This is a genomic window from Bacteroides sp. OM08-11 (genome assembly GCF_003438665.1).
In the GTDB taxonomy this organism is placed as follows: Bacteria; Bacteroidota; Bacteroidia; order Bacteroidales; family Bacteroidaceae; genus Bacteroides; species Bacteroides cutis.
In genome coordinates, this window is the sequence record NZ_QSTJ01000009.1 from 1 (window position 1) to 57671 (window position 57671).

44 protein-coding genes, 1 tRNA gene, 5 pseudogenes and 3 riboswitches (1 of these 53 running past the window's edge) are annotated in these 57671 nt (G+C 41.1%); of the genes and pseudogenes, 24 read left to right on the forward strand and 26 right to left on the reverse strand.

Features of this window, described 5'->3' with window-relative positions; all coding sequences use genetic code 11:
- Positions 1-295: 295 nt before the first annotated feature.
- Positions 296-371 (reverse strand) — tRNA-Gly (locus DXC10_RS14330).
- Between the two features lie 635 nt (positions 372-1006).
- Between DXC10_RS14330 and cobU the strand changes: the two genes are divergently transcribed.
- The 4 genes from cobU to cobC are packed head-to-tail and all read left to right on the forward strand — an operon-like array spanning position 1007 to position 3887.
- The gene (gene cobU / locus DXC10_RS14335) at positions 1007-1519 is read left to right on the forward strand and encodes a bifunctional adenosylcobinamide kinase/adenosylcobinamide-phosphate guanylyltransferase (protein WP_117738185.1); all 513 of its coding nucleotides are present in this window, start codon (positions 1007-1009) and stop codon (positions 1517-1519) included.
- A 44-nt stretch (positions 1520-1563) separates the two neighbouring features.
- Positions 1564-2601: a nicotinate-nucleotide--dimethylbenzimidazole phosphoribosyltransferase gene (gene cobT / locus DXC10_RS14340; protein ID WP_117738187.1), complete on the forward strand. Its 1038-nt coding sequence runs from the start codon at positions 1564-1566 to the stop codon at positions 2599-2601.
- 2 nt (positions 2602-2603) lie between these two features.
- Positions 2604-3350: an adenosylcobinamide-GDP ribazoletransferase gene (gene cobS, locus DXC10_RS14345; protein WP_101542740.1), complete on the forward strand. Its 747-nt coding sequence runs from the start codon at positions 2604-2606 to the stop codon at positions 3348-3350.
- A gap of 6 nt (positions 3351-3356) precedes the next feature.
- Positions 3357-3887, forward strand: a complete 531-nt coding sequence (gene cobC, locus DXC10_RS14350; RefSeq protein ID WP_117738189.1) for an alpha-ribazole phosphatase — start codon at positions 3357-3359, stop codon at positions 3885-3887.
- A 38-nt stretch (positions 3888-3925) separates the two neighbouring features.
- On the opposite strand, the gene cbiB is transcribed toward cobC, so the two are convergent.
- Genes cbiB through DXC10_RS14365 form a run of 3 tightly spaced genes read right to left on the reverse strand, consistent with a single transcriptional unit; the run spans position 3926 to position 7469 of the window.
- Positions 3926-4906 (reverse strand): adenosylcobinamide-phosphate synthase CbiB, encoded by a 981-nt coding sequence (gene cbiB, locus DXC10_RS14355; RefSeq protein WP_117738191.1) that lies wholly within the window; start codon positions 4904-4906, stop codon positions 3926-3928.
- Positions 4907-4918: 12 nt separating this feature from the next.
- Complete coding sequence (locus DXC10_RS14360) at positions 4919-5950, reverse strand: threonine-phosphate decarboxylase (protein ID WP_101542735.1); 1032 nt, start codon at positions 5948-5950, stop codon at positions 4919-4921.
- On the reverse strand, positions 5943-7469 hold the full coding sequence (locus tag DXC10_RS14365) for a cobyric acid synthase (RefSeq protein WP_117738193.1): 1527 nt from the start codon (positions 7467-7469) through the stop codon (positions 5943-5945). Before DXC10_RS14365 ends, DXC10_RS14360 begins: the two co-directional genes overlap by 8 nt.
- 114 nt (positions 7470-7583) lie before the next feature.
- Between DXC10_RS14365 and DXC10_RS14370 the strand changes: the two genes are divergently transcribed.
- The 4 genes from DXC10_RS14370 (at position 7584) to pncB (ending at position 13896) form a co-directional block, all read left to right on the forward strand.
- Positions 7584-9023: a TolC family protein gene (locus DXC10_RS14370; protein WP_117738194.1), complete on the forward strand. Its 1440-nt coding sequence runs from the start codon at positions 7584-7586 to the stop codon at positions 9021-9023.
- An 11-nt stretch (positions 9024-9034) separates the two neighbouring features.
- Complete coding sequence (locus DXC10_RS14375) at positions 9035-10018, forward strand: HlyD family secretion protein (protein WP_101542732.1); 984 nt, start codon at positions 9035-9037, stop codon at positions 10016-10018.
- 27 nt (positions 10019-10045) lie between these two features.
- On the forward strand, positions 10046-12493 hold the full coding sequence (locus tag DXC10_RS14380) for an ABC transporter permease (protein WP_117738196.1): 2448 nt from the start codon (positions 10046-10048) through the stop codon (positions 12491-12493).
- A gap of 239 nt (positions 12494-12732) precedes the next feature.
- Positions 12733-13896, forward strand: coding sequence for a nicotinate phosphoribosyltransferase (gene pncB / locus DXC10_RS14385; RefSeq protein WP_101542730.1), 1164 nt, complete (start codon positions 12733-12735; stop codon positions 13894-13896).
- A 3-nt stretch (positions 13897-13899) separates the two neighbouring features.
- Here the strand turns inward: pncB and DXC10_RS14390 are convergent, their stop codons facing one another.
- The 4 genes from DXC10_RS14390 to DXC10_RS14405 are packed head-to-tail and all read right to left on the reverse strand — an operon-like array spanning position 13900 to position 18843.
- On the reverse strand, positions 13900-14469 hold the full coding sequence (locus tag DXC10_RS14390) for a cob(I)yrinic acid a,c-diamide adenosyltransferase (protein WP_101542729.1): 570 nt from the start codon (positions 14467-14469) through the stop codon (positions 13900-13902).
- Positions 14470-14511: 42 nt separating this feature from the next.
- Entirely contained in the window at positions 14512-15963 is a 1452-nt protein-coding gene (locus DXC10_RS14395) for a hypothetical protein (RefSeq protein WP_101542728.1), read from the reverse strand.
- On the reverse strand, positions 15950-17497 hold the full coding sequence (locus DXC10_RS14400) for an AAA family ATPase (protein WP_101542727.1): 1548 nt from the start codon (positions 17495-17497) through the stop codon (positions 15950-15952). The genes DXC10_RS14395 and DXC10_RS14400 overlap by 14 nt, the downstream gene beginning before the upstream one ends.
- Positions 17494-18843, reverse strand: coding sequence for a cobyrinate a,c-diamide synthase (locus tag DXC10_RS14405; protein ID WP_101542726.1), 1350 nt, complete (start codon positions 18841-18843; stop codon positions 17494-17496). The genes DXC10_RS14400 and DXC10_RS14405 overlap by 4 nt, the downstream gene beginning before the upstream one ends.
- A gap of 174 nt (positions 18844-19017) precedes the next feature.
- On the opposite strand from DXC10_RS14405, the gene DXC10_RS14410 reads away from it, so the two are divergent.
- Both DXC10_RS14410 and DXC10_RS14415 read left to right on the forward strand, forming a co-directional pair.
- A complete protein-coding gene (locus tag DXC10_RS14410) occupies positions 19018-20448 on the forward strand; it encodes an RNase adapter RapZ (protein ID WP_117738198.1) in 1431 nt (476 codons plus the stop codon).
- Between the two features lie 5 nt (positions 20449-20453).
- A complete protein-coding gene (locus DXC10_RS14415) occupies positions 20454-21206 on the forward strand; it encodes a nucleotidyltransferase family protein (protein WP_101542724.1) in 753 nt (250 codons plus the stop codon).
- Here DXC10_RS14415 and DXC10_RS14420 read toward each other — a convergent pair.
- The 7 genes from DXC10_RS14420 to nrdD all read right to left on the reverse strand — a co-directional run bounded on the left by DXC10_RS14420 (position 21179) and on the right by nrdD (position 29660).
- On the reverse strand, positions 21179-22867 hold the full coding sequence (locus tag DXC10_RS14420) for a putative transporter (protein WP_117738200.1): 1689 nt from the start codon (positions 22865-22867) through the stop codon (positions 21179-21181). The two genes, DXC10_RS14415 and DXC10_RS14420, sit on opposite strands and share 28 nt — an antisense overlap.
- Before the next feature lie 102 nt (positions 22868-22969).
- Positions 22970-24502 carry an acyl-CoA carboxylase subunit beta gene (locus DXC10_RS14425; protein WP_101542722.1) on the reverse strand — a complete coding sequence of 511 codons (1533 nt, stop codon included), beginning with the start codon at positions 24500-24502 and terminating at the stop codon, positions 22970-22972.
- A gap of 2 nt (positions 24503-24504) precedes the next feature.
- Complete coding sequence (locus tag DXC10_RS14430) at positions 24505-25020, reverse strand: biotin/lipoyl-containing protein (protein ID WP_101542988.1); 516 nt, start codon at positions 25018-25020, stop codon at positions 24505-24507.
- A 15-nt stretch (positions 25021-25035) separates the two neighbouring features.
- Positions 25036-26547 (reverse strand): acetyl-CoA carboxylase biotin carboxylase subunit, encoded by a 1512-nt coding sequence (gene accC / locus DXC10_RS14435; RefSeq protein WP_101542721.1) that lies wholly within the window; start codon positions 26545-26547, stop codon positions 25036-25038.
- Entirely contained in the window at positions 26513-26761 is a 249-nt protein-coding gene (locus DXC10_RS14440) for a cysteine-rich CWC family protein (RefSeq protein ID WP_370448222.1), read from the reverse strand. The genes accC and DXC10_RS14440 overlap by 35 nt, the downstream gene beginning before the upstream one ends.
- A gap of 65 nt (positions 26762-26826) precedes the next feature.
- A riboswitch (cobalamin riboswitch) is annotated at positions 26827-27034 on the reverse strand.
- 84 nt (positions 27035-27118) lie between these two features.
- Positions 27119-27583, reverse strand: a complete 465-nt coding sequence (nrdG, locus tag DXC10_RS14445; RefSeq protein ID WP_101542719.1) for an anaerobic ribonucleoside-triphosphate reductase activating protein — start codon at positions 27581-27583, stop codon at positions 27119-27121.
- Positions 27567-29660 carry an anaerobic ribonucleoside-triphosphate reductase gene (gene nrdD, locus DXC10_RS14450; protein ID WP_117738202.1) on the reverse strand — a complete coding sequence of 698 codons (2094 nt, stop codon included), beginning with the start codon at positions 29658-29660 and terminating at the stop codon, positions 27567-27569. Before nrdD ends, nrdG begins: the two co-directional genes overlap by 17 nt.
- Before the next feature lie 122 nt (positions 29661-29782).
- A riboswitch (cobalamin riboswitch) is annotated at positions 29783-30000 on the reverse strand.
- 113 nt (positions 30001-30113) lie between these two features.
- Positions 30114-30320: riboswitch (cobalamin riboswitch) on the forward strand.
- A 139-nt stretch (positions 30321-30459) separates the two neighbouring features.
- Here nrdD and DXC10_RS14455 point away from each other — a divergent pair.
- The 8 genes and pseudogenes from DXC10_RS14455 to DXC10_RS14485 all read left to right on the forward strand — a co-directional run bounded on the left by DXC10_RS14455 (position 30460) and on the right by DXC10_RS14485 (position 41707).
- Complete coding sequence (locus tag DXC10_RS14455) at positions 30460-32823, forward strand: TonB-dependent receptor domain-containing protein (RefSeq protein ID WP_101542717.1); 2364 nt, start codon at positions 30460-30462, stop codon at positions 32821-32823.
- 24 nt (positions 32824-32847) lie between these two features.
- Entirely contained in the window at positions 32848-34125 is a 1278-nt protein-coding gene (locus DXC10_RS14460; RefSeq protein WP_101542716.1) for a hypothetical protein, read from the forward strand.
- A gap of 331 nt (positions 34126-34456) precedes the next feature.
- Positions 34457-35198 (forward strand): annotated as a pseudogene (cobJ, locus tag DXC10_RS16755) (precorrin-3B C(17)-methyltransferase); the annotation flags it as partial.
- Positions 35199-35278: 80 nt separating this feature from the next.
- Positions 35279-35923 (forward strand): annotated as a pseudogene (locus tag DXC10_RS16760) (precorrin-8X methylmutase); the annotation flags it as partial.
- A 25-nt stretch (positions 35924-35948) separates the two neighbouring features.
- Positions 35949-37205, forward strand: coding sequence for a precorrin-6y C5,15-methyltransferase (decarboxylating) subunit CbiE (gene cbiE / locus DXC10_RS14470; RefSeq protein WP_117738206.1), 1257 nt, complete (start codon positions 35949-35951; stop codon positions 37203-37205).
- Positions 37206-37222: 17 nt separating this feature from the next.
- Positions 37223-39100, forward strand: coding sequence for a precorrin-4 C(11)-methyltransferase (cobM, locus tag DXC10_RS14475; protein WP_101542713.1), 1878 nt, complete (start codon positions 37223-37225; stop codon positions 39098-39100).
- A 46-nt stretch (positions 39101-39146) separates the two neighbouring features.
- Positions 39147-41045: a cobalt-precorrin-5B (C(1))-methyltransferase CbiD gene (gene cbiD / locus DXC10_RS14480; protein WP_101542712.1), complete on the forward strand. Its 1899-nt coding sequence runs from the start codon at positions 39147-39149 to the stop codon at positions 41043-41045.
- Positions 41042-41707, forward strand: a complete 666-nt coding sequence (locus DXC10_RS14485; protein WP_101542711.1) for an outer membrane beta-barrel protein — start codon at positions 41042-41044, stop codon at positions 41705-41707. Before cbiD ends, DXC10_RS14485 begins: the two co-directional genes overlap by 4 nt.
- Before the next feature lie 92 nt (positions 41708-41799).
- On the opposite strand, the gene DXC10_RS14490 is transcribed toward DXC10_RS14485, so the two are convergent.
- From DXC10_RS14490 to DXC10_RS14525, 8 genes and pseudogenes are all read right to left on the reverse strand, one after another.
- Positions 41800-42174: a YtxH domain-containing protein gene (locus DXC10_RS14490; protein WP_145998972.1), complete on the reverse strand. Its 375-nt coding sequence runs from the start codon at positions 42172-42174 to the stop codon at positions 41800-41802.
- Positions 42150-42689, reverse strand: a pseudogene (locus DXC10_RS14495) (MATE family efflux transporter); the annotation flags it as partial. The pseudogene DXC10_RS14495 and the gene DXC10_RS14490, both read right to left, overlap by 25 nt.
- 59 nt (positions 42690-42748) lie before the next feature.
- The gene (locus DXC10_RS14500) at positions 42749-43762 is read right to left on the reverse strand and encodes an ABC transporter ATP-binding protein (RefSeq protein ID WP_101542987.1); all 1014 of its coding nucleotides are present in this window, start codon (positions 43760-43762) and stop codon (positions 42749-42751) included.
- A gap of 21 nt (positions 43763-43783) precedes the next feature.
- A complete protein-coding gene (locus tag DXC10_RS14505) occupies positions 43784-44848 on the reverse strand; it encodes an iron ABC transporter permease (protein ID WP_101542709.1) in 1065 nt (354 codons plus the stop codon).
- Positions 44848-46011 carry an ABC transporter substrate-binding protein gene (locus DXC10_RS14510; RefSeq protein ID WP_101542708.1) on the reverse strand — a complete coding sequence of 388 codons (1164 nt, stop codon included), beginning with the start codon at positions 46009-46011 and terminating at the stop codon, positions 44848-44850. Before DXC10_RS14510 ends, DXC10_RS14505 begins: the two co-directional genes overlap by 1 nt.
- 111 nt (positions 46012-46122) lie before the next feature.
- The gene (locus tag DXC10_RS14515; protein WP_101542707.1) at positions 46123-47478 is read right to left on the reverse strand and encodes an FAD-dependent oxidoreductase; all 1356 of its coding nucleotides are present in this window, start codon (positions 47476-47478) and stop codon (positions 46123-46125) included.
- Between the two features lie 4 nt (positions 47479-47482).
- On the reverse strand, positions 47483-48073 hold the full coding sequence (locus tag DXC10_RS14520; protein WP_101542706.1) for a DUF417 family protein: 591 nt from the start codon (positions 48071-48073) through the stop codon (positions 47483-47485).
- Between the two features lie 67 nt (positions 48074-48140).
- On the reverse strand, positions 48141-48998 hold the full coding sequence (locus DXC10_RS14525; protein ID WP_101542705.1) for a helix-turn-helix domain-containing protein: 858 nt from the start codon (positions 48996-48998) through the stop codon (positions 48141-48143).
- A gap of 143 nt (positions 48999-49141) precedes the next feature.
- Here DXC10_RS14525 and DXC10_RS14530 point away from each other — a divergent pair, with 143 nt between their 5' ends.
- The 6 genes and pseudogenes from DXC10_RS14530 to DXC10_RS14555 all read left to right on the forward strand — a co-directional run bounded on the left by DXC10_RS14530 (position 49142) and on the right by DXC10_RS14555 (position 54745).
- Positions 49142-49846 carry a precorrin-2 C(20)-methyltransferase gene (locus DXC10_RS14530; protein ID WP_101542704.1) on the forward strand — a complete coding sequence of 235 codons (705 nt, stop codon included), beginning with the start codon at positions 49142-49144 and terminating at the stop codon, positions 49844-49846.
- A 229-nt stretch (positions 49847-50075) separates the two neighbouring features.
- Entirely contained in the window at positions 50076-50471 is a 396-nt protein-coding gene (locus DXC10_RS14535; RefSeq protein ID WP_101542986.1) for a DUF1573 domain-containing protein, read from the forward strand.
- A gap of 124 nt (positions 50472-50595) precedes the next feature.
- A pseudogene (locus tag DXC10_RS14540) lies at positions 50596-52489 on the forward strand (OPT family oligopeptide transporter); the annotation flags it as partial.
- Between the two features lie 178 nt (positions 52490-52667).
- The gene (locus DXC10_RS14545) at positions 52668-53552 is read left to right on the forward strand and encodes an alpha/beta hydrolase (protein WP_101542702.1); all 885 of its coding nucleotides are present in this window, start codon (positions 52668-52670) and stop codon (positions 53550-53552) included.
- Positions 53522-53949: pseudogene (locus DXC10_RS14550) on the forward strand (glycoside hydrolase family 2); the annotation flags it as partial. The gene DXC10_RS14545 and the pseudogene DXC10_RS14550, both read left to right, overlap by 31 nt.
- A 1-nt stretch (position 53950) precedes the next feature.
- Positions 53951-54745 (forward strand): N-acetylmuramoyl-L-alanine amidase-like domain-containing protein, encoded by a 795-nt coding sequence (locus tag DXC10_RS14555; RefSeq protein ID WP_370448241.1) that lies wholly within the window; start codon positions 53951-53953, stop codon positions 54743-54745.
- A gap of 12 nt (positions 54746-54757) precedes the next feature.
- Here DXC10_RS14555 and DXC10_RS14560 read toward each other — a convergent pair whose 3' ends face one another.
- The 3 genes in view from DXC10_RS14560 to DXC10_RS14570 are tightly spaced (at most 50 nt apart) and all read right to left on the reverse strand, a layout consistent with a single transcriptional unit that may run on beyond the window.
- Positions 54758-56215 carry an AbgT family transporter gene (locus tag DXC10_RS14560; RefSeq protein ID WP_101542700.1) on the reverse strand — a complete coding sequence of 486 codons (1458 nt, stop codon included), beginning with the start codon at positions 56213-56215 and terminating at the stop codon, positions 54758-54760.
- 19 nt (positions 56216-56234) lie between these two features.
- Positions 56235-56963 (reverse strand): DUF5932 domain-containing protein, encoded by a 729-nt coding sequence (locus DXC10_RS14565; protein ID WP_101542699.1) that lies wholly within the window; start codon positions 56961-56963, stop codon positions 56235-56237.
- A gap of 50 nt (positions 56964-57013) precedes the next feature.
- Positions 57014-57671, reverse strand: the 3' end of a protein-coding gene (locus tag DXC10_RS14570; RefSeq protein ID WP_233519983.1) for a DUF5113 domain-containing protein. The gene runs 3659 nt beyond the window's last position; the window shows 658 of its 4317 coding nt (coding positions 3660-4317); its start codon lies beyond the right edge, outside the window; it ends in the stop codon at positions 57014-57016.

A 57671-nucleotide genomic window follows, 5' to 3' on the forward strand; every position in this document is an offset into this window, starting at 1 on the left:
TTTTACATACAAGGCTAAAAAAGTGTTTTTTATACGAACGTTTAAAAAACACCTTATCCATCTATTATATAAGTAGTTGATTATATCTTGCGACATTCGGTAAATATTATTGTGCATTCGCATGAGTAGTGGACAGTCTACCCCACACATACCGATTTATATGCATTTCAGCTTCCATGATTCTTTATAAGAGTACATAATTTGTATCTAAATTCCTTAGATGAGAATTGGTAATGGAAATCTTGAGAAAGGGAGATAAAAAAAGCAGTTATAACAATTATAACTGCTTTTTTTATGGAGCGGAAAACGGGACTCGAACCCGCGACCCTCAGCTTGGGAAGCTGATGCTCTACCAACTGAGCTACTTCCGCAAATTCTGTTTCCAATGACACTTGAAAACGGCGATAAAGATAATGAAATATTTCAAAAATAAACAAGAGATATTCGATTTATTTCCTATCTTTTTAACTACATTTCTTACCACTAACAATAAAAAGGAATGTAATCTCTTCAGTGAAATTAGTAAAATATTCTGCTAAAGTTTGTAATCCCCTACTCTTTTTAACATACTTGTCATGTGAATCGTTACACCATCTATAATGGTTTTATGTCTGTCCGGGAGATTATCAATGGCGGAACAGGAGGTCATACGATAGTTCTGAAAAGAAATAATTGATATTATGAAAATTATAAGTAGTAGTGAATAAGTTTGTCCTGACTTAGAACTTTATACAATGGCTGTCTGTGACAGATAACCTTGTTGTTTGTTTTGTTTGTGGTATCCTATTCTTATACCTGGCGAGGTAAAGAATAGGATCTTTTGATTTTAACTATCGGAAGAATTTACAGAGAAACACTATCGGATAAAAAAGATTTCTTTATCTTTGTCATGCTTAAATTAAAGTAGATAAGTGCAAATCACAAAGGATAAATTTATAAAAAACTGGTTTTCAGTACGCGATATATAATCATGTACATTTGCTTCTCGTAAACTTCAGAAAAATCAATGGGACGAATTATACTTGTTACCGGTGGCGCCCGTTCGGGTAAGAGCAGTTATGCAGAGAAACTGGCACTCAGCCTCTCTCCTAACCCTGTCTATCTTGCTACGGCACGTATATGGGATGAGGAGTTCAGGAAAAGGGTGTTACGGCATCAGGAAAGACGGGGACCGGAATGGACGAATATAGAAGAGGAAAAAGAATTGAGTCATCATTCGTTGTCAGGAAGGACGATATTGATAGATTGTGTAACCCTTTGGTGTACCAATTTTTTCTTCGACTTAAATGCCGACACAGACTTGGCGCTGGTTGCAGTTAAAGAAGAGTTTAATCGTTTCACTGCGCAAGATTCCACATTTATCTTTGTTACCAATGAAATAGGTATGGGAGGCACATCGGATAATGAAATACAACGGAAATTTACGGATATGCAAGGTTGGATGAATCAATACATAGCTGCACGAGCTGATGAGGTTGTTTTGATGGTATCCGGTATTCCAGTGAAAATCAAGAGTTGAGAAGCTAAGAGAAACAAAGAAGTAATTTTAATCATAATAATGTAATGAAAGCATTTCATATTATCCGCCCTGACGAAACCATCCGCCCGGCATTGATAGACAAAATCGACAACCTCACCAAACCAAAAGGCTCTTTGGGAACTTTGGAAGAACTGGCTCTACAAATCGGATTGATACAACAAACACTGACACCAAGCTTGCAGTATCCGCAAAACATTATTTTTGCCGCTGATCATGGTATTGTGGAAGAAGGAGTCAGCCTCTCGCCTAAAGAAATCACCTGGCAGCAGATCAGCAATTTTCTTCATGGAGGTGCCGGAGTAAACTTCCTTTGCAGGCAGCATGGATTTACTTTGAAGATTGTTGATGCAGGAGTTGACTACGACCTACCTTATGAGAAAGGAATTATCAATATGAAAGTGCGTAAGGGTACGCGGAGTTATCTGCACGAAGCTGCTATGACAGAAAATGAAATGGAACTCTGTCTGGAACGCGGATCGGAAGTAGTACGCCGTTGTTATGGCGAAGGCAGTAATGTACTCAGCTTTGGCGAAATGGGTATCGGTAATACCTCCTCCTCTTCCTTATGGATGACCTGTTTCACCGATATACCACTGAAACAATGTGTAGGTGCCGGTAGTGGATTAAATAATGAAGGGATACGTCATAAATATGAAGTGTTGCAACAATCATTAGATAATTATAAAGGGGATGGATCTCCTTATGACATTATCCGTTATTTTGGTGGTTTGGAGATGGTAATGGCAGTGGGTGCCATGCTACAGGCTGCTGAATTAAAGATGGTTATTTTAGTGGATGGATTTATCATGACAAATTGTATTCTCGCTGCCAGCAAATTGTATCCCGAAGTTTTGAATTATGCGATCTTTGGGCATTGTGGAGATGAGACCGGACATAAATTGGTACTTGATGAAATAGGAGTTAAACCGTTATTAAACTTAGGATTAAGGCTTGGAGAAGGAACCGGAGCCATTTGCGCTTATCCGATAGTGGAGTCGGCCGTGCGGATGATTAATGAAATGGATAATTTTGCTCATGCTTCCATTACGAAATATTTCTGAATATGAACAATGTCTTAGCAGCATTTATCTTTCTTACCCGATTACCTTTTTGGAAGATCAAGGAGGTACCGGCGGAATGTTTCAAACACGTAGTGCCCTACTGGTCGTTGGTAGGTTGGTTGACTGGAGGAATCATGGCAGGTGTATTATGGTTGACGGGACAGGTTATGCCTCTATCTTTTGCGTGGATTTTCGCCATCATCGCCCGTTTACTTATTACGGGTTGCCTACATGAAGATGGATTGGCTGATTTTCTGGACGGTTTTGGAGGCGGTACTACCCGTGAACGTACGCTTGCCATTATGAAAGATTCCCATATAGGGAGTTATGGGGTTATCGGGCTGATTTTCTATTTTCTATTGCTGTTCCAATTGCATACTCTCCCTTTAATCGAGCTGTGTATTCTTGTTTTTTGTGGTGATTGCTGGTCGAAATTCTGTGCATCTCAGTTAGTCAATTATCTGCCATACGCCCGAAAGGAAGAAGACAGTAAAGCTAAAGTGGTGTACAACCGCATGAGTTGGGGAGAATTGTCAATAGCTTTTATCTGTGGAGCAATCCCTTTCATAGCGTTCCTGCCGATAAGGTTGTGGCCTGCTACTCTATTTCCGTTATTGACTTTTGTCCTGTTGTGCTTATTGATGAAACGCCGTCTGCAAGGTTATACCGGTGATTGTTGCGGAGCTACGTTTTTGCTATGCGAACTATCATTCTATTTGGGATGTTTTGGATTAAGTATAAGATATTAGTAATTTATGGAAGTCATATTTATTCGTCATACTTCTGTTGATGTCGCTCCCGGCGTATGTTACGGGCAAACGGATGTACCTTTAAAACCGACATTTGAGGAAGAAGCCGCTGTGACGGCAGAAAATTTAAAAGTATATATACCTTTCGATTATGTATATACCAGTCCGCTGACACGATGTGTACGCCTTGCCACTTATTGCGGTTATCCGGATGCGGAACGTGACAAACGGCTCATGGAAATAAACTTCGGTTCGTGGGAGATGAAATCCTTTGAACTAAATGACGACCCACGCCTGCAAGAATGGTATGCCGATTATCTGAATGTAGCAGCTACCGGTGGCGAATCGTTCGCTATGCAATACGAACGCGTCAGTCGGTTTCTGGACGAGTTAAAAAAGAAACCATACCATCGTGTGGCTATCTTTGCGCATGGTGGAGTGTTGATATGTGCGCAAATTTACGCCGGCATTATTAAGCCCGAGGAAGCATTCAGTGCACTGACACCCTATGGTGGCATTATTAAGATTGATTTATAAAGGGATGGATGACATCTTTCAGACAGACAAAGATTTAGTTAAAATAACAGGGAGGGTAGAAAGAAAGATACCAAGGTGGTGATAATTATTACAGATACCACCATTAACCACTCGGTACAACGATTGATATGTACCGCGATTTTCATATCTTCTGTTGTCAACGGACGTTCATTACTACCTATATAGGGTTTCCATACCTTCTCTCCAAAATAATTGTGAGGGCCTCCGAAACGACAATTCAAAATTCCGGCAAGTGCCGCTTCGGGATAACCGGAGTTTGGGCTGGCATGCTGGTTACCATACTTACCGACAAAGACAAGCAGAGACAGTCGTTTGGATGCTATTATCATGAGAAAAGCAGTCAATCGGGCAGGGATATAGTTGGCAACATCATCCAATCGGGCGGCAAAACAGCCGAAACGGTGATAACGTTCATTTTTATAACCAATCATAGAATCGAGGGTGTTTATCATTTTATAGGCAAGCATACCCGGAACTCCCAGCAGCATATACCAGAACAAAGGAGCTATAACACCGTCATTTAGGTTCTCGGCTAATGTCTCGAGAGCGGCAGTACGCACCTCCTGTGCCGATAGCTCCGATGTATCACGTCCTACAATACGGGATACCTGTTTTCTACCCGCCTCCAGCGAACGGTCTACAGCTCTGAATACATTGCGGACTTCACGTATCAACGTAGTACCTGCCAGACAATAAAATATGAGAAGGATCTGCGCGGCCAACAATAGTCCCGGAGAATAAAGAGAAGCCCAATGTAACAGATAGGCTGTCAGGATAAAGACACCTACCACCAACATCAATGTCACAACAGCACCTTTCAGAAATCGTGCCTCGCCCTTGTTGAAACGATGTTCACAAAAAGAAATAGCCTTACCAAAAGCGACTACGGGATGGGGCAACCAAGAAGGATCACCCAACCAGTGATCGAGTATCCAAGCTGTAACCAACGGTAGATTTATGCTGAATGCAACACCCAAAATGATTAGAAAATTCTCCATAAATAGATTTATTTATTGTTCAAACCACTGACCGATAGCTTTTACCAAACGATCATTTTCTTCGGGTGTTTGGGTAGCTATACGGAAGAAGTGTTCATCCAAACCGTCGAAATTGGAAGCATCACGAATAAGGATACCTTGCTTTTCCGCCAGATAATCTTTCAGCGCGGCAGCTTTACCAAAACGGAGACGTATCAACATAAAATGAGTTTCTGTAGCCCACACTTCCAGTCCTCCGAGAGCTTCGAGAGCCGAACGTAAACGGGTTGTTTCCTGCAAATAGGCGGGGACATCCAACGGATTGGGGACATCGTGCTCCAGTAAATATAATCCAGCCTCAATGGCAAGTTGGTTGACAGACCAGGGCATACGATTGGTACGTAGGCGTGCCAGTAAGCCAGAGGAACCTGTGACGTATCCGAGCCGCAGACCGGGAACCGCATAACGTTTTGTCATGGAATGAAGTAACAGAACATTGGGAAACGCCGCTGCTTCTGCCGGAGCGAAAAGTGGACACAGAGTGAAATACTCGTAAGACTGGTCTATGACGAAACAAACTTGTGGATTATGTTTAATGAGTTCTATTAGAGACTCTTTATCAATCACAGTTCCAGTGGGATTGTTCGGATTACAGAGCCAAAGCATGCGCGTATCTTCCGGTAAAAGGTAGCGGTCTTTTGCCAAAGGAATCCGATAAATGGATGTCACTTTATGTCCATGCATACAACAAGCATCGGCATATTCACTGAAAGTTGGCTGTAAGATGGCGGTATTGGTTCCACGAAAGGTTTGGGCTATAAGGTAGATAGCTTCAGTTGCGCCATTCGTTACGCATACGGCATCGACGGGTAAATTATAACGGAAAGCAAGACGGGCTTCCAACGTATAAGGTTCCGGTTCAGGATAGTTACCGATTCCTCCTATTTGTTCGCACAAATGGGCTTTCAGAGGTGAAAGGTCTACTTTACTGTAAACATTGGAACTGAAATTCGCTGTTATGGGATAATTGTATTTATAGGAGTCGTCTCCGTGTCCTTCAATCATGGTTTTCTGTCAATATTTGGTAGATAAGCGGCATGTTCACGTGGATACGTACATGGTTGGCAAGCTTATCGTATTGTTCTTCTTTGAATTGATGATAATCAAATGATTTCGCTGCATCGGACAATTTATCGGAAAAAGGTTCGAGAAGGAAATCAATAAATGTAGGGTTATCGAGAATACCGTGAATATAGGTACCCATACAGGTGCGGTCTATAAAATAACCGTCGGTACAACCGTCTTCCAATATGTTCAATGGAGAAACGGAAACACCATTTATAGGAGAAGTAGTTCCCATATGGATTTCATAGCCGTTCATTAATGAAGAATTACCATGTGGTATCACTGTATTACAGTCTGATTTTGTATTAAGCCTGAACTTAACTTGTCTTGTAACCTTTTTCTCCGTCATACGCGTACTTACAGGTAACAGTCCGAGTCCGGGCAAACGGTCTATATCGCCTTCTACGTGGTCAGGGTCGAGTACTTCCTGCCCCATAAGTTGATAACCTCCGCAGATACCCATAACCGTGACACCTTCGCGATGAGCACGAATAATGGTCTGCGCCACCCCGTTGCGACGAAGTTCATAAAGATCGGCAAGCGTACTCTTACTGCCGGGCAGAATGATGATATCTGCTTTTATCAGTTCATCTGTATTGTTTGTATAAAAAAGATGTACACGCGGATCACGCTCCAGGACATTGAAATCGGTGAAATTACTGAGATGACGCAAAAGTACAACGGCTACATTTACCTTGCCACGTTTGGCCTGCATAGATTTAGTGGCAAGGGCTACAGAATCTTCTTCTTCAATAAATATATCTTTATAATAGGGAATAACACCTATCACAGGAATACCGCAAAGCTCCTCCAATATTTTTATACCCGACTCGAAAAGGCGGATATCTCCACGGAACTTATTGATAAGAATTCCCTTGATACGTTCGCGTTCGTGTGGACGAAGTAACATAACAGAACCATAGACACTGGCAAAAACTCCACCCCGGTCAATATCTCCTACCAAAATAACATCTGCTCCGGCATGAAGAGCCATCGGCAGGTTTACCAAATCGGAATCACGGAGATTGATTTCGGAAATACTACCGGCACCTTCCATCACAACCGGATTGTAAGTTCTGGAAAGGCGGTCATAAGCCGCACAAACTTCTCGGCGAAGCTCCTCGCGTCCTTCCTTGCGGAAATATTCGTAAGCATCACGGTTACCGATGGGGAGACCGTTAAGAACAACTTGTGAAGTATGGTCGGATTGGGGTTTCAGCAACAAGGGATTCATGTCGGTATGGCAAGGAATACCGGCAGCTTCAGCCTGTACGGCCTGAGCACGTCCTATCTCCAGTCCTTCGGGGGTAGCGTAAGAATTAAGCGCCATGTTTTGTGCCTTGAAAGGAGCCGGACAATAACCGTCTTGCTTGAATATACGGCAAAAAGCGGCAGCGATAATACTCTTGCCTACATCGCTACCCGTACCGGCAAACATGATGGGATGAAGTTTATTCATATCTTTTGTTTTTGCGACGACAAAGATAATAGTAAAAAGTATACAGATTGAACAATCACAGAAAAAGTGTGTTTGAAAGAGTATCATTCTAAACCTAAACGATAAACTTAACATATGAAACAAATTCTACTCATCGCCCTTTTGGGAACGAGTGTTTCTGTAACGGCACAAATACCGGATATGACCCCGGATGTCTACATTACAGAGCAAACTCTCTCCCTTAGCTTTGACGATGCTCTCCGCCAGATGCAACAAGGCAACCGGAGCCTGAAGATAGCAGATAAAGGCATAGAAACCGCCCGTGCAGAGCGAGACAAACTGAATGCTTTGTGGTATCCCAGCTTGCAGGGTACCGGAACTTTTGTGCATTTGTCCGAGAAATTGGAGGTGAAGCAACCGCTTTCACAATTTACTGATCCGGCAAAAGATTTTGTACATAATATTATACCGGATGACCGGTTCATAACGGGCATCCTGGATCAGATAGGTGCCCATACCCTTATCTTCCCTCTTGCTCCCCGTAATCTGACTTCTGTGGGATTGACTGCAGAATGGGTGGTGTTTTCCGGTGGTAAACGTATCCACGCCAGCAAAATAGGAAATACAATGATAGATATTGCCCGCGAAAATCGTGAACAAACGGATGCAACTCAACGTACCCTGTTAGCCGAGAGTTATTTCGGGTTGCGCCTTGCCCGGGAAGTGGTACAAGTGAGGCTGGATACTTACAACAGTCTGAAACGCCATTATGAAAATGCTTTGAAACTGGAAGCGGTAGGGATGATTGACAAAGCCGGAAGGCTTTTTGCCCAGGTAAATATGGACGAAGCGCAACGTGCATTAGAGGCATCGCAAAAAGAAGTTACGGTAGTACAGAGTGCTCTGCGCACACTGCTCAATTTGGAAGATACCAACAGTATACAACCTACTTCCCCACTCTTCATCAACGAGAATTTACCGGCTAAAGAGGAATTTATACAGGTCATGCGGACTGAAAATTATGTAGTAAACCAATTGCAACTACAATCGCATATCGCCAAACAACAACTTCGCATCAATCAAAGCGGATATATGCCCGATATAGCCGTGTTCGGCAAGCAGACACTCTATTCACACGGGATACAAAGTAACCTTGTACCCCGCACTATGGTAGGGATAGGTTTCACATGGAATTTGTTCGATGGCCTGGCACGTGAGAAGCGTATCCGCCAATCCAAATTGGCGCAACAGACACTTGCTTTGGGACAGGAAAAGGCAAAGGATGATTTGGGCATAGGTATAGACAAACTTTATTCCCAGTTACAAAAAGCGCAGGACAATGTACGTGCCCTGAATACGACCATTGAACTGAGCGAGGAATTGGTACGTATCCGCAAGAAATCTTTCGCCGAAGGTATGGCTACTTCTACAGAAGTGGTCGATGCGGAAACAATGCTGGCAACCGTACGTGTGGCTCGATTGGCAGCTTATTATGAATACGACGTGACACTGATGAACTTATTGGCAATCTGTGGTACGCCGGAACATTTTGAGAAATATTTAGTAAAAAATTAAACTAAACCAATATGGACATATCTAAAAGAAACATCAGTATTGCATTCATCATCATTTTGGTCATTACGGTACTTGTTTCCGTAATCGGCATGGTACTTATGAGCCGAGAACCATTGGTATTACAGGGACAAGTGGAAGCTACCGAAATACGTATCAGTGGAAAACTTCCGGGAAGGATAGATTCTTTCCTGGTACAGGAGGGAGACTGGGTGAAAGCCGGAGATACGCTTGTAGTCATTAACAGTCCCACTATCGAAGCCAAATATCGTCAGGTGAACGCATTGGAACAAGTTGCACAGGAGCAGAATAAAAAAATAGATGCAGGCACACGCCGACAAATCATTGCCACCGCACTACAATTCTGGAACAAGACTCAAAGTGACCTGACCCTTGCCAAAACAACCTATCAACGTATCCTCACATTATATAAAGACAGTGTGGTTACTTCACAGCGTAAAGACGAGGTAGAAGCTATGTATAAGGCTGCACAGGCGGCTGAACGCGTCGCATACGAACAATATCAGATGGCGGTGGATGGGGCACAAAGTGAAGACAAAGCCGCTGCCCGCAGTTTGGTCGATGCCGCTCGAAGTACGGTAGATGAGGTCTCTGCTCTATTGGTAGATTCTCGCCTGACAGCTCCCGAAGACGGACAGATAGCTACTATCTTCCCAAAACGGGGTGAGTTGGTGGCTCCCGGTACACCGATCATGAGTCTGGTGGTGATGAGCGATGCGCATGTCGTACTGAATATCCGTGAAGACCTGATGCCACAATTCAAAATGGGTGGCACATTCAAAGCGGATGTACCGGCTCTTGACCGGAAAGACATTGAGTTCCGTATTTACTATATCAGTCCGTTGGGCAGTTTCGCTACTTGGAAATCAACGAAGCAGACGGGAAGTTATGATATGCAGACTTTTGAAATACATGCACGTCCTACAGGAGATGTAGAAGGTTTACGTCCGGGGATGTCGATACTGCTGACTATGTAATCCGTAGCGAATAAACTTATACTTAATATGAAATCGATCTATAACGTCTCTCTCCGTGAGTGGCATCGCATGACTTCACGCCGTCTATATCTCGGTGTCTGCATTGCGTTACCCTTGTTTTGCCTGTTTTTCATGTCTACCATCTTTGGAAACGGACAGATGGAGAATATACCTATCGGTATTGTAGACCAGGACAATACGGCAACTTCACGGAATATATCACGACGTGTTTCCGCTGTACCTACATTCAGGGTGACGGAGCGTTTTACCGATGAAGCTACCGCCCGTCGGGCGTTGCAACGGAAAGAGATATACGGATATCTTGTCATTCCTCCCCAATTTGAACAGAAAGCGGTGACGGGAACAAATGCTACTCTTACTTATTATTATCACTATGCACTTCTTTCGGTTGGCAGCGAATTGATGGCTGCATTTGAGAATACACTTGCACCTGTGGCTCTTTCGCCCATTATTGTGCAGGCGGAAACATTGGGGGTAGGACAAAAACAGATACAAACTTTCTTGTTACCGGTAGAAGCCAGTACACATCCGCTTTACAACCCGGATATGGATTATTCCATCTACCTGAGTCAGCCGTTTTTCTTTGTATTGTTCCAAATACTCATTTTACTGGTAACAGTTTATGCCATCGGCAGTGAAATAAAATTCGGAACGGCACAAGAATGGTTAAAAACAAGTATTCCACGGGGAAAAGATTGTAGTAATTTGGATAATGCCAATATTCTTACGGCTGTTACAGGGAAGTTATTACCCTATACCATTCTGTTTTCAATTATCGGTATATTGGCTAACTATGTATTTTTCGGTCCTCTGCATATCCCTTTTCAAGGGAGTTTATGGTTAATAAATCTTGTTACAATCATTTTTATTATCGCCACACAGGCTTTAGCTGTCCTTATTTTCTCGGTATTTCCTAAAATAGCCTATATCATTAGTGTGGTTTCAATGGTGGGATCTTTAGGAGCGACATTATCCGGCGTTACATTCCCTGTTACGGCAATGTACAAACCTGTATATGCAGCGTCTTATCTATTTCCGGTGCGACATTTTACAGAAGCTGCACAGGCTATGATTTACTTTGATACCGGATTTGGATATTTCTGGCAATCGGTTGCCATCCTATTTGTGTTTCCGTTACTGACTTTGTTAATATTGCCGTTACTGAAATACTGGATAAAAAAAATATCGTTGAACCGTCATCTCGAACAAAGAGAAGAAGCCACTACCGTTTCTTTGAGAGAGAGCATTCGTCGTGAGTGGCGTGCTATCGCTACCAATCCGGCTATTCTACTGGTATTGGCAGGGGGAATATTTCTATACGGTTTACTATATAACTATATGTATGCACCCAATCTGGTACGTAAAGCTCCGGTTGCTGTGGTGGATCTCTCCCACTCTGCACTGAGTCGCGAATATATCCGTTGGTTGGATGCTACACCGCAAACTTCGGTCTATGCACAAACGCCCAACATTCTTGAGGCACGAAAATGGGTGAAACAAGGGGAAGTAGCCGGTATCCTTTATCTGCCTGCTGATTTTGAAGCGCGTGTAGGCAGGGGGGAAACATCCGTATTTGTACTCTATGCCGCAACGGATGCGTTCCTTAATTTCAAAGGATTGCAAGAATCCAGCACGCGGGTGATGCTTGCTGTTAATGATGCACATCGTATGGAAGGAACAGTATTTCTACCTCTACAGGGATTGTTGGCGGTGACTTCATCGGCACCTGTCAATGTATCGGGGACAGCATTATACAATTATACCGAGGGGTACGGATCTTATTTAATTCCAGCGGTGATGATTGTTATTATTTTCCAGACGATGTTAATGGTGATTGCAATGCTTACAGGGGAAGAAGCAGAAGAAAGAAGAAAACGAAAATTAGATGGATTACAATGTTTATCTGCTACCTCCTTCTACAAGGACTCCTCCTTTCAAGGAGAGAAGGGAGATAGTTTTACCTGGAAAAAAGCTTTGCAGATAGTTTCAGGAAGGACTTTCGTATACGTAATGTTGTATGTAGTCTTCTCTATGTTCTTATTGGGATTGTTGCCACATCTATTCAGCATTCCAAACATTGGTAGCGGATGGGATATTATCACTATGATGATACCTTTTCTGCTGGGTACGAGTTTCTTTGCGCTTGCAGTTTCACGCTGGTTCACAGATTCTGAAGCTCCCTTGCTGATGATAGCCTTTTTCTCTGTAGGCTATATTTTTCTTTCCGGAGTATCTTATCCGTTGGAACTGATGCCATGGTATTGGCAAGCAATACACTATCTTTTTCCCGTAGCTCCTGCCGTATTGGCTTTTGTGAAATTGAACTCAATGGGGGCAAGTCTGTCTGATATCTGGCCACAGATGTTGGTGTTATGGATTCAAGTGATAATATATGGAATATTGGCGGTTCGTACTACTCAATGGATACATAAAAAAGAAAAGGAAAGGGCATAAAAAAAGGCTATCTATCCCAGACAGCCAATCTTTTTGTTAACCTTAAATCTAATACTATGAAAAACACATTACAAATATACGGAGTTTCGGGATATCTCCAAAATATTAGGGCGTAATGGTCTATATTATAACATGGTTTAATAGGAATATTCCGTTGTTAACAATTTAATAATTAAAAGCTAAGAAAAAGTCACTATCTTCATGCCCGATTACAAATATAATGATTAAAACATACAGCAATGATTTGTACAATACTGGATACTGACCTCTATAAATTTACAACTTCATACGCCTATATAAAGTTGTTTCCTTATGCTATAGGAACTTTCAGTTTCAAAGATCGCGATGAGACTGCTTATACGAATGAATTTCTGCAAAGGCTCCATATAGCTGTGGATAACCTTGCAAAGATTTCATTGACTAATGAAGAACTGGAATATATGACCGGTCACTGTCGTTTTTTGCCCAAGGTATATTGGGAATGGTTGTCTTCTTTCCGTTTCCAACCGGATAAAATCAAAATAAATCTGGATGAAAACAGGCATCTGAACATGGAAATCACCGATTATCTCTATAAGGCAACGCTTTATGAAGTTCCGTTACTTGCTATCGTTTCAGAAATCAAGAACCAGTCGCTTGGAAACGTAGTGAATACAGATGAAATCATCAGTAAATTGTCTGAGAAAGTAATACTCTCCAATAAACATCAACTTTCTTTCTCTGAGTTTGGTACACGGAGACGTTTTTCTTTCGATGTACAAGATAAAGTTATCGGTTATCTGAGGAAGACTTCGACATATTGTACAGGAACCTCCAATTGCTATTTTGCAATGAAATATGATATGAAACCGATGGGTACACATCCGCATGAATGGTTTATGTTTCATGGAGCACAGTTCGGATATAAGCACGCTAATTATATGGCATTGGAAAACTGGGTGAATGTGTACGACGGTGATTTGGGAATTGCACTATCCGACACTTATACATCCGGTATCTTCCTGAATAACCTGAGCCGTAAACAGGCCAAACTGTTTGATGGCGTACGATGTGACTCGGGAGATGAATTTGACTTTACCGATAAACTGATTACCCGTTATCGGGAGCTGGGTATCGATTCTACTACCAAAACCATTGTATTCAGTAATGCGTTGGATTTTGAAAAGGCGCTTGATATACAGATACATTGCAGGGGAAGGATACGCTGTGCTTTTGGTATCGGTACCAACCTAACGAATGATACGGGCTTCAAGCCTTCCAATATCGTGATGAAGTTGACCCAATGTAAGATGAATATCAACCAAGAATGGCGTGAATGCGTGAAACTCTCTGATGATGTAGGAAAATACATAGGAAGTGAGAAAGAAGTACGCGCATGCCTATATGACTTACACCTGAAGTAAATATTATTTCAGTTTACGTTTATAAGCAAATTCCTGCCACTTTTCTTCCGGCCAATCCTGTCGCTGCATTTCCATACGTGCCATGACAAAGAACAAATCGGAAAGGCGGTTGATGAAACATAGGATATCTTCATTGACCGGGTCTTGACGATTAAGCGTCCACAACCGACGTTCTGCACGGCGGACTACAGTACGGGCAAATTGCAATTGGGCGGAAACGGGAGTACCGCCGGGTAAAAGGAAATAACCATGGTCTTGCAATTCAATCATCATTGCGTCCATTTCTTTCTCACAACGTAGGGTTAGCTTGGCTACGGTAAGCACATTCGGATTTATTTTATCACCCGGTGTTGCCACATGGCTCATTACAACCATCAGTTCTTTCTGTATGGTATGTAATAATTCTTGCCATACATCATCGACGGGTAACATGGAGCGTATAATACCAATAACCGCATTCAGCTCATCGAGACAACCGTTTGCTTCAATACGGATATCGTCTTTGGGCACACGTGCACCACCATGTATTCCGGTGGTTCCCTTATCTCCTGTTTTTGTATAAACCCTTTTCATCTTATCTCCTATATTTAATGCTATTTGCTTCTGCAAAGATAATTAATAACGCCGGTTTGATGTATATTCCACTCTATAAATATGATTGAAGAAGGATGCCCATTCATGTTCTCCTATACCGATTTGCATTCCATAAAAACGGGTATCCGCTTTCCGGTATTCTTGCATTTTCCGGATAAGTTCAGGGGTTGATAATGGAATTTTAAAGTCGCTTATCCACAGTATGTCTGCATTCATGTATTTGCGATGGGACTCAAGCAGACGGAAAGTGGTTTCCAGCATCCGGGTAGCATCCGTATCACCGCAAGATGTTTTTGAGAAAAACTCAAGCAGGCGTGCTCGTTCCTTTCGTATATCAATCGGATGGACTGAGACAGAGAATGCTATCAGAAAACAATCTCGTTTTTGCCGATCGGCAATCTCAACTAATTTCACCATCAGGGAATGAGCTATTTTTTCAGGTTTCCCTGCCATGCTGCCGGAGGTGTCCAGACAGACAACCATCGGTCCTTTCTGGCGAACCGGTTTAGTTACCAAACACCTGGCAGGTTGCATAATCTCCGATTTATAACGGAAAGTCTGGAGCTTACGGGTCAGATATTTATAGACAAACAGGTCTTCAAGATCATCGTCGGCGCAATGTGCCAATTCTACAGGTAACAATGCATTCAAATCATTCCCTACGGTCACACCTTGTATGTCACACTTGGAAGAATAGTCGAGCCTGTATACATCTCCTTCCACCACATTCATATGTTGTTTTCCGTCATCGTCGGCTATACGTCCCATCCGGTTGGCAACCCTCACTATTTCGGGATATTCCTTCTGGATATGGACAATTTTGCGTATACGCTCAAAATCAATCTTATTCCATAATCCGCTCATCAATCCCCAAGCTTGGAAGAATTCATCTTTTTCGATGTTATTCTGTTGGAGATATTCAGGAATATCATTAAGATTGGAACGTAACCTACGGTCTATGGCGTCTTTGTACCGGTCAATCTCCACTCCTTTCTGCTCCTGCATCTTGCGCTGGAAAACATCTTGCCAGTCATCCACCATCTTTTCCCAAATTTCATCATCGGCATATTTCCCTTCTGCACCAAACTGCCCTCGATAGAAACGTTGTTCAAAGCCTTGTTCCCGGTACTTATCGGACACTTGTTGAAGTAATGCCTGCCAACCCTCTTTCCGCTTCTGCACAGACCACTCTAACACAAGCTTCATGGTATTTTGTTCCGACTGGCTCTTTTGCAGGTTGTATTTCTCTTTCTCCAAGTTTTGCCAGACAAATTGAATAAGCGTATCATAAAAGATGCGGGCACAGATATCATCACTCAATACCTGCACTTTCACTACCGGATCATTCATTACGGATAACAGATAAGCATACAACGGTTCATCATCCGTATCCGCACATTCACCCGTTTCTATATATTTATCCAACACCTGTACGTAGAAAGCCGAATCGTACCTGCTGCTATTCATCTCCATATCGCAGTTTGCGTACATCTACACGCGCCCAAGCAATCTCTTTACGAACAGTAGCTACATAACGCGCCACTTCCTGTTTATCTTCTTCGGAGATGAAGATATTTTCCGAGAGTTCCTTGATAAGGTTATCCGTTTTTAATTGGGCTGTTTCGAGTTCAGACTCATAGTCACGTTCTGTAACAGAGACATTTCCGAAGTTCAGTTGTTGTTCCTCTCCTCTTTTCAGTCGTCTCATTGAAAAACGTACTCCGTTGATATAGATATTCCGGTCGTCTCTGAAAAGATTTATACGTTCCGCACCCTCTGTTTCCATCAATTTAGGATCAGAAAATGTACGGATAAGGGTACGCTTGGGGTTCAGAGGATCTGTATACATTACTCCAATGGCGGGTGCATCCTTAGGATTGTATTCTTTTAGATTTTTGTAGTCAACAATAAATATATAGGTGTTTCCGGTACCATGATTTTCCAGTTGGTAATAAAAATAATCCGTAATCTGTAAATCATCGTCTCGATGATCCCCGCCTTTACGAGCTTTATCCAACGCATCGCGTACACGGCTGACTTTTAAATCGGATTTCAGAGAACGGGAAATACAAGTTATTTCTCTTACGGAGAAAGCAAATAGGGCACGAATCAGTATTCTCCGAACATCTTCACATTCGTCGGGTTCATTCCACAAGCAATGGTAGATGGGTAGCATGTCTATCATGTCTACTTCTTCACGGTTATGTATGAAAGCTGATGTTTTCAGCAGCCTTACAATATTTTTCCAGCGACGGTCACTTACGTAAATAGTGCGATGTACTTCTGAGCCTTCTATCTCTACTTTCTCCAGATTTTTGCGGATAGTCGTGATACAAGATAAGACCTCTGGGGATATCGTAATCTGTTTTATTTTCTTCTGCCATTCATTATATTCTTCATTGGAAATTTGCCATCGGGAGGTAGTCTCTTCTTCATCACTGTCGTCCAGAAGCATTTGCCGGAATGACTCTTCCTGCTTGACGCAGGTAGAAACCACCCGAATTAGAAAGCGATCCCATAAAGCCTCCAGGCCTTCACCTTGAGTAGGTAATTCGTTACTTGCCGCAACAAGTAATTTTAAAGGAAGTTTCAATTCCATATCTCCGTTACGAAAGAGCTTTTCGTTAATTACCGTCAATAAAGTATTTTGAATGGCAGGACCAGCTTTCCATATTTCATCCAGGAAAACGACATCTGCCGTGGGCAGGTATCCGTCAATGGAACGTTCATATTTATCTGAGGATTTCAGACGGCTGATACTTACCGGACCGAAGATCTCATCGGGGGTGGAGAAACGTGACATCAGGTATTCAAAAGCCTTTGCATTGACAAAGGCTCTCTTCAATCTTCGTGCTACCATAGACTTTGCTACACCTGGAGGCCCCAGCAACAGTATACTTTCACCGGCCAGAGCTGCCAACAAAGATAGGCCTATTTCGGTTTCTTTTTCGTAAACTCCCCGGTTCATGTCTTCAAGGAGTAATTGTATGCGTTCTTTTATTTTCATTTAAACAATTCCATCAGATTAATTTCTCCCCAATATAGATGGGTATAACTAGCTATCACATTCTTATAACGGAAAACAGGGGTATCAACCGGTTGTTTTCGGGCATTGTATACCTGTACGATAGAATCGGGCACCGATTGTTCTTCTCCCCGGATAAACTGCGTATAATGGAACTCGTGTCCACGTAAGTTTAATCCATTATAATCAAACTGACGATAACCTAAACTAAGTTTCCGGTGTTGCTTTTGATTGGATATGGAAAAAGGAAATACCCGCGTCATCGGATAGTAGACATTACCTGCCTGCTGCAGTGTATCGAAACAGATGCCTTGTGAAAGATACATCATACCTCCACACTCTGCCAACACTCGTCCTCCTGCTTCTATATAATCACATATGGAAACAAGCGTCTGGGTTGCCTGAGAAAGCTTTTCCACATGTTTCTCGGGATAACCGCCTGGTAAATAAAGGAAATCGGTTTCAGCCGGAAGAGGGTGATTCTTTTCCGGATTATAATACGTAACCGTACCCATGTGATGCAGAATATCAAGATGTTCCGCATACAAAAAAGAAAAAGATTCTTCATTGCGGGCAACCGTGATATTGATTTTTTCAGATAATGGCACCCAAGGAACTTTACCACTTTTTCTGGATATTCCTGTGGAAAGCGGTAATGATGTAACTTGCAATAACAGTTCCCAATCAATGTATCGGTCTATCAAGTCAATCAGACTGGCAGTAGCTTCAGTTGTTTCCTGTTTGCTGAAATCCAATCCTAAATAACGTGAGTCTTGTTCTAACACACTCTCTTTAGGTAGATAGCCCAGACAAGTAATCTCCAAATCTTCACAAACTTCCCGGAGCATTTCATAATGCCGCGGAGAACCTACACAGTTGAAGATAACTCCTGCGATATGTATGTTCGGACGGAAATGAATGAAACCGGACAGAAGTGGTGCTATGGAATAAGCAACTGATTGGGCATTCACCACCAATACGACGGGTAAGTGCAACAACATTGCAATTTCTGCTGAAGAACCTTTATCCCGATCATATCCGTCGTACATTCCCATCATACCTTCCACCATACAAACGTCTGCATCCAATGCATAATAGGCATAGAGTTGGCGTACATGGTCGTGTGAGGCCATAAATGTATCCAAATTAATGGAAGAACGTCCACAAACAGCTGTATGATATTTGGTATCAATATAATCAGGACCACATTTAAAAGGTTGTACTTTCAATCTTTTTTTTGTAAATAAAGCCATCAGTCCGCGGCTGATGGTAGTCTTTCCACTACCGGAAGTAGGAGCTGCAATCAGAAATTGAGGAGTTGTAGCCATTTTATATATTTACGATTTATTCCCTAAGGTCATGACACGTTTTTCTTATCTTTAACACATAGGTACATTGACAAACTACGATATGTGATTGAAGTTAGACTTACATTTCATGTGCAAAGGTAAACATATCTCCGACAAAAGTTTTATCTTAGCTGCCAAAATAAAATAATTACTATGATAATTGACGAACTAAAAAAACTCTACATTACATATACCGGGCATGAACCGGAAACTATTGATGAACTTCCATCTTCCGGTTCTAACCGTCGCTATTTCCGTCTCACCGGCAACCTGATATTGATTGGTGTCAGTGGCGAATCTGTTGAAGAAAATCGTGCATTTCTTTATATGGCGGAACATTTTCGACAAAAAGGCATGCCCGTTCCACAAGTATATATCCGTTCCAATGATGATATCTATTATTTACAGGAAGACTTGGGTGACACATTACTCTTCAATGCTATAGAGAAAGGGCGTAAAACCAGTGTATTTGGTGAAGATGAAAAGCAGTTGTTGCGTAAGACTATCCGGTTATTGCCTGCGATACAATTTGCCGGAGCCGATGGAATGGATTTCTCTTATTGTTATCCGCAGGCCGAGTTTAACAGTCGTTCAATTTTATGGGATTTGAACTACTTTAAATATTGTTTTCTGAAAGCCACAGGTATGGACTTCCAGGAAGACCGTCTGGAAGATGATTTTCAAAAAATGTCCGATGTATTACTTCGCAATAGTTCGGCTACTTTTATGTACCGTGACTTCCAAAGCCGTAATGTCATGATCAAAAATGGCGAACCTTGGCTGATCGATTTTCAAGGAGGACGTAAAGGTCCCGTTTACTATGACGTAGCTTCATTTTTGTGGCAAGCCAAAGCAAATTACCCCGAGAGCCTACGCAAAGAATTGCTGAAGGAGTATATCGAAGCGTTACGTAAATATCAGTCTGTAGACGAAGTATATTTTTATGCGCAACTCCGTCATTTCATTTTATTCCGCACTATGCAAGTATTGGGGGCATATGGTTTTCGGGGGTACTTCGAGAAAAAGCCTCACTTTATTCAAAGTGTACCGTTTGCTATCGAAAATTTGCGTCAGTTGTTGCAGGAGCCCTATCCCGAATATCCATATCTTTGTAAAGTACTGCGCGAACTTACCGAATTAAAACAATTTACCGATGACCTGCAAAAACGTCGTTTAGTGGTGAAGGTTATCAGTTTTGCCTATAAGAAAGGTATTCCTGAAGACTCGTCCGGTAATGGTGGTGGATTTGTATTCGATTGTCGTGCCGTGAATAATCCCGGAAAGTACGAGCGATATAAGCCTTTTACCGGATTGGACGAACCGGTTGTTCGTTTTCTGGAAGATGATGGGGAAATCGCCACTTTCCTTGAACATGTGTATGCTTTGGTAGATGCATCTGTAAAACGCTATATGGAACGTGGTTTCACAAACCTATCTATCTGTTTTGGCTGTACCGGTGGGCAACACCGTTCTGTATATTCAGCACAACATTTGGCTGAACACTTAAATCAGAAGTTTGGGGTACAGGTAAACCTTATTCATAGGGAACAAAACATCGAACAGACATTTAAATCGAAACAATAGTATTAATGAAAGCCATGATTTTCGCCGCCGGTTTGGGTACCCGCTTACGCCCACTGACGGATAATATGCCCAAAGCACTCGTTCCGGTAGCTGGTAAACCCATGCTGGAACGAGTGATATTACGATTAAAAAAAGCCGGATTCGATGATATCACCATCAATATTCATCACTTTGGAGGGCAGATTGTCGAGTTCCTTCATGCCAATAATTCCTTCGGCTTAAACATCCATATCAGCGATGAACGCGATATGCTGCTTGATACTGGCGGCGGTGTCAAGAAAGCCTGTCCCTTTTTAGATGGTAACGAACCGTTTCTCGTTCATAATGCAGATATCCTGACTGATATAGATTTGACAACCTTCTATCGCCATCATCAGGACAGTAATGCAGAAGCAACTTTACTTGTCAGTGAAAGAAAAACATCCCGTTATCTCTTATTCGATGATAGTTATAACCTGCATGGATGGATAAATAAGTCTACCCAAGAAATAAAACCGGAGGGATTTAATTTCCACGAAGGAGATTATAAAGAATTAGCATTTGGCGGCATACATGTTATCTCTCCTTCCCTTTTCCGCTATATGAAAAATGAACAGTGGACAGGAAAATTTTCTATTATCCCATTTTACCTGTCCATCTGTCAACATATACCTATACAAGGTTATCCGCTCCAAGGTTTCCAATGGTTTGATATAGGAAAACCGGAAACATTGGCAAAAGCTGAAGAATACTATGCCAATGCTAATATCAATATCTGAGCAGTGAGTACCCGCAGGAACATTGCTAATGGATAAACTGTGGCATATCCCACAGCGGGTGCATCACAAGAAGTCAGATCTGAAGAATAAGCTAATGCAGGAGGATTGGTATTTGTACCTGACAATACTCCTATCAGAGTATAATAATTCAGTTTCCAGGCAAATCGCCCTATCAAACCTCCTATCAATAGAGGAACTACAGTAATTATAGCGCCATAAGCTATCCAAACATATCCTCCTTCATAAATAATGGTATCTACAAATCCTTTTCCTGCTCCTAAACCCACACAAGCCAAGAAGAGAGAGATACCTATTTCTCGTATCATCAAATTGGCACTCATTGTCGTATAGGTTATCAATTTGTATTGAGGACCGAAACGGCTGATAAGTATCGACACAATCAGCGGACCACCTGCCAAACCCAACTTAACAGGTTGAGGAATACCCGGAAACATAAAAGGAAGACTACCCAGAATACAGCCTAAAGCAATACCTAGAAAAATGGGTATTAAGTTCGGATGATTCAGTCGTTTCAACGAATTACCCAATATCTTTTCCGTATGACTAACGGCTAGCTCACTGCCTACAATAGTGACACGGTCACCCATTTGTAACTGAAGCTGAGGAGCAGCTACCAAATCGACACCAGAACGGTTTACCCGTGTTATATTGGCACCGAAATTATTACGTATCTTTAATTGTGCCAAAGACTTTCCATTCAATTCCGGCTTTGTAATCAGAATACGGCGAGATATTAAATTTTTATCTGATTGTTCCCATTCAACATTAATTTTTTTACCAAAAAAGGCTATAATAGCCTCTACATCAATTGGATTAGCAATAAACAAAATTTCATCTTGTACATGTAGTACAGTATCTGCATTTACCAATTCAGCCTTTCCATCTCCTTCGTGATGACGTATACGTGAGATAACGAATGCCCGGTTTAGTAATGGTTTGATATCTTTGATTTTCTTTCCTTCTACCGCTTCATTTCGTATTTGAACAGAAATGGGACGTACAGTCAATTCTTGTAAATGTCCCAGTCCACGGTCAGCTTCCATTTCTTCTTTTGCCGTATTAATGTGGAGAAGATATTTCAACGCGAGTAACGCTAAAATACATCCAATTACACCTAGCGGATAAGCTACTGCATAACCTAAAGCAATTTCAGGAGCATCTATCCCGTTCAAGTCGCTATTTGCTTGTTGGGCAGCGCCCAAACCGGGAGTATTGGTTACGGCACCGGAAAGAATGCCTACCATGGTAGTAATGGGAATACCTGTAAAGAAATGAAGTATAATGGTAATCAATACACTAACAAATACGACTAACACAGTCAGCATATTCAGAGTGAATCCACCTTTTTTAAAGGCGGAAAAGAAACCGGGTCCAACTTGCAAACCGATAGAATATACAAATAGTATTAAACCAAACTCCTTCAGAAAGTGAAGTAAATGTTCATCTAAATTAAGATTGAAATGTCCGAATATAATGCCTACAAATAATATCCAGGTAACCCCCAAAGAGATACCGGCAATCTTCACTTTCCCCAGCATGATACCGAAAGCAATGACTAGTGATAAGATAAGTACGGAGTGTGCCACTCCTCCACCCCATAGATGAGGATATCCTTCGAACAAATTTCTTAACAATTCCATAAAATCAGCATTTTATATGTTTTAATAATTAAAACTCAATAATATATCCCCGCAGAAATCACTTCTCCGGGGATACCATTCACACATTTTTTTAATAACTATTTATAAAGGCATGTTACCGTGTTTTTTCGGTGGGTTACTTTGGTTCTTATTATGAGCCATTTCTAATGCCTGCACCAATTTGTAACGGGTGTCACGCGGCATAATAATTTCATCAATAAAACCACGTTCAGCAGCACGATAAGGGTTAGAAAATTTTTCCTTATATTGCTCAATTATATCTTTTTTCTCTTCGGTAGAAGCTTTTCTATAAAGGATGTTTACAGCACCTTCAGCTCCCATTACAGCAATTTCTGCTTGTGGATAAGCTAGATTTACATCAGCACCAGTCGGTTTACTGGACATCACAATATACGCCCCTCCATACGCTTTGCGTGTAATCAACGTTATTTTTGGAACTGTCGCTTCTGCATAAGCATACACGATTTTTGCTCCGTGACGAATAATGCCATTATGCTCCTGCATTGTTCCCGGCAAAAATCCCGGTACATCCTCAAAGGTTATTAATGGAATATTGAAGCAATCACAAAAACGTATAAAACGGGCAACCTTATCAGATGCATCAATATCGAGTACTCCAGCCAGATACGCAGGCTGGTTGGCGACAATTCCTACTGAACGCCCGTTGAGACGGCCAAAGCCAATGACTACATTCTTGGCAAAATGGGGCATTACTTCAAAGAAATATTGATTATCCAATACCGGCTCTACGACATCCTTAATATCATAAGGCATATTTGGATCTTCCGGAATGACTGCTTGTAAAGCTTCTACCTGACGATGAATATCGTCCGTACAGGGTTTGAAAGGTGTATCTTCCATATTATTGGATGGCAAAAAACTTAGAAGTTCGCGAATACTCATCAAAGTTTCTTCTTCGTTATTACACATGAAATGAGTCACTCCACTCTTACTGCTATGTGTATAAGCACCACCCAATTCTTCTTTATCCACTTCCTCATGAGTTACGGCTTTCACTACATCTGGCCCTGTAATAAACATGTGACTTTGTTCTTTTACCATAAAAATAAAATCAGTCAATGCCGGAGAATAACAGGCTCCACCGGCACAAGGACCAAGAATTGCAGATATTTGGGGAATGACTCCTGATGCTATTGTGTTCTGATAGAAAATGGAAGCATATCCCGCAAGGCTATTTACACCTTCTTGAATACGCGCTCCTCCCGAATCATTCAATGCAATCACCGGAGCACCATTTTTTAGTGCCAGTTGTTGCACCTTGACTATCTTAGTCGCATTCATTTCACTCAATGAACCGCCGTGAGCTGTAAAATCGTAAGCATAAACAAACACAAGCCGACCATCTATTCTACCGTAACCACTCACCATACCGTCACCGGCTATTTGTTTTTTTTCCATACCAAAATCGGTACAACGATGATTTACAAATTTATCCAACTCATTGAAAGTCCCTTTATCCAGTAAAAAGTCAATGCGTTCACGTGCTGTCATACGACCGGAAATATGTTGCTTTTCTATTTTCTCTACCCCACCACCCAATGAGGCACGTTTATCCAGTTCTTCAAACTGTTTATATATATCTTCTCTATTCATGGTTATTCTTCTTTAATAAGCTCCAATTCTATCAAAACCTGATTGGCATTTACCGGTTCATCTTCGTTCACCAGTATATTTTTTACTACACAATCCGCACTCACTTTGTAGTTACTTTGCATCTTCATGGCTTCCAATACTACGACAATATCTCCCGCAACCAATTGGTCACCAACATTCACAGGAATACTTACGACTTTACCCGGCATGGGAGCTATAATCTTATTATCCTGTTTCTCATCCGCACCTTTTCTCATGCGCAGATACTTGGCTTGCGTATCTACAATATCTACATGATATGAACGGTTGAGCATACTTACATCATAACTCTTCCCTCCTTCTGCGCGCACTATTCCGGCATTGAACGAATTACCGTTGTGTAGAATAGAACAGCTTCCGTTTTCTGCCATTACAATATCTACATCATATGGTTTACCATCAATGGTTAACTGTACTTTATTTCCATTTTTACTGACCAGTGTAACATCTGCTGTCCGGTCTCCAATATGTATTTCCATTTTCTTATCAATCAATTAAATTCTCAGTACACCCTTCTGCAATCCGAATTCTCTCCAGCGACTAATAGGGCGTCCGTCTGGAAGTTGTCCCGACGTATTTTCTTCCAGATTAACCAGATAATCTATATAAGCGGCAATCATGGCAATATTTTCCAGTTCATTGTTAGTTGTATTAGTGCGAACCAACATGCGGGCATTTTTTCCAATAAACAAGGTATTATACTCGCCTTTCACAAAGTCCGGTACATACATGATACGTTTCAGATAAGCCAGATTTGTTTTCAATCCTGTTATCTTATATTCATACAACACGCGTCGCATACGTTCGATGGCATATTGGCGGGTTGTTGCCCACACTATCAATTTACCAATCATCGGATCATAATAGATAGGTATTTCGTACCCCTCGTACACATAACTATCTATACGAACTCCGATCCCGTTCGGTTCCGTCAGTTGTTTGATGATACCCGGTGAAGGCATGAAGTTATTTTCCGTATCCTCTGCACAGATGCGGCACTCTATCGCATGACCACGTTGAAATAAATCTTCTTGTTTAAGGTGTAAAGGTTCGTTATTAGCAATCCTGATTTGTTCTTTTACTAAATCTACGCCAACCACCTCTTCTGTAATAGGATGTTCTACCTGTAACCGGGTATTCATTTCAAGGAAATAGAAATTCCTGTTTTTATCCACTAAAAACTCAATGGTACCTGCACCGGAATAACTTACAGCTTTGGCCGCAGCAACAGCCTTTTCTCCCATCTCTTTTCGTAGATCTTCAGTGAGAAAAGGTGACGGACTTTCTTCCACAATTTTTTGATTGCGCCGCTGTACCGAGCACTCGCGATCGAAAAGATGAATTACATTCCCATGATTGTCGCCCAAAACCTGAAACTCGATGTGATGAGGTTCCTCTACAAACTTTTCCAGATAAACCGTATCATCACCGAAAGATGACATCGATTCGGAACGGGCTGTATTGTATGCTTCCACAACTTCATTTTCACTATGAATAAGCCGCATACCTTTGCCACCGCCTCCCATAGATGCCTTCAACATCACTGGATAACCTATCTTATTACAAACACGTATTGCTTCTTCAGCATTCTGTAAAGGTCGTTCTGTTCCGGGAACTACCGGTACCCCGGCGGCAATCATTCGTTTGCGGGCAGCGATCTTATCTCCCATAGCTTCCATCGTTTCAGCCGAAGGACCTATAAAAATAATACCTTCTTCCTTACAACGACGTGCAAAATCTGCATTTTCAGACAGAAAACCATATCCGGGATGGATGGCGTCTGCTTTACTGAGTTTAGCCACAGATATTACTTTCTCAATATTCAGATAACTATCTTTAGCTGTAGTTCCACCTATCGGATAGGCTTCGTCAGCGTAGGCTACATGATGTGACGTACGGTCGGCATCTGAAAAAACGGCTACGGCAAGCATTCCCATTTCTCGGCATGAACGCATAACACGCAAGGCAATCTCACCCCTGTTGGCTATCAGTACTTTTTTTATCATTTCGTTTTTGCTTAATATATTGGGGATTTTTTCCGCTTCTGTAAAATGCATCTTTTACTTCATCCAGACAGCGCGGACACAAACAGTCCAGATAATTCTCTTTTAAATACATACGTTGCTGTAAGTCCAGCTGTACCGTTGTACAATGACATTGCGTTATATTGTCGTGCATACACTGGAATGTTGCACCACAACGTAGACATACCTTTTTCATAGGCATCCCTTTTAAATTTTAATGTTAATCTAATCTTTCGGTCTGTCTTCCTAACCCACGAGCAAAGGCAACCTTTAATGAATGGCAGGTCTTCTGACTAACTCCTATCTTGAAACCTTCCCGATATATAAACACAATATCAGTGGTAAAAGTTCTTTTTCAAAATATTAAATAGAGCTTCACAGCAGCGGGACTGTTCGGGATTTACACCCGATTCCCTTTTAATTCGGATGACAGAATAGTTCATCCGAAGCCAATTCGGCGACAAAGATAAAGGAAAATCTAAATTAATTGAGAATAGATTTATAAAAGTCTTTTCTTTTATCACAGGTATTGGTTGTTTATTAGAGGGAGATTTTATGTTTGCCGTTTAAAACGGTATGTAATGTCATTGAAGATGCCATTATCAATGCGATATAGCCGTTGGTTGGTACGTTCAGACTTCAGACCGCCAAGGCTTTCAACATACGGACCTAATTTAATATACCGGAAATACTTTGTATCAAAACCGGCAGGTAACTCAGGTTTACCTGAATACCATCCGACTTTAATAGTAAATCGATTAGAAAGAAATAGAGCCAGTCGTTCCACTTCGGCAGGTTCGGCATCCCCACCCATAAAACAAACACAAGTGATAGAATTACCATACTTTTCAAGAAGTGCCGACAGACTCTCTTCCGTCAGTGACTCTCCAACATTCTTCATTAGATAAGCACTATGGCAACCCTTACATTTGTTGGGACAGTTGGAAATATTGATTGCCAACGTCACCTCATCCGGTATTTCTTGAAAAACGATATCATAATCAGTGTAGCGGAGCATAATATCTTCGTGCAGCCTCCTTTTGCCGTGGTTGTGAGAAATTACTTACGCGTTTCATATAACCTATTATACGAGTCAGATAATCAACATTATTACTATGGCACTTCGGACACTCTTTCAGGTATCTTTTATCTATATGCTGGCAATCGTTACAAATTGTATTCGGAATATTGAAAGTAAAGTAATTACATCCTTCACTTGCAGCCACACGAAGTAATTGCCTATATTGTTCCTTGCTCAAATGTTCCTCCAAATTCATGTGCAGTGCCGAGCCACCCGTCAAATGTTCTATATAACGACGACCATGCAGACGGAACTTATCTACGATATTCAGCGAAGTATCTTCCACAATGTAAAAATAGCTGTTATAACAATCACGGAATGTCTCGAAACCAGCTTCTTTATCCCATTTGGCATGTTTCACACCCACATTTTCAGCAGGAATCATTTCACAGTTGAATAACAAATCTTTTGTACGATATTTCTTATTATATTTTTCAATAATACTCAATATTTCCTGTACAAAAGCTTCATACTTGGGATTGTCATTAATATCTATACCCATAAATTGCGCAGCTTCCACCAAACCATTCACACCGATTGTCAAATATTGACGTCCCATATTGATATAACCGGCATCAAACAATGGAAGCATACCCTTGTTTTGTAGTTGTTTCAGGTTCTCATTGTAAGCTATCTGTACTTTATGAACAAGATCCACAACTTCTTCGAGAAAGAAATGGTAAATCAAACCGGATTTTACGGCATGTTGTATACAACGGTTCAAGTTTATCGTCAACACACTTTTTGAACCGGTAGATACACCACCTGCCCCCAAAGTATAACTAAATCCATTATCTTGAATTTCGTTACGCAAACGGCAGCAGCTGCTCAGAGAATCGGCATTATCACTCATATAGGTAAAGAACGAATGTCCTTCAGCATACATTTCTGCCGTGAAATCACCATACTCCTTATCCAATACATCTCCATCTTTTGTTAGTAGCGCCATGGTTTCTACCGGGAAGGTAAGTACTGTTTTAGTACGTTCCTTATTGAACCATTTCATAAATCGTTTCTGCAACCAACTTAATGAGCTCCAGTCAGGTTTACTACCGTCTGGAAATACAAAATGTTCAAAAAGGCTATTGAAATAATATTTATCATAATAAGCTACGTTCCAGAATACAGCCTGAAAATTCCGGGCACCCGTGGGCTGATTAATGGAATAGACCACTTGTTCGAAACAATCCGTAATTACTTTGTCTATTGTTCGTTGCCTGGTAGAGAGATCTACAACTTTATCAGCATGTTTATAATAATCTTTACCGAATTCTTTACCAACAAAATAATTCATATACATCAGAAACTCCGGTGTGGCACAAGCTCCGCTTAACATGCTGGATACGATAAACACCATATTGATAAAACCTCCACAGAAAGATTTCAAATTTGTAGGTGCCGTTGAATTACCACCGATCGACATAGTGCCACTTATCAGCCATGGATACATGGTGATACTTGCACAATAATTCGCCAGACTGGTTTCATCATTTTTATATATAAAGTGGTTATTCAGTAATTCAATATAACGGTCAGAGATTTCTTTGCCATACATATCCTTCAGGCGATCAGTCAGCAGGCGACGATTTAAACGAATAAAATTAGCTTTAGGCAACTCACCGATTAAAGTAGCCACATTCTTATTCTCGACATTGGCGTTGGCATCATACTTACTTCCTGTGGCAGGATTGGAAGCATCGCAATAGTCCAACAAAAAACGAAGTTTATCACGTACTTCCCGATCTTCCAAATGTTTCTGGCGGTATAACATAAACGATTTGGCAACAGCATAATAATGTTCTGCCATCAATGCTACTTCTACTTGATTCTGAATTTCTTCTACACTGGCTCCGTCATTGATACTCACACGACTAAGTATATTGGTAATGACATCCTGTGTAGCAAAACTACCTACTGATAAAAATGCCTTACTGATGGCATTTTTGATTTTGTCGAGTGAGAATGCTTCTTTCTTTCCATCTCTCTTGACGATAAAAGTCTCTGAATTAATCATATCTATAATTTAAGATTTAAAAATTATTTACGATAAATTCAAACAACAATGCGCAGAATACAAGTAATAAAATGAATCTTCAGCGGACTCGTTCTATAGCTTTTCACCCGAAAGCATTGAATGAATGATCAGTAAAATATGGCAGGTCTTCTGACTGACTTCTGTTGCAACGCCTTCCCGGTTATTTTTATGACCAGTGGCTATAGATAGGTTACAACATTCCTCCACATAAGGGAGACAAAGCTTACAGCTACGGGGATAGTTCCTGACTTTCACAGGATTCCCTTTTAATTCCTCGTCATGCTAAGATGATTTGGAAACCATTTTCATAGGACAAAGATAACAAGAAAATTTGCAATGCAATGAAAAGAAGAAGAAAAAATATTAATACCTTTTTTCTGTAAGATAAAATATTTTAGAGAACTTATTTTTGCTCAGATATAGTTTTTTAATAACTTTGCAACACTTTTTGGTTTCGTTCCTTTCTGAATAACACGAAAAGAACGGTGAAAAGGGAATCAGGTGTAAGTCCTGAACAGACCCGCTGCTGTAAGTCCTTTTAATTCTTTGAATATACTTTGCCACTGTCTGCTAATCAAGATGGGAAGGCGTTTCAAAGATGGACAAGTCAGAAGACCTGCCAAAAATAACATAGTTTTAACGCTTTCGGGGAATAAAGCAGTAAAACAATGAGTCTGGTAATTCTTTATCATTCATAAAGAAATCATTTCTCTTTGTCTATACTCTTTTCTTTTCGGAAGCAAGTCAATGAATATTATGTATAAACTAACGACTTGAAATGAAATTCTTCACATACATTTTGTTTTGCATAACCTGCATGTGCCAAGTGGCAACAATGGCTCAAAATAAAGTAGTTTTATCAGGAACAGTTACCGACAGGCACGGCATTCCTCTTCCACAAGTAACAATTGCTGTTGAAAACACTACTATTGGAACATATACGGATGATAATGGCCGATATTCGCTACCCGTTACACCAGGCAAATATACTCTTGTTGTATCTTTTATCGGTTACCAGACATCGAAACGTACCCTCAATCTCCAACAAGATAAAAAAGTGAATTTTATATTAGAAGAGAATTCTGTTGTGCTCAACTCTGTTGAGGTATATGGAAAGAGCCGGACACAGAAAGTAAAAGAAGGAGCTTTTGCTGTCAATGCCCTCGATATAAAACCAATCATTAATTCTCTGAATAACCTTAATGATTTAGTGAACCGGACAACAGGTGTCAAGGTAAGAGAAGAAGGTGGAGTCGGTTCCGATTTCGACATGTCCATTAACGGGATGTCCGGTAATTCTGTACGTTATTTTTTGGATGGAATTCCACTTGATACGAAAGGAAGCGGTGTTTCATTGTCAAACCTGCCGGTAAATATTATAGACCGAATTGAAATATACAAAGGTGTAGTACCGGCTAACCTAGGTACAGATGCACTAGGAGGAGCTATCAATATCATCACCAAACAGGAAAAGAAAAACTATTTGGACTTATCCTATGGCATTGGTTCATTTCATACACATAAGGCAGACTTGAACGCACAATTTATAGAGTCCAAGACTGGGTTGATTATCAAACCGACCTTCGGAGTGAATTATTCCAAGAACGACTATACGATGAAAGATGTTGAAGTATGGGATGAAGACAGCCGTAAATATGTATTAGTGGATCGCAAACGCTTTCATGACGATTATTTCTCATTGTTGGGACAAATAGAAGTTGGCTTTACCAATAAATCATGGGCGGATGCTTTCTTCATATCCGGTTCATATTCCAAAGTTAATAAAGAATTACAAACGGGGTCTGTTCAGAGCAAAGTTTATGGTATGGCGGAACGGAATACGAATGCTTGGAATATGTCTGCACGTTATCGAAAAGATGATTTCATAATAAAAAACTTACAATTGAATGCACTTTTTTCACAGACTTGGGATCATTCGTTAACGGTAGATACCGCATATCGACAATATGACTGGAATGGTGATTATATTCAAAGTTCACGAAGTGAAATTATGGGACGGGGGCGACTGATGCGCCATTACAAACGTCCACTAACCATTGTACGTACCAATTTGGACTATCATTTAAATGACCATCACAGTCTTAATCTTAATTATTTGTTAAATCGTACGGGAAACAACAGATATGATGAAATTGATGCCGATTTCGAATCTACTAATGACGTATTATCCAAACATGTATTAGGCTTATCATACAGTCAATCTTTCTTTAATGAAAAAATGGAGAATATATTCTTCATAAAGGACTACGTCAATCACTTGAACATTAGACAAAATGATTTACCTAGCATCACAGGCTCTGATATTGTAAAAGGTTCACAAACCAAAAATTATTGGGGATATGGAATAGGTTCACGTTTTTCCATATTAGATCCTTTTTCTATTAAATTTTCTTATGAACATAGCGTCCGTTTACCTATTGCCCGTGAATTACTGGGTAATGGAACTACTATATATGCCAACGTAACCTTAAAACCCGAGAGTAGTGATAATATCAATTTAGGTATTTTTGGAACTTGGCATCCAGTCGATGGACATACCATTTATTATGAAGCCAATGGTTTTATTCGTTCCGTAGACGATTATATCCAAGCTGTCGTATCACCTAAGGAAGATGGAACCATGCAATATGATAATGTTCCGGCTGTACACATCAAAGGAATAGAAGGAGAAATACAGTATAACTGGCAGAATAGGTTACAACTTTCCGGAAACATCAGTTATCAGGATGCACGAGATCAGAAAAAATATAAAACAGATGGAAAACCCTCTGCTACTTATAATAACCGTATACCCAATCGCCCTTGGTTCTTTAGTAATACAGAAATAAATTATACTTTTCACAATCTGCTACTTCCCCAAAGTAAATTCCGTATGGGATGTAGTTATCAATGGGTACATTGGTTCTACCTTTCGTGGGAAACCTATGGTGCCATAGAAAGTAAAGCACGTATCCCGGCACAGCACATTTGTAATGCCGCTTTAACCTACTCATGGAAACAAGATAAATATAATATTTCTGTGGAATGTACTAACTTCCTAAACAAGACGCTATACGATAATTATAAATTGCAAAAGCCCGGTCGGACACTCTTTGCTAAATTCAGACTTTTTATTCATTAATTTATCACATAATAATAATTAAAAATGAAAGATTTGAGATTTTTAGTCGGCATGTTAGTCATGATGATGACCATTACATTCAGTGCTTGTTCGGATGATGAAAATCCGGCACCTATTCCTGATCCTGATCCGTCGGAAAACAGTTATCATTTTGATATTTGGATTGCCGTGGACAAACACGGCGGCATGGGACGTGATGTAAAGACTTTAGTCAGAAGTGTATCTTCTTTGGAAGCAGATCAACCAATCATAGACTTTGTGGGCGAAGGTACGGAAGTAAACTCCAAACTGACACTGGAAAACATAATTAAAGGTGCATATTATTATCAAGTGCCTGTAAGCGGTGACCGTTTCGGTAAATACACTTTATCAGATAATCAAATTAATATTATTCAAGAACAGAAATTCAAGAATAATGGTAACACATATTCTCCTCGTAAATACACCCACGCTTGGATGCCGGATAATAAATTGATCATTATGGCTGCCAATGGAGATGGTACAGAGATTATTTATACCCTGCTCGATGCTTCCAGCATGGAAATCCTTAAAGAAGGTACATTGGATATTCAAGTGCCAACAGGCTCAGCGTCGTTTACGACCAGCGGAATTTTGACCTATCGCGAGAAAGATAACAAGCTGATCTACTTCTATTACGGAAAAGCTAAAAAAGGCGCTTTAAACTCTACTGCATCAAAAGTGTTTACTGCTGTAATCAATGCTTCCACAATGGCTGTGGAAAGTAATATGCAAACTACCAAAATAGACGAAATGGTAGGTAGTGCTTATGGGGAATTGTTACAGAAATGTGTAGCTTTTGACGAAAGTGGCAACCTCTATCTCGCCAGTCTGTCAAATGATGCAGATAAAGTGGAAAGATCTCACCTGTTAAAAATAAAAGCTGGAGAGAAAGATTTTGATCCCGACTACGATGGTTTCAAGACTGATGGCAAATTGCTTTCCATTGAATATTTAGGTAATAATAAAGTACTTGCTTATGCCCGTGAAGATGAACTTGGTACCAGTATAGACAGCTATAGCCATTATTATGCAATCATAGACCTGACAAATAAATCATATACACGTCTCAGTTATAACGGAACTGATCTGCCATACAGTAGCGGACGTTTCTCCCAACGTACTGCCATAGCTGGTGGTAAAGCCTATATTGGTGTCAATCCGAAAGACAGTAATCCCTGTATTTATATCTACGATATTGCAACCGGTACTGTAACTAAAGGCAGGGAAATTGCAGAAGGTTACTATTTTGAACAGATCCGTGTCTTGGAAGATGAACAATAATTTCCTTTTGATGTTCTTACAACTTTCTCTTTTTACAGTTTGTATGGTGAAAGAGGAAGTTTTATAACAGCCGCCTTCTCGCTAGACTTCATATTGGCGAGAAGGCGGTTCTGCTATCGATACACTTCGATATTACTGTATATGGAGCATAATAGTAGAAATACTGTATCCATGACAGGGTTAGTATTAAGTATCCATTATCTGCGGAAGAAAAAACGTTATAAAGGAAAATAGCCGTTTCTCAAACTTACTTCCATTCTGTGGAAAGTTTTGTTTTCATGTGAAGAATATGCCAAATAGAACGTATATTTGCATACCAATATAATGATATATGAAGCAACCTAAAATAATTGTTGCCGGACTTGGCCCGGGCAATAAAGAAGATATTACACCTGCCGTGCTTACGGCTTTGCAAGAAGCGGACGTAGTGGTAGGATATAAATATTATTTCCGGTTTGTAACTCCTTATCTCCGCCCTGAAACCGAATGTGTGGATACCGGTATGAAGCGGGAACGTGTCCGTGCAGAGCAAGCCTTTGAACTGGCAGAGCAAGGAAAAACGGTATGTGTCATCAGTTCCGGTGATGCGGGAATTTACGGTATGACGCCGCTTATTTATGAAATGAAACGGGAACGCAGCAGTGCTGTGGATATAGTTTCTTTGCCGGGTATCAGTGCTTTTCAGAAGGCAGCCGCTCTATTAGGGGCGCCGGTCGGTCACGACTTCTGTGTTATTTCACTTTCCGACTTGATGACTCCCTGGGAATGTATAGAGAGAAGAATTATCGCTGCTGCGACAGCCGATTTTGTAACTGCCGTATATAATCCCAAAAGCGAAGGCCGTTACTGGCAACTATATCGCCTGAAAGAATTATTCCTACAAGAAGGTCGTTCTCCTCAAACTCCGGTAGGCTATGTACGCCAAGCGGGACGACCAGAACAGGAAGTACACATCACGACTCTGGAAGCTTTCAACCCCGAAGATATTGATATGTTTACAGTGGTACTTATAGGTAACTCACAGTCATACGAATGGAATGGGATGCTAATTACACCACGAGGATATTATAAAGATAGGGGGCAAAACGCTAAAGATGATCTTCAGAAACCTAAACATCATCTTCAGGGAGCAAAACATCATCTTCAGGCCAATAAAGGCCAGGACATCATGATACGTAGTTTCCGTACCATCGAAAAAGAATTAAAGAATAAAAATATTCCTCTTGACCATAAATGGGCGCTTTTGCATGCTATACATACCACAGCCGATTTCGAAATGGAGAACTTACTTCACACGGATACCGGTGCCGTAGCTTCCCTTTATCAGGGTATTGCCGAAGGTCGTATCCGTACAATTATCACTGATGTGACAATGGTTGCCAGTGGTATCCGTAAGGGGGCTTTAGAGCGACTCGGTGTAGAGGTAAAATGCTATCTCGGTGATCCTCGTACGGTATCATTGGCTGCAGAGAAAGGTATTACACGTACTCAGGCTGGTATTCGCCTTGCGGTAGAAGAACACCCTGATGCTCTTTTTGTATTTGGTAATGCACCTACAGCATTAATGGAACTCTGTGATTTGATACGTAAAGAGAAAACGTATCCTGTCGGAATAATAGCTGCACCTGTAGGCTTTGTACATGTGCAGGAGTCCAAACACATGGTAAAACCATTTAAAGAAATACCGAAAATCATAGTGGAAGGGCGTAAAGGGGGAAGTAATCTTGCCGCAACATTGGTAAATGCCATACTTTGCTATAATGATGCGGAACAGTTACAGCCGGGAAGGGATGTCTGAAGTCCTGTTATAAAATAAGAGTATAATGGAGCAGAAGTTTATAATTATAGGGATGGATGATAATCCGGAACCTTTTTTCCCGCCGGAAGTAATAACATGCATACGGCAAGGAAAAATCTTCTCGGGTGGCATGCGACACAAGGAGAAGGTCAAAAAGTTGCTGCCGGAAAATAACGAATGGATTTCTATTACCGTACCTTTGGAATATGTGTTTCGTCAATATGAAAAAGTTTTTACCGAAACCGGTGAAACGATTATTGTATTTGCTTCCGGCGATCCGTTGTTCTTCGGTTTCGCAAATACGGTAAAGCGAGAATTCACAAATGCAAAAATACGTCTTTACCCCACATTCAACTCTTTACAGATATTAGCTCATCGACTGGTTTTATCTTATGATGATATGCGAACCGTGTCATTGACGGGTAGACCATGGCAAGAATTTGACCGTGCGCTGATGGAACGTGTGCCTAAAATAGGTATTCTCACCGATCGTAAACATACTCCTGCCACTATTGCCGCACGTATGTTGGAATATGGTTATGACTATTATATAATGTACGTAGGTGAACACCTCGGCAATGGTGAGAAAGAGTGTATCCGCCGTATAACTCCCGAAGATGCCGCCCAATGTACTTTTGAACATCCCAACTGTATAATATTATGTAGCCAGTCTATGCCAGCCGATGCAGTTACCTTACATCAACCAACACAATTCCTCGGTTTGGTTCATCCCCGTCCGTTCGGTATCCCAGATGAAAAATTCGAGCATCTTGATGGTCGTACCCGTATGATTACCAAAGCTCCGATCCGCTTGCTTACGTTGCAGGCGCTGGAACTGAACCGACGTCGTGTTTTGTGGGATATCGGTTTCTGTACCGGTTCTGTTTCCATAGAAGCAAGGTTACAGTTTCCACATCTCACTGTCATTGCATTTGAAATACGTCCCGAAGGCGAGAAACTGATGGATACCAATACCCGTCGTTTCGGGGTACCGGGTATTAAGGCGATTATCGGGGATTTCTTGGAGAAAGAAATAGATCAGCTCCCCCACCCCGATGCGGTCTTTATTGGCGGACATGGCGGACATCTGCAAGAAATGTTGATGCGGATTAAAAGTATATTGCAACCCGGAGGATGTGTTGTTTTCAACTCCGTGTCGGTGGAAAGTAAAAAAGCCTTTATCGAAGGTATCCAAATAGCAGGACTGGTACTTCAACCTTCTCTGCAGATTACTTTGAATGATTATAATCCTATCGAAATTATGAAAGCTACGCTTTCATAAAATATATATATCAATATATGAAAACAGCTATAATTCTCGTTTCTGAAGCCGGTTTGAATACAGCACAATTGCTGCTTAACGAACTGTCAGAATTAAAATCCGAGACAAAAATGAAAATAGAGATATTCACTCCCCGACATGAAGGTGGATGTACTCATATTGAATCCGCAACCTCTTTTACGTCAGAGAATTTCAATCGTTTTGACGCCTTTATCTTTATCGGTGCTATGGGTATTTGTGTACGTGCTATTGCTCCATGTGTGAAAAACAAATATACCGATCCTGCCGTGATATGCGTAGACAGTATAGGGAAACATGCCATTTCTGTTCTTTCAGGACATATCGGAGGAGCCAATGAGTTGACAATTCATGTTGCAAGCATACTGGGAGCCGAACCAGTGGTAACTACACAAAGTGACCTTACCGGGCTGTGGGCTCTTGATACTTTGGCGGAACGCTTCAACTGGTTTCCTGTCATCACTGCCGAATCTTCCGTACTTTTAATGGCTGAACTTGCCACCACTACCGAGGAAAAAGTAAGAGCCTGTATGAACGAACACATCAGCCTTTTTGTTGCCGGAAAACCTACGGCGCTACTGCTCACCATACGTGACAAGGGAACAGAGTGGATGGAAGCAAATCTCCCCCCCCATGTTCAAGTTTTCTACAATGCCAAAGATATTAAACCTTCACATTTCAAACTAATACTATGTGTATCTCCTCAAGCTCCCAATCTGAAGGAGATACCGATGATTTGCTATGTCCCCCGTGTTATTCATCTGGGCATCGGACTTGCACGGGAGGCAGGCCCCACCCGTAAAGTACAGAAAGCTATATTTAAAGATCTGGAACGCGAAGGTATCTTCCTTCCTGCCATTGCTTCCATTTCTACCATCGATGCCAAAAGTGAAGAACCGGTAGTGAAAGCGTTTAAAAAGAAATATCCGGTCTATTTCTATACTGCGGAAGATTTGGCAAAAATAGAAGTTCCTCATCCGAGCAAGACAGTGATGAAACACATGGGAACTCCGAGTGTCAGTGAGGCTGCAGCTCTTCTATCTTCGGGAAACGATCAGTTGCTGATGCCCAAAAAGAAAGGAGAAAATTATACCGTAGCGGCCGCTATTAATGTAAGTGTACTTCGCCGAGGGCATATTGAAATTGTCGGTGCCGGTCCGGGTGACCCTGACCTTATATCCGTACGTGGCCGTCAGATGCTTGAAAAAGCCGATCTTATCCTATATGCAGGTAGTCTGGTTCCCCGCGAACTGACATTATGTGCCAAACCGAGTGCTACTGTGCGTAGTTCCGCATCTATGAATTTGGAGGAACAGTTCGCTTTGATGAAAGAATTTTATGATAAGGGTAAGTTTATTGTACGATTACACACCGGGGATCCTTGTATTTATGGAGCCATACAAGAGCAGATGAATTACTTCGACCAATATGACATGAGTTATCATATCACCCCAGGAATATCTTCTTTCCAAGCAGCTGCTGCCGCATTGAAATCACAGTTCACTATTCCTGAGAAAGTACAAAGTATTATCCTGACTCGTGGCGAAGGCCGTACACCTATGCCTGAACGGGAAAAGCTTCACCTCATGGCACGTTCGCAAAGTACCATGTGCATTTTTCTCAGTGCAAGTATCGCAGATCAAGTACAAAGGGAACTTTTACAGGAGTATCCAGAAACAACCCCTATTGCTGTCTGTTACCATCTCACGTGGAAAGACGAACGTATTTTCCGTGGCGAGCTCAAAGACCTTGCCCAAATTATAGATAAAAATAAGTTGACGTTGACAACTATGATCGTGGTGGGTGAAGCGATTGGTAACCGGGAAGGCTTATCGCGGTTGTATGCAGATGAATTCAAGCATTTGTTCAGGAAATGAAGATACAGAATTTCAGGTACATTGGTGTCTAACTAAATAAAAAATTATGATACTGATATTAGGTGGAACTACCGAGGGGCGTGTAGCGGTTCAGACCCTTGAGGAAGCAGGAAAACCCTTTTACTATTCTACAAGGGGGGATGAACAGAAAGTACCTCTGCACAATGGTATCCGCCTGCAAGGGGCTATGGATGCCATTGATCTGAAAATGTTCTGCCAAGAAAAAGATATCCGGCTCTTAATTGACGCCGCCCATCCTTTCGCCGAACAACTTCACCGGACTGTGGAGGAAGTTGCCCCAATACTCCATATTCCCGTTATCCGGTATAATCGTATCTTCCCCGAACGGAATGAAAAAAACATCACATGGTGTGATAACTACGAAGATGCTATTCTAAATATAAAGAAAGCGGGTATTTTCACTTTGTTGGCACTTACCGGAGTACAAAGCATAAGTAAACTTAAGAGACTTTGGCAAGAAAATATATGTTGTTATTTCCGCATTCTCGACCGAGAAAGTTCACGCGAACTGGCCAGGCAACAAGGATATCCTAAAACACACCTGTATTATTATCACGCCGGAGAAGATGAGCGGCTTTTGATGCGACAGTTGCATCCGGAGGCTATTCTCATCAAAGAAAGTGGAGTATCCGGTGGTTTCATGGAAAAAGTAGAAGCTGCCCGTGAACTGGGTATTCAAATCTTTGCTTTACGTCGCCCCGCAATACCTGAAACATTCTTGTCTGTCAATGGTGAACATGGTCTCAGACGAATGATAGAAAAACTTCTTCCTGATTTTTATCCTCTGCACAGCGGACTGACAACCGGAACCTGTGCAACAGCTGCTGCCGTGGCAGCTACTTGGGATCTGTTTAATATATCTCAAAAACCACGTCCTAAGGAGTTTCCGGTGGTACTTCCTTGTGGAGAAACCATTATGGTACCCGTAGAGAAACAGGAACGACTGCCTCATACCAGCTTTATGAATGACAACTGGATGATGGAGACGGAAGCATACGTCATTAAAAATGCCGGGGATGATCCCGACATAACAGACGGTATGCAGATCAGGGCTAATGTAGCAGTCTCTTTTAAGAAGGACGTTCCTTCTCCCAAGAATACGGTAAACAAAAATGATTATAGTGTCATCGTATGCGGTGGCGAAGGGGTTGGCACTGTCACTATGGCTGGTCTAGGACTTGAGGTGGGTACATCTGCTATCAACGCCACGCCACGAAAGATGATTGAAGACAATGTGAAACGGTGTCTCAAACAATTGCACGTACTCAATGAGCCCAATCCTTTTGTTGTCACGATCTCTGTCCCTGGTGGAGAGGAAATTGCCAAACGAACTTTCAATCCCCGCTTGGGTGTAGAAGGAGGAATTTCAATCATCGGTACGTCGGGGATAGTTAAACCGTTCTCCTCTGAAGCATTCATTAACTCCATCCGCAAATCCATGGAGGTAGCACGTGCCACGAACAGTCCACGTTTTGTTATCAGTTCAGGAGCCAAAAGTGAACGTTTCATTAAAGCATATTATCCTGACCTGCCCAAACAGGCTTTTGTACACTATGGTAACTTCATCGGTGAAACTTTAAAGATTGCCGCCGAACTTGAATTATCATATGTCACTCTTGGAGTAATGATAGGTAAAGCTGTAAAATTAGCTGAAGGAAACCTGGATACTCACAGCAAAAAAGTAGTAATGAATAAGAATTTTATTCGGAAAATAGTCCGGCAAGCCGAATGTAAGGAAGAAACAATAGTCTCTATTGAACAAATGAACCTGGCCCGTGAATTGTGGGATATCATCCCTGCCGACAAGCTGAAAAGTTTCTGTAAACTATTGATTGAAAGTTGTCATCAATGTTGTGACCCGCTTCTGCCCAATGGAGAACTGACTATATTATTAATCACTGAAGACGGAAAGATATACACATGAGAAGAATTATTATTACCCTTTGTTTTGTATTAACAACTTTGGCAGGAATGGCACAGTCTCCTTTTTCTTTCCATGCCAAGGCAGGAATAGGTACTTCCAATTTTTGGGGTAAACATTCAAACAGTGAAACCAAGATGGCATATAAAGTAGGAGTCGGTGTCGAATATACGCTAAACAGAACCTGGGTAGTACAATCTGCGTTAGAATTTGTATCCATAGGAGGCAAGGATGAAATAGGTTATGTGGGAAATGCCAATATGAACGAATTATATCTTCAATTACCAGTTATGATGGCCGCCCGCCTTCACTTAGGTAAGGATTATCATATTTCACTAGGTTTCGGACCTTATATAGCTTGTGGTATAGGTGGAAAAACTTCCGGAGAAGTATTCAGAGAATATAGTGATAATGGCAACTATCATTTTAAGCTGGATACTTTTGGCAGCATGCAAAATCAGAATATGGGAAACATACGATTTGATACAGGTATTGTTATTGGTCTGATGTTTGAATATCATAAGTTTATGTTTGGCGCAGATGTACAGTTGGGACTGGTAAAAATCAACAAACAAATAAATCAGATGATAAATTCTACAGAAAATGGAGCTTTTCTACCTAAAAACTTTGCTTCGTTCTTTACATTGGGATACAAGTTCTTCTAGATATTACCGAACATATTCCCTTTCCTAATAATGAAAAAGAGAAGTTCCGTTAAAAGTCCAGAATTTCTCTTTTTCTTAATGGCAAGTGACTCCTACTTTTTGAGATGTTCATTAGCCAAAGTAGTTACCTTCTCTTTTGCTTGTTCCTCCAATTTCTGAAGAGCGTTATACACTTCGTTTTTCAACTTTTCAGCCTCAGAACTATGTGCTAAACGATAAGTTATTGCTCCAATGATTGAACCCAAGCCTAGTCCAATCCAAAAATGAGAATTTCGACATTCCATAATTAAGTTAGGTTTTAATAAGTTAATATTCAAGGAACCTGATAGATTCGCTCTATCAAGATTTAAATTGAAAACAGCGGACTTAACCATTAGTTCAATGAATAAGAAAGAAATTAACGACAATTTTATATTTACCAAATTATCTATCATTTCCATTCCTATCGCTTGTCTGAAAAATTCCATTCCGTTTCTTTTTGTTTCATTTCTGCCAAGATTCCACATGTCAAAGGTATGGCAAGGAAAAAAGTCAGTATATCGGAGGCTGCCTGACAAATTTCAACTCCTTTCAAGCCCCAACAATAAGGCAAGATAAATATTAATGGAATAAAAAACAGACCTTGACGGGCAGAAGAAAGGATTGTAGCACGTATAGGTTTACGAATGGTTTGCAACATCATGTTACTTACCACAATCCATGCACCCAAAGGATAGGTAATGAACTGCCAACGTAAAGCAGCCGCACCTGTTGCTATTACAGCAGGGTCACCTTTACGGAATACAGCAACAATTTCTTCAGCATACCCCATACCTGCCACAGCACATATCAATAAAAAGAAGAATCCCACTTTCACACAAAACCAGAAACCCTGACGAACTCGGGCATACAATGCCGCTCCATAGTTAAAACCACACACCGGCTGAAAACCTTGTCCAAAACCTATTAAGAAGGAATTAATGAACATGGAAATACGCGTTACGTATCATAAGATTTTTCTTTTCTTACCCTAAGAATACGGGAAATATGCCTATCCATACCTTATTCCCTTATCAAAACAGCTTTCAATAACTCCTCAATACTTTTCACTTTCACAGATCCTGTTTCCGGTAAATGTATAATAAAAGAACTGTCTCCTTTCAAATCCCCAGTTTCAATATATGCTTCCGATTCTATATGGCGGTTTGCCAGTATTCCGTTACGTTGCAATGCTTTTCGTACCATGGCATATTTTTGTCCATGCCCTACTAAACGTATCTGCGAAGTGTATTCATTATCTACTCTGAACAATCCTGTTTCCAAATCAAAGACAATACCTTTACGAGCAAAAAAACTACTCAGGCTACCACTTAATGAAAGATCTTCAGGAGTACCGATGGTGACTCCGTTCACCTTGTCCATCAGCCATATTTTATCGGCTATCTGTAAAGCGAGTTCCAAATCATGGGTGGAAAGGAAAATGGTTTTATTTGTCTGTCGGCTAAGATGGTGCAGTAGTTGCATAACCTCCACTTTACTAGGAAAATCAAGGAAAGCGGTGGGCTCATCCAGATAAATGACAGGCGTTTCCTGAGCAAGCGCCTTGGCTATCATTACTTTCTGACGTTCACCATCACTCAGAGTGTGAACCATACGGTACATCAAGTGCGAAATACCTACCAAAGCGACAGAACGTTCTACTATCTCCTTATCCTCACTGGAAAGAGTACCCCAGAAACCGGTATAAGGACTACGCCCCAGTCCAATCAATTCGTTAACAGTCATATTACGGATATCACATTTCTCCGTCAACACAACACTAATGACACGTGAAAGTTGTTTATCCGTATAATCACCAATTTCCTTTCCCTGAATATGTATTTCACCATCCAGTTTAGGTTGAAAAGCGGACAAGGTACGAAGTAAAGTAGATTTCCCCACTCCATTGGCACCCAACAAACAGGTCAGTTCTCCACTATTGATATCAGCAAAGATACCACTAGCCACTACTTTTACATCCCCTTTTCCCGAATAACCGATAGAAAGATTTTCAATATGTATTGTCTTTTTATTCAAAATCAACTTCTGAATTACAAATTACTCATTCAATTCATTTTTGCGTTTTCTGAACAGAACAGATGCCACTACGGGAGCACCAACCAAAGCTGTCACAGAATTAACGGGTAAAGCCCCCTCCAAACCAGGCATACGGGCTATAAGATTGCAAACTAAAGCCAAGGCAGCACCTACTAGCAAAGTAGCAGGCATCAATATCCGATGGTCGGACGTATGAAAGATGGCACGACACAGATGGGGTACTGCAAGACCGATAAACATAATTGGTCCGCAATAGGCAGTTACGATAGCTACCAATATACCCGAACAAGATATCACGAGCAAACGTGCCCGCTTAATGTTTAATCCCAGATTACGGGCATAGCCATCACCCAATAACAACAAATTCATGGTTTTTATCAGCAAGAAGGACAAAGGTAACAATACCGCCATGATACATATAAACAAAATCATTTGGTCGCCCGACACCCGTGCAAAGCTACCCAATCCCCAGATGACATATGCACGGATATCTTCTTCCACACTGAAATATTTTAGAACCCCAATAACCGCACTTGCCACATATCCTATCATTACTCCGATAATGAGCAACGTCACATTTCCTTTTACCTTCTGAGATACATAAACGATAAGCGCCATCACAGCCAACGCACCGATAATGGCTGCTATGGAAAGGGCAACATCTCCCATATATCCCAAACGGCTCAAAGCAACCCCACCCATCGCACCAGAAAGTAACACTACACATGCCACTCCCAAGCTGGCTCCGGAACTGATACCGAGTACCGACGGTCCTGCTAATGGATTACGAAATACCGTCTGCATTTGCAAGCCGCTGACTGAAAGTCCCGCCCCCGCTACCAATGCCGTCAATGCTTGTGGTACACGAGACTTCCAAATAATATTACTCCAGATAACTTCCTGATTACTCATCACATCGGGATTATAAGTCGTACCTTTTCCCCACAGTAATTCCCAAACTTTACTTAATGGAATATGTACGGAACCCAACAACAAATTCAGTAAAAAGAACAGAAAGATGGACACCAGCAATATCAACATCAGCAAAAAAGCAGGTCTTTTCATTATTTCAGGCGCTCGTAATAAGTAGGTTTATAATCAGGTAATAAATCAGGATGGAAAGCATGAATTAAATCTTCCAGTACCACTTCTGGTTGCATAGGCATACTTTCATAAAAGGGTTTCTCACGCATGTTACAATAAACAATTCCTTTCTCACGGAATGCACGGAAATCGGCATAGCGAGGATCGAGAGACTTTAGAACATCATATGTGAAAGTACCATCATAGCTATTGACAATACGCCAGAACTGGGCACCCTCCGCCTGACTGTATACCGTTTCAAAATCCAAAGTGACACCACCCGAACGAGGATCGTCTTTTAGAAAATAATCGGCACCCGCATCACGGAACAGTTCCGCAAGAAAACTCTTTCCACCCACTGCATACCAATTGCCACCACGTATTTCACCACTGAACACCACTGGACGTTTCTTCACATTGGCAGCCAGTTGTCTCAATTCGTTATATCGTTTTTCAATAATAGCAAATTTAGCATTAGCTTCCGCTTCCTGCCCGATGAACATACCCACAAATTTTATCCACTCAGCCTGTCCCAACGGAGTCATTTCTTTGTATCCCAAATGTGGAACTAAAGGAATACCTATCTCCCTCATCGCATCATATCCTCCTCTTTTGAAAGGAGAAATAAAAATGACATCAGGATTTACACTCATGATCACCTCATTATCAAAATTTCCCTCAATACCTATTTTAGCTGTCTTTCCCGATTTCAAGCGTTCGTTCATCTCCTTATTAAAAAGATGACGGGTACTGGTAATTCCCACCACATGTTCACAAGCATCCAAACGGATAAAGTTAGACAATTGTAAAGAAGTCATACAAATGACATGTTGTACCGGAGTTTCAATAACCGTATAATCTTCGGGAACACCGGCAGATTTTATTCCCCTCGGCACCAAAGCGTAATGAAACGTATTACTATTTTCTTTCTGCGGATCATGAATATCCACCAATTTGATGTTTTTCGGGAGATATTTCACAGTAAAACCCTTAGCGTATACGGGGGCGATGGCAGAAATAGAATCGGAAATCGAATATGAAGTAGCAGTAACCGAGTCTGAAGATGTTTGTTTTGATTTTGAGCTACAGGATGTCATACATAACATGCAAATAAAAGCTACGGCAATCATGGATATTCGGGTCATGGGTATCTGAGTTTCATAAAAATTTGAGCACAATATTCGTCAATTTTGGGGAGATACGCAAGTTCTCCCTCAATTAATTACTGGATATTGTGCCCAATTACCTATTTGTGATTAAAAACTCATCAAGTCATTTAATGCTTCGCTCATACTAGGATGGGTAAATATAAAGTCACGCAGGAAAGTGTATTTCTGTCCCGTCTTCATTGCCATTGCTATCAGGTTGATGACCTCACTTGAATCGGGACCAAATAGTGTACAACCCAATATCTTATCCGTATTGGCATCTATCACGACCTTAAATAGCCCATTAGTATCACCTAAAGTCCTTGCACGTGGAATAGCAGCAACAGGTAGTTTATTTATCTTTATATTCAGTCCCTTTCTATTCGCCTCTGTTTCACTCATTCCGATTCGTGAAAGTGGAGGGTCAATAAATACCGAGTAACTTATCGGATCACGATCGGATAAGTTACGTTCTCCTGCTCCAAACAAGTCTTCACGCAAGATACGATAATCATCCAAAGAAATATAAGTAAACTGTAAGCCCCCTTTCACATCACCTATAGCACGGATATTGGGATTACTAGTTTGCAAATGTTCGTTGACAATGATGGCACCCCGTTCATCCAATTCAACTCCGGCTACTTCCAAATTCAATCCGGCTGTGTTGGGACGCCGTCCCGTTGCCATCAAAATCGCGTCAGCTTCCAACCGATATTCATCACCTGTCACCGCATTCCGATAAACTACGGTAGAGCCTTCCACGGATTGTACGCGGGCGTTCAGACAGAATTCTATTCCTTTCTGCTCCAGTACACCCTGAACGCTGGTGGCAATGTCACGGTCTTCTCTTGAAATTAATTCAGAAGCCCCTTCCAATACCGTTACCTGTGAACCGAAAGATGCATACATAGATGCAAACTCCAGACCAATATAACCACCACCTACAATGACAAGACGAGCAGGTAATTCGGTCAGTTCCATAATAGAAGTACTCGTATAAACGTTCTTGTTATCTATTATTCCTTCAATGGGCGGAATAATAGTTTCGGCACCCGTATTGATAAAGATTTGTGGAGCCTGCAACTGTATGGTTTCATCGGCCATACATACCTCTACCACGTCAGGTCCTGCAAAAGAGCCGATGCCGGTATATACCGTTATATGTGGATGATCCGCCAGATTATGATAATTTTTCTGACGCAGAAAAGAAGTTACTTCTTCTTTCTGTGCGATAGCCCGGTTGTAATATGTCTGCTTTTCCTCCCAAGAAGCATGCTTATCTGCTAACTTTGCAGAGTGTACCAAAGCCTTTGTAGGGATACAACCAATATTGATACAGGTACCTCCATACATTTTATCCGAACGTTCTATCATGGCAACTGAACGATCCCGCTTTGCCAGTTCGGTAGCCAGTGTCTTACCTCCTTTACCAAATCCAATAATAATAGCATCATACTTTTTCATAACCTTATTTCTTTAATTGATTTAATACACTTTTTGCACTATCTGACAGTATAACAACCGCACCTGCAAGAATAGCTGTATCTTTAATGACCAGACGTCCTGCTCCTGTCAGCAATGGAAAACCATGTTCCCCACTTCCCAAATCGGGTACCCATACTTCGGGAGTGGTGACAAGGAAAGATAACGTTCCAACAGTCATTATAATGGTTAATATTGCTCCTGTCAATCCGATTTTCGGGAAAAAAAGACCCAGGAACGTAAGAATACCGATTGTTATAATGAGGATACCCAAACCATAAGAAAAGACATAGGTATTATTCTCGACATGCCATTGGTGTTTTGTTTCATTGAACTCACCTTCCTTCAACTTATACTCTTTATATTCAGGTACACTCTTTGAATAGAAGAAACTCATAAAAGGACTATTGGCAACGAAAGGTACAATACCTTCGGCTTCATAATTCCAAAATTTCAGGCTGCCTATCCATACAAAGATGACCAAGATTGACACACGAATTAAATTAATACCTAATTTTTGGGTAGAAGCAGCAAACGTCAGGACAGCCACAAACAGGTTTTGCAATTTAGTTTTCATATTCAGTTGTTTTTAAATTAAATATTTCTGCAAATATCCCTGTTTTCGCCCATCCGCGAAATGGCAATTATTCCGTAACGGTTGGCAATTCTTCCCGTTGTACTCTTCTTCTGTATTCCGAGACACTTTCTCCCGTCATTTTCTTGAAAAAACGGCTGAATGCAGCAATATCTTCAAAACCTAGAATGATACTGATTTCCTTGATACTTTTTTTCGTATAAAGCAAAAGTCGCTTTGCCTCTGCTTCTATCCGTTCATGAATAACCCGTAAAGGTGAAGGCCGGTTACAAGTAGAGAACAAATTGGATAATGTCTTGGGCGAACGGCAAAGAATATCGGCATAGTCCTGTACCTGTTTTTTCTCTTTAAAATTCTGATCTACTAACACATAATACTGACGAATAATATCGAATGCTTTCCCTTTTTCTTTTCCTACCTGAAACTTTTGCCGGGCAATACGCGTACAAGTTATGATAAAACGTTTCAGAACTATACGTAACATTTCCTCTTGCAGATTATCATGTATAGCAGATTCTTGGCAGAAGATACGCACAATATCATACAAATTAGACGTTTCTTCTCTAGACAGCTTCAGTCTCATCACATTGGAAGAACCATAGAAGAGGAAACCGTTACACGACACTTCATTGTCATGTCCGAAGATACAATAAAAGTTACTATTGAATAAAAAAGTCAGATATTCACCCTCTATCTGTTTCACTTCCAAATGATGCAACGGGGTCAATGTCACGATTTCATCTTTCATCAGATACATAGGAATATGGTCAACTTCTACCATTAATGAACCACTCTGTACCCAAATAAACTTATATAAGGTTTTATCATGTTGCAAAGGTTTACGTTCATGGAATCGATGAGTCAGGACGATATTGCCATTCAAGCGGGTATTGAGTTGATAATCCATTAATATAGATGGTTTGGTACGTGAAAACAAAGATAAACAATATCTTGCTTAATACCGATTATTTCCCGACTTTTGCATCTAAATCTCCAAACTTTTAAGTTTTTCATTTTAAATCATAAGATTAATTTAAATCTATAAAATCAATGCATCCTGTCATATTCGTATCCCTTGGCCCGGGTGAACCGGAATTAATCACCCTGAAAGGATTGAAAGCCTTGCAAAACGCCGATTGTATTTTCTGCCCCGAGACTCGGATCCGGGATGGACGGACACTCTCACGAGCTGCCGATATCATGCGCCGACTGGATATTCCCATCGACTGCATCCATCGCTTTCCTCTTCCCATGAGTAAACAACGTGAAAAAGCATTAGCTGCCTATGACTGGGTTTATGAGGAAACGATCTTATTATGTAAAGAAGGGAAAAAAGTAGCAATCGTGGCCGAGGGAGACGCCGGTTTCTACTCATCAGTACACTATATTTTCGAGAAACTGCAAACTATCGGCATTCCTGTGGAACAGGTGGCCGGTATCCCCGCCTTTATTGCTTCCGGTGCACGAGGCGGACTGCACATTGCCAGCCAGGAAGAGCGTGTAACTATAATTCCAGGTATCACTACAACGGAAGAGATAGAAAAACTTATTCATGAAAAGAGCGTAATCGTCATTATGAAGTTATCACAATGTACTGATGAAGTCCATCGGTGTATTCGCATTCATCCCGAATACGGCTATCATTATTTTGAAAATGTGGGAACACCGGAAGAAAAGTATTCCAATGATATCAAACTGATTGGAAATCTTCACTTTCCTTATTTTTCATTACTTATCATCCAACAGAACGGATAATAAAATGGAATGCATACCTACTATGTATTAACATGTTGTATGTACCAATAGAATATCTCGTTTGGGTAGTGACGGTACCAGCTGTTGGTAGTTCCTGTATCATGTGTTGATACGGTAGGTATCACACACGGGTATATCTCCGATTTAATACAATTTCGCACATTGTTAAGAGTGTATTTCCCCAAAAAGACTTACCTTTGTCCCATCGTAAACTAAAAAAGATATGAACATGAAGAAACTCGCTTTTTATATGATGCTGTTGGTTATGAGTATCGGTTATGCCCATGCGCAAGGACAGGCAGACATCAAGTTTGAAAAAACCACGCACGACTTTGGGACTTTCCCTGAAGAAAAGCCGATAGTAAGTTACACGTTCAAGTTTACTAATGTCGGTGATGCGCCGTTGGTCATTCATCAGGCTGTAGCGTCCTGTGGATGTACTGTACCCGAATATACGCAAGAACCGGTATTGCCCGGAAAGACAGGGACTATAAAGATCACATACAACGGTACAGGTAAGTATCCCGGTCACTTCAAGAAGTCCATTACCCTGCGTACCAATGCCAAGACGGAAATGATGAGAATTTTTGTGGAAGGTAATATGACTCCCAAAGGTGGTAAATAAGCGTTTTTATTATACAGAAAAAAGGAGAATTTTTTAATTCTCCTTTTTTTTTGCTTTCTTTGAAGTCTATTAAAGAAATCATTATATAATAGACACATAACAAATAATAAACTTATAGGAAACTATGAAACAAGAAGAAGAGAAATTTACCGGCTTGCCGGAAAATGCATTCCGTGAATTGAAGCCGGGTGAAGTCTATAATCCTTTGATGGACTCCAACAAAAAGTATCCCGAAGTAAACTTATGGTCTGTATCATGGGGTATTGCGATGGCTATCCTTTTTTCGGCTGCCGCCGCTTATCTGGGATTGAAAGTAGGACAAGTATTCGAAGCTGCCATCCCCATCGCAATTATCGCTGTCGGTGTATCTGGTGCAGCCAAACGTAAAGGTGCTTTAGGCGAAAATGTTATTATCCAGTCTATCGGGGCAAGCTCTGGTGTAATTGTTGCAGGAGCTATTTTCACACTGCCCGCCTTGTATATTCTTCAGGAAAGTTATCCCAAAGAAATCACTGTCACTTTTACACAAGTATTTATCAGCTCTCTGCTGGGAGGTATACTGGGTATTCTCTTCCTTATTCCTTTCCGCAAATATTTTGTCAGCGACATGCACGGTAAATATCCTTTCCCTGAAGCTACGGCTACCACACAGGTACTTGTATCGGGAGAGAAAGGTGGAAGTCAGGCTAAACCGTTGCTGATGGCAGGTATCATAGGTGGTTTGTATGACTTTATTGTGGCTACCTTCGGTTGGTGGAACGAGAACTTTACCACCCGTGTTTGCGAATTTGGCGAAATGCTGGCAGAGAAAGCCAAATTAGTATTCAAAGTGAATACAGGTGCCGCTGTACTTGGTTTGGGCTATATCGTCGGACTAAAATACGCTTCTATCATCTGTGCCGGTTCTTTGGCCGTATGGTGGATAATCATCCCCAGTATGTCTATGATTTGGGGAGACAGTGTGTTGAACCAATGGAATCCGGAAATAGCCACCACCGTCGGTGCGATGGCTCCCGAAGATATATTTAAATACTATGCCAAGAGTATCGGTATCGGCGGTATCGCAATGGCGGGTATCATCGGTATCATCAAATCATGGAGTATCATCAAGAGTGCTGTAGGACTGGCTGCCAAAGAAATGGGTGGAAAGTCGAATAATGTTGAAGCAAGCGTAAAACGTACACAACGCGATATTTCTATGAAGATTATCGCTATTGGTTCTATCATTACCTTGTTGCTGGTGATGATGTTCTTCTATTTTGACGTGATGCAAGGTAATATCCTGCATACCGTAGTAGCTATCTTGCTGGTTGCCGGTATTGCTTTCCTGTTTACAACAGTAGCAGCCAATGCTATCGCCATCGTAGGTACAAATCCGGTTTCGGGAATGACACTGATGACCTTAATTTTGGCATCGGTAGTAATGGTAGCTGTCGGGCTGAAAGGGCCCGAGGGTATGGTTGCAGCATTGGTTATGGGGGGTGTGGTTTGTACGGCACTGTCTATGGCGGGTGGATTCATTACTGACTTGAAAATTGGTTACTGGCTGGGAAGTACGCCTGCCAAACAAGAAACATGGAAATTTCTCGGAACCATTGTTTCTGCAGCTACGGTAGGTGGAGTTATGATTATCCTGAATAAAACATATGGTTTTACTAGTGGACAACTGGCTGCTCCGCAAGCCAATGCGATGGCTGCCGTCATTGAACCATTGATGAATGGTGTAGGTGCGCCTTGGCTACTATATGGTATTGGCGCCGTGCTCGCTATCATACTGACCGTCTTTAAAATTCCGGCATTGGCATTTGCATTGGGTATGTTCATCCCATTAGAATTGAATGTACCATTGGTTGTTGGTGGTGCTGTAAACTGGTACGTTACTTCTCGTAGCAAAGATACCGCTGTCAACACCGCTCGTGGTGAAAAGGGAACATTACTCGCTTCCGGATTTATTGCCGGTGGAGCCCTGATGGGAGTAGTAAGTGCCGCCATGCGTTTCGGTGGTATCAATCTTACTGACCCGATGGAAATGGTGTTGAACAATTACAATGTCCCAATATGGCTAATTCGCTATGCCCAACAAATTAATGTATGGATGGGAAGTTCAGCTTCCGAACTACTTGCTCTCGGTGCATATGCCATATTGATATTCTTCTTTATTAAAGTTACAATGAAAACAAAATAAATAAGGACATCATGAAGAAGATTTTAATTATATCTTTTTTATTTATATCAACTATGTTATCTGCTCAAAAAACCGTTGAGTTACTACTATGGCCCAACGGAGCACCTAATACAAATGGCCTGACCGACCCAGAGGAAAATATGGAAGGCGGACGCGTAGCCAACGTTGTCAATCCTTCCATTACCGTATATCATCCAGAAAAACCGAACGGTATGGCTATTATCATGTGCCCCGGTGGCGGATATGCCCGTCTTGCCATGAACCACGAAGGTCATGATATGTCTTCTTGGTTCACTGCGCAAGGTATCACATACATCGTTTTGAAATACCGTATGCCGAATGGACATTACGAAGTTCCTCTATCTGATGCAGAACAAGCAATTCGCGTGGTGCGTGCAAAAGCCAAAGAATGGAAAATCAATCCTCATTGTGTGGGTATCATGGGAGCGTCTGCCGGAGGACATCTGGCAGCTTCACTTGCTACATTGTATAGTAGTGATGAAACTCGGCCGGATTTTCAGATTTTGTTCTATCCTGTCATTTCCATGTTGAAAGGGGTTACGCACGCCGGTTCCCGCCAGAACCTGATTGGTTTAAATCCTTCTGCCGAACTTGAGCAAAAGTACAGTCTCGAACGCCAAGTATCCGCCCGTTCTCCACAAGCATTCATCATGCTTTCTGCTGATGACGGTTCCGTACCACCTATAAATGGTATAGGCTATTTCCTAGCTTTGCGCGAACAAAAAGTACCTGCTAGTCTGCATGTCTATCCTATCGGGGGGCATGGTTGGGGATTTCGTGATAATTTTATGTATAAACGCCAATGGACTGGAGAACTGGAAAAGTGGTTGCGTGATGGATTGAATTTGTCGCTGAAAATGCCCAAGCGCCTATGATACCTCGCGCAGGCCTACGTATGCAACTGTCCGGTGCACTTACAACTTTGACGTATTACGGGCGCGGACCTAAAGAAAACTATCGTGACCGCCGCACTTCCCAATTCATTGACGAGTATACCACAGATATAAAGGATATGTATGAACCTTATGTAGGTCCACAGGAAAACAATCATCGCACGGATATTTATTGGTGTACTCTAACCCATAAATACAAAGATGGTTTGCTCTTCATCGATTTCCGTATGATGGGCATGGGTGGAGATAATAGCTGGGGAGCTATCGTACACGAGCCTTGCTTAATTCGTCCGGATAGAGAGAATGCCATTGAATATGGTTTACGATTGTTCCATTTGATAAGAAAACCGATTTCAGGAAGTTAATTCTTAAATATTAAACTGAAAATAATGGCTAAAGACCTGTTTAGCATATTCTGCTTTTTAGCAATCACATTGTCCGTCCCTGCGCAAGAGGCGGATAATGTGACGCTAAAATATGCATTGAAGTTCATCAATACTCCCTACGTGGCACATACGCTTGAGATAAACGACCAGGAACAACTTGTCATCAATCTGAAAGAGGTGGATTGTACTACCTTCGTAGAATATGTACTTGCCATGGCGCTTTCTTCGTCCAGCGATTGTTGCCAGCCGAATAATGTCACTTTTGCTCGTAACTTACAGAATATCCGTTATCGTGACGGTAAGATTAATGGGTATCCTTCTCGCCTTCACTATGTTGCAGATTGGGTAAATAATGGAGTAAAATACGGTTTTCTTGAAGATATAGCCGCTACCAACAGTCTCGATACAGTCACATTATCCCTTTCGTTTATGTCTTCTCATCCTGTTGCTTATAAGCAACTTGTCCATTCACCGGAAAATGTGGCTAAGATGAAAAAGATTGAACAGTCGCTTTCCGGACAAATTTTCCACTATCTCCCTAAAAATAAACTTCTTGACAATGGCTTTTCTTGGATAAAAAACGGTGATGTAATAGCTATCACTACTGATATTCCGGGACTTGACGTCGCTCATTTGGGATTTGCCTATTATGAAAAAGGAATATTAAAACTACTCCACGCTTCTTCCAGTAAAAAGAAAGTAGTTATTTCCAATGATCCATTAACGCAAATCTTGAAAAATAACAAGAAGTTTACCGGCATCAGAATCTTAAGATTGAAAAATAAATAATTGATAATAATACTACAATCCTAAAGGTAATCCGGTTATATACCAAAGGATAAACAGAGCAGTCCAGGCTAAAAGAATAGCCAAAGAATATCTCCATGTATACTTCAATAAAGAGCCGTAAGTAGACTGTTTGTCATATTGCTGCATATAAGTCAGTACCAATGGCATATAGAACATAAAAGGCGTAATGGCATTAGTTGCACTATCTCCTATGCGATAGGCACATTGCGTTACATCCGGAGAAATCCCCATACCGGCCAGTACCGGAACAAATATAAATGACATAAATGCCCATTTTGAAGTAGCAGATACCATTATCAGATTAATAAGAGCCGTAAACAAGATAAATAATATCAGTATCCACAAACTTCCTAAACGGAGGGAAGAAAGTAAATCCGCTCCTAAAATGGCAATACATTTATCTAAATGAGAATACTCAAAACAAGCGAACATTTGTGCAGCAAAAAAAGCGATGACAAAATAAACGCCCAATAGCTTCATCGGTTGGGTCAATCCCTCTATCACATCACCATCAGTACGATAACGTCCAGAAGCAAATCCATATACCATTCCCATTAGTCCGATGCCGAAAGAAAGTAAAAACAAGATTCCTACAATAAACGGGGAATGAATAAGCCCTCCATTCACTCCCCGTAAAATACCCCATGATGAAAAAGTAGCCCATAATATAAGCATTACATAAAGTAAACCTACAACAAAGGCACCCAGTATCGCCCTCCTCTCTTTACGCGAAAGCTGCTTGTAACCTAAGAAATTGACATTCTCCATATAATCCCCTAAAGCAGGCAACAGATTTTTACGAGTTATGTAATAAATAAGGAATATTAGTAAGAAAGTAGATACAAAAAGAAAATAATAATTACTCAAAGGACCTATTTTACCCAACGATACATTTGTCTGGTCGGCAGCCTCTTGAGTGGTAGTAGCAATTAGAGGGTCGAGTGTACTCAATAGAATATTGGCGCTATAACCGCAAGATACAGACACATATGCCGTAATGATACCTCCAATAGGATGCAATCCCACCGACAGGAACAAAGTTGCAGCAATAGGAATCAAAATAATATATCCTGCATCTCCTACTACATTGGACAATAATCCTAAGATAATTACACAGGTTACAATACGCCACGGATTTTGTCGTTGTTTCCGTACACTTTTACGGATACACGCATCAATAAAACCCGAATGTTGTGCCACCCCTATGCCGAACATTGCCACGATGACCAAGCCCAAAGGAGCAAACCCTGTGAAATTTGTCACAACATGCCGTAGTAACCAACGAATACCTTCAGGGCTTAATAAACTTTGTACGCGTATTTCTTCACCTGTCTGCGGCAGAGACACACTCAAACCATAGATATCGAATATCCATGATATGAAAATGACTACAAGCGTCAATAGCAGGAACATCGTCGCGGGATGTGGCATGTGCCATTTACTTTTCATCGGCTTCCGTTTAGTGAAACTATTCTTCGTCTGCTTCTAGGTTATCAATATCAAGAATACGCAATTCGAGAGCACGCACAACCAATCGAGTGGCATTCACCCCTATCCTGTCACCAGGAGAGAAGAGTCTGTTCACCAGGTCATTTTGACGCTTCTCCAAAGACTTCACTCCGAAAGGCATGCCTTTCAGACCGGCAATCATATCTTTTGTATACCCCAATGCCAAATGACGTAGGAAACGTTCGTCGTATTCGTCAATATCGTAACTGATAATGGCTTCCTGACGTTTTGAGTCATTGAGAACAGCTCTTCTGAAACGTTCTACAATTTTTTCCAATATCGGGTAATTAAAAACGAGTTTTTTACCATCCATTACAGCCTGTACATCTGTTTTAGTAAGCAATTCGCCCGTTTTTAAGATGATACCATCTGCACCGGCATCCAGCACATCTACCCACAATTTTTCATTCAGGATTTCTCCTGTGAAAATCAGTACATGTACATCCGGATAACGTTTAAAAATATTCCGGCATATATCTACACCGATAGTAGTAGATCCACCTAACCCTAAATCCAATAAAACAAGATCGGGAATACCTGCCTCCATCAATGTCCAGAATTCCTGCTCTGTCATAGCCGTGCCAATAACCTCTGCATCAGGAATTTCATGACGAAAAATTTCTTCCGTACCTTTCAATTCCAATTTCACATCTTCTACAATGATGACTTTGAACTTCTTTTCTTCCATTTATTTAACCTAATATCAATTACAAACTAACAACCACTAATTAAACATATCTAACGATTGGCAATCTCTTTCTTCGGTATAGTAAAGTAAACGGTAAATCCCCCCTCTTTTGCCGGTTCAGCATTGATACGACACCCGCGCCGTCCCGTAAACTCATCATGGTCACGAATAATCTGTTTACATATCAGATATTCCGTACCGCGCAATTCTCCTCTTTCACCGGCTGTCATACGAGTCAGATTTGGATAAAACAATTGATTTAGTTCCTCACGCGTCTTCTGTCTGCGTGTATCCGTAAAAAGAAAACGCACAAATTCACCATCTACTGCACAACGCAGATAAATATCTCCATCTAAAACAACAGACAATGTTTCTTCAATCAGGTTCTCTAATAAAAAACGCAACTGATTGACATCCCCTATCACAAGTCCCTCCACACTCTCCGTATGAAAATTAATATGTACCGGAAAATCCTTACTCATTTTACGGAAATATTTTTCGGTAGCAGTAACTAATTCGGAAACGACAATTACAGTACGGCGGAAAGTAACTTCTTCCAATTGTCGGGAAGCGCAACGGCTTAATAGAGTAAAAATACCTTTATAATATTCTATCAATTCGCCAATAGCCGATACTGTTTCCTGTTCTTCACTTTCACCAAGTTGGCCGGAACGGAGCTTACCTATCAGTTGCTTTATCTTATTCGGA

What these genes read in the sequence shown, in the direction of transcription:
- cobU (WP_117738185.1), top strand. Translation starts at nt 1,007, where the DNA reads ATGGGACGAATTATACTTGTTACCGGTGGCGCCCGTTCGGGTAAGAGC.
- cobT (WP_117738187.1), top strand. Translation starts at nt 1,564, where the DNA reads ATGAAAGCATTTCATATTATCCGCCCTGACGAAACCATCCGCCCGGCA.
- cobS (WP_101542740.1), top strand. Translation starts at nt 2,604, where the DNA reads ATGAACAATGTCTTAGCAGCATTTATCTTTCTTACCCGATTACCTTTT.
- cobC (WP_117738189.1), top strand. Translation starts at nt 3,357, where the DNA reads ATGGAAGTCATATTTATTCGTCATACTTCTGTTGATGTCGCTCCCGGC.
- cbiB (WP_117738191.1), bottom strand. Translation starts at nt 4,906, where the DNA reads ATGGAGAATTTTCTAATCATTTTGGGTGTTGCATTCAGCATAAATCTA.
- DXC10_RS14360 (WP_101542735.1), bottom strand. Translation starts at nt 5,950, where the DNA reads ATGATTGAAGGACACGGAGACGACTCCTATAAATACAATTATCCCATA.
- DXC10_RS14365 (WP_117738193.1), bottom strand. Translation starts at nt 7,469, where the DNA reads ATGAATAAACTTCATCCCATCATGTTTGCCGGTACGGGTAGCGATGTA.
- DXC10_RS14370 (WP_117738194.1), top strand. Translation starts at nt 7,584, where the DNA reads ATGAAACAAATTCTACTCATCGCCCTTTTGGGAACGAGTGTTTCTGTA.
- DXC10_RS14375 (WP_101542732.1), top strand. Translation starts at nt 9,035, where the DNA reads ATGGACATATCTAAAAGAAACATCAGTATTGCATTCATCATCATTTTG.
- DXC10_RS14380 (WP_117738196.1), top strand. Translation starts at nt 10,046, where the DNA reads ATGAAATCGATCTATAACGTCTCTCTCCGTGAGTGGCATCGCATGACT.
- pncB (WP_101542730.1), top strand. Translation starts at nt 12,733, where the DNA reads ATGATTTGTACAATACTGGATACTGACCTCTATAAATTTACAACTTCA.
- DXC10_RS14390 (WP_101542729.1), bottom strand. Translation starts at nt 14,469, where the DNA reads ATGAAAAGGGTTTATACAAAAACAGGAGATAAGGGAACCACCGGAATA.
- DXC10_RS14395 (WP_101542728.1), bottom strand. Translation starts at nt 15,963, where the DNA reads ATGGAGATGAATAGCAGCAGGTACGATTCGGCTTTCTACGTACAGGTG.
- DXC10_RS14400 (WP_101542727.1), bottom strand. Translation starts at nt 17,497, where the DNA reads ATGAAAATAAAAGAACGCATACAATTACTCCTTGAAGACATGAACCGG.
- DXC10_RS14405 (WP_101542726.1), bottom strand. Translation starts at nt 18,843, where the DNA reads ATGGCTACAACTCCTCAATTTCTGATTGCAGCTCCTACTTCCGGTAGT.
- DXC10_RS14410 (WP_117738198.1), top strand. Translation starts at nt 19,018, where the DNA reads ATGATAATTGACGAACTAAAAAAACTCTACATTACATATACCGGGCAT.
- DXC10_RS14415 (WP_101542724.1), top strand. Translation starts at nt 20,454, where the DNA reads ATGAAAGCCATGATTTTCGCCGCCGGTTTGGGTACCCGCTTACGCCCA.
- DXC10_RS14420 (WP_117738200.1), bottom strand. Translation starts at nt 22,867, where the DNA reads ATGGAATTGTTAAGAAATTTGTTCGAAGGATATCCTCATCTATGGGGT.
- DXC10_RS14425 (WP_101542722.1), bottom strand. Translation starts at nt 24,502, where the DNA reads ATGAATAGAGAAGATATATATAAACAGTTTGAAGAACTGGATAAACGT.
- DXC10_RS14430 (WP_101542988.1), bottom strand. Translation starts at nt 25,020, where the DNA reads ATGGAAATACATATTGGAGACCGGACAGCAGATGTTACACTGGTCAGT.
- accC (WP_101542721.1), bottom strand. Translation starts at nt 26,547, where the DNA reads ATGATAAAAAAAGTACTGATAGCCAACAGGGGTGAGATTGCCTTGCGT.
- DXC10_RS14440 (WP_370448222.1), bottom strand. Translation starts at nt 26,761, where the DNA reads ATGAAAAAGGTATGTCTACGTTGTGGTGCAACATTCCAGTGTATGCAC.
- nrdG (WP_101542719.1), bottom strand. Translation starts at nt 27,583, where the DNA reads ATGCTCCGCTACACTGATTATGATATCGTTTTTCAAGAAATACCGGAT.
- nrdD (WP_117738202.1), bottom strand. Translation starts at nt 29,660, where the DNA reads ATGATTAATTCAGAGACTTTTATCGTCAAGAGAGATGGAAAGAAAGAA.
- DXC10_RS14455 (WP_101542717.1), top strand. Translation starts at nt 30,460, where the DNA reads ATGAAATTCTTCACATACATTTTGTTTTGCATAACCTGCATGTGCCAA.
- DXC10_RS14460 (WP_101542716.1), top strand. Translation starts at nt 32,848, where the DNA reads ATGAAAGATTTGAGATTTTTAGTCGGCATGTTAGTCATGATGATGACC.
- cbiE (WP_117738206.1), top strand. Translation starts at nt 35,949, where the DNA reads ATGGAGCAGAAGTTTATAATTATAGGGATGGATGATAATCCGGAACCT.
- cobM (WP_101542713.1), top strand. Translation starts at nt 37,223, where the DNA reads ATGAAAACAGCTATAATTCTCGTTTCTGAAGCCGGTTTGAATACAGCA.
- cbiD (WP_101542712.1), top strand. Translation starts at nt 39,147, where the DNA reads ATGATACTGATATTAGGTGGAACTACCGAGGGGCGTGTAGCGGTTCAG.
- DXC10_RS14485 (WP_101542711.1), top strand. Translation starts at nt 41,042, where the DNA reads ATGAGAAGAATTATTATTACCCTTTGTTTTGTATTAACAACTTTGGCA.
- DXC10_RS14490 (WP_145998972.1), bottom strand. Translation starts at nt 42,174, where the DNA reads ATGGAATTTTTCAGACAAGCGATAGGAATGGAAATGATAGATAATTTG.
- DXC10_RS14505 (WP_101542709.1), bottom strand. Translation starts at nt 44,848, where the DNA reads ATGAAAAGACCTGCTTTTTTGCTGATGTTGATATTGCTGGTGTCCATC.
- DXC10_RS14510 (WP_101542708.1), bottom strand. Translation starts at nt 46,011, where the DNA reads ATGACCCGAATATCCATGATTGCCGTAGCTTTTATTTGCATGTTATGT.
- DXC10_RS14515 (WP_101542707.1), bottom strand. Translation starts at nt 47,478, where the DNA reads ATGAAAAAGTATGATGCTATTATTATTGGATTTGGTAAAGGAGGTAAG.
- DXC10_RS14520 (WP_101542706.1), bottom strand. Translation starts at nt 48,073, where the DNA reads ATGAAAACTAAATTGCAAAACCTGTTTGTGGCTGTCCTGACGTTTGCT.
- DXC10_RS14525 (WP_101542705.1), bottom strand. Translation starts at nt 48,998, where the DNA reads ATGGATTATCAACTCAATACCCGCTTGAATGGCAATATCGTCCTGACT.
- DXC10_RS14530 (WP_101542704.1), top strand. Translation starts at nt 49,142, where the DNA reads ATGCATCCTGTCATATTCGTATCCCTTGGCCCGGGTGAACCGGAATTA.
- DXC10_RS14535 (WP_101542986.1), top strand. Translation starts at nt 50,076, where the DNA reads ATGAAGAAACTCGCTTTTTATATGATGCTGTTGGTTATGAGTATCGGT.
- DXC10_RS14545 (WP_101542702.1), top strand. Translation starts at nt 52,668, where the DNA reads ATGAAGAAGATTTTAATTATATCTTTTTTATTTATATCAACTATGTTA.
- DXC10_RS14560 (WP_101542700.1), bottom strand. Translation starts at nt 56,215, where the DNA reads ATGAAAAGTAAATGGCACATGCCACATCCCGCGACGATGTTCCTGCTA.
- DXC10_RS14565 (WP_101542699.1), bottom strand. Translation starts at nt 56,963, where the DNA reads ATGGAAGAAAAGAAGTTCAAAGTCATCATTGTAGAAGATGTGAAATTG.